General features: G+C 51.5%; 49 protein-coding genes, 1 tRNA gene and 1 riboswitch (2 of these 51 only partly in view). Of the genes, 36 read left to right on the forward strand and 14 right to left on the reverse strand.

Going from position 1 to position 57,671, the window contains the following annotated elements; all coding sequences use genetic code 11:
• Positions 1 to 628, reverse strand: partial view of an MATE family efflux transporter gene (locus tag H8S75_RS03465; RefSeq protein WP_187019334.1) — the 5' portion only. It extends 821 nt beyond the left edge of the window; 628 of the gene's 1,449 nt are visible here — the first part of the coding sequence; it begins with the start codon at positions 626 to 628; its stop codon lies beyond the left edge, outside the window.
• A gap of 177 nt (positions 629 to 805) precedes the next feature.
• Between H8S75_RS03465 and H8S75_RS03470 the strand changes: the two genes are divergently transcribed.
• Together H8S75_RS03470 and H8S75_RS03475 are read left to right on the forward strand one after the other, a co-directional pair.
• Positions 806 to 1,489, forward strand: coding sequence for a YoaK family protein (locus H8S75_RS03470; RefSeq protein WP_038257988.1), 684 nt, complete (start codon positions 806 to 808; stop codon positions 1,487 to 1,489).
• A gap of 51 nt (positions 1,490 to 1,540) precedes the next feature.
• The gene (locus tag H8S75_RS03475; protein ID WP_187019335.1) at positions 1,541 to 4,177 is read left to right on the forward strand and encodes a cation-translocating P-type ATPase; all 2,637 of its coding nucleotides are present in this window, start codon (positions 1,541 to 1,543) and stop codon (positions 4,175 to 4,177) included.
• On the opposite strand, the gene H8S75_RS03480 is transcribed toward H8S75_RS03475, so the two are convergent.
• On the reverse strand, positions 4,159 to 4,842 hold the full coding sequence (locus H8S75_RS03480) for a CatA-like O-acetyltransferase (protein WP_187019337.1): 684 nt from the start codon (positions 4,840 to 4,842) through the stop codon (positions 4,159 to 4,161). The two genes, H8S75_RS03475 and H8S75_RS03480, sit on opposite strands and share 19 nt — an antisense overlap.
• A 225-nt stretch (positions 4,843 to 5,067) precedes the next feature.
• Here H8S75_RS03480 and H8S75_RS03485 point away from each other — a divergent pair, with 225 nt between their 5' ends.
• Together H8S75_RS03485 and fucO are read left to right on the forward strand one after the other, a co-directional pair.
• Positions 5,068 to 5,637 carry a TetR/AcrR family transcriptional regulator C-terminal domain-containing protein gene (locus H8S75_RS03485; RefSeq protein ID WP_187019339.1) on the forward strand — a complete coding sequence of 190 codons (570 nt, stop codon included), beginning with the start codon at positions 5,068 to 5,070 and terminating at the stop codon, positions 5,635 to 5,637.
• A 205-nt stretch (positions 5,638 to 5,842) separates the two neighbouring features.
• A complete protein-coding gene (gene fucO / locus H8S75_RS03490; RefSeq protein WP_002603646.1) occupies positions 5,843 to 6,991 on the forward strand; it encodes a lactaldehyde reductase in 1,149 nt (382 codons plus the stop codon).
• A 116-nt stretch (positions 6,992 to 7,107) separates the two neighbouring features.
• On the opposite strand, the gene H8S75_RS03495 is transcribed toward fucO, so the two are convergent.
• Positions 7,108 to 7,986 (reverse strand): hypothetical protein, encoded by an 879-nt coding sequence (locus H8S75_RS03495; protein WP_187019341.1) that lies wholly within the window; start codon positions 7,984 to 7,986, stop codon positions 7,108 to 7,110.
• Between the two features lie 273 nt (positions 7,987 to 8,259).
• On the reverse strand, positions 8,260 to 9,123 hold the full coding sequence (locus H8S75_RS03500; protein WP_187019342.1) for an AraC family transcriptional regulator: 864 nt from the start codon (positions 9,121 to 9,123) through the stop codon (positions 8,260 to 8,262).
• A gap of 198 nt (positions 9,124 to 9,321) precedes the next feature.
• Between H8S75_RS03500 and H8S75_RS03505 the strand changes: the two genes are divergently transcribed.
• The 7 genes from H8S75_RS03505 (at position 9,322) to H8S75_RS03535 (ending at position 17,850) form a co-directional block, all read left to right on the forward strand.
• Positions 9,322 to 10,704 (forward strand): MFS transporter, encoded by a 1,383-nt coding sequence (locus tag H8S75_RS03505; protein WP_187019344.1) that lies wholly within the window; start codon positions 9,322 to 9,324, stop codon positions 10,702 to 10,704.
• Between the two features lie 17 nt (positions 10,705 to 10,721).
• On the forward strand, positions 10,722 to 11,657 hold the full coding sequence (locus H8S75_RS03510; RefSeq protein ID WP_187019346.1) for an amidohydrolase family protein: 936 nt from the start codon (positions 10,722 to 10,724) through the stop codon (positions 11,655 to 11,657).
• 11 nt (positions 11,658 to 11,668) lie between these two features.
• On the forward strand, positions 11,669 to 12,505 hold the full coding sequence (locus H8S75_RS03515) for a creatininase family protein (RefSeq protein ID WP_187019633.1): 837 nt from the start codon (positions 11,669 to 11,671) through the stop codon (positions 12,503 to 12,505).
• Positions 12,502 to 14,001 (forward strand): carboxylesterase family protein, encoded by a 1,500-nt coding sequence (locus H8S75_RS03520; protein ID WP_187019348.1) that lies wholly within the window; start codon positions 12,502 to 12,504, stop codon positions 13,999 to 14,001. The genes H8S75_RS03515 and H8S75_RS03520 overlap by 4 nt, the downstream gene beginning before the upstream one ends.
• A gap of 103 nt (positions 14,002 to 14,104) precedes the next feature.
• Positions 14,105 to 15,922, forward strand: a complete 1,818-nt coding sequence (gene uidA / locus H8S75_RS03525) for a beta-glucuronidase (protein WP_187019349.1) — start codon at positions 14,105 to 14,107, stop codon at positions 15,920 to 15,922.
• A 231-nt stretch (positions 15,923 to 16,153) separates the two neighbouring features.
• A complete protein-coding gene (locus H8S75_RS03530) occupies positions 16,154 to 16,666 on the forward strand; it encodes a hypothetical protein (protein ID WP_187019351.1) in 513 nt (170 codons plus the stop codon).
• Positions 16,667 to 17,046: 380 nt separating this feature from the next.
• Positions 17,047 to 17,850, forward strand: a complete 804-nt coding sequence (locus H8S75_RS03535) for a histidine phosphatase family protein (RefSeq protein WP_187019353.1) — start codon at positions 17,047 to 17,049, stop codon at positions 17,848 to 17,850.
• A 103-nt stretch (positions 17,851 to 17,953) separates the two neighbouring features.
• Here H8S75_RS03535 and H8S75_RS03540 read toward each other — a convergent pair whose 3' ends face one another.
• Complete coding sequence (locus H8S75_RS03540; RefSeq protein ID WP_187019354.1) at positions 17,954 to 19,243, reverse strand: alkyl/aryl-sulfatase; 1,290 nt, start codon at positions 19,241 to 19,243, stop codon at positions 17,954 to 17,956.
• Positions 19,244 to 19,382: 139 nt separating this feature from the next.
• Here H8S75_RS03540 and H8S75_RS03545 point away from each other — a divergent pair, with 139 nt between their 5' ends.
• The 11 genes from H8S75_RS03545 to H8S75_RS03595 all read left to right on the forward strand — a co-directional run bounded on the left by H8S75_RS03545 (position 19,383) and on the right by H8S75_RS03595 (position 31,438).
• Positions 19,383 to 20,654, forward strand: coding sequence for a hypothetical protein (locus H8S75_RS03545; protein WP_187019356.1), 1,272 nt, complete (start codon positions 19,383 to 19,385; stop codon positions 20,652 to 20,654).
• A 59-nt stretch (positions 20,655 to 20,713) separates the two neighbouring features.
• On the forward strand, positions 20,714 to 21,133 hold the full coding sequence (locus H8S75_RS03550) for a VOC family protein (protein WP_002603662.1): 420 nt from the start codon (positions 20,714 to 20,716) through the stop codon (positions 21,131 to 21,133).
• Positions 21,134 to 21,272: 139 nt separating this feature from the next.
• On the forward strand, positions 21,273 to 22,634 hold the full coding sequence (locus tag H8S75_RS03555) for an MATE family efflux transporter (protein ID WP_187019358.1): 1,362 nt from the start codon (positions 21,273 to 21,275) through the stop codon (positions 22,632 to 22,634).
• Between the two features lie 21 nt (positions 22,635 to 22,655).
• Positions 22,656 to 23,567, forward strand: a complete 912-nt coding sequence (locus H8S75_RS03560; RefSeq protein ID WP_187019360.1) for an acetamidase/formamidase family protein — start codon at positions 22,656 to 22,658, stop codon at positions 23,565 to 23,567.
• A gap of 81 nt (positions 23,568 to 23,648) precedes the next feature.
• Complete coding sequence (locus H8S75_RS03565; RefSeq protein ID WP_349768863.1) at positions 23,649 to 24,701, forward strand: branched-chain amino acid aminotransferase; 1,053 nt, start codon at positions 23,649 to 23,651, stop codon at positions 24,699 to 24,701.
• Between the two features lie 417 nt (positions 24,702 to 25,118).
• Positions 25,119 to 26,024, forward strand: a complete 906-nt coding sequence (locus H8S75_RS03570; RefSeq protein WP_187019361.1) for an RpnC/YadD family protein — start codon at positions 25,119 to 25,121, stop codon at positions 26,022 to 26,024.
• A 111-nt stretch (positions 26,025 to 26,135) separates the two neighbouring features.
• Entirely contained in the window at positions 26,136 to 26,504 is a 369-nt protein-coding gene (locus H8S75_RS03575) for a hypothetical protein (protein WP_243270157.1), read from the forward strand.
• 171 nt (positions 26,505 to 26,675) lie between these two features.
• Positions 26,676 to 27,587 (forward strand): AEC family transporter, encoded by a 912-nt coding sequence (locus tag H8S75_RS03580; protein ID WP_002603669.1) that lies wholly within the window; start codon positions 26,676 to 26,678, stop codon positions 27,585 to 27,587.
• A 62-nt stretch (positions 27,588 to 27,649) separates the two neighbouring features.
• The gene (locus H8S75_RS03585) at positions 27,650 to 29,035 is read left to right on the forward strand and encodes a sodium-dependent transporter (protein ID WP_187019363.1); all 1,386 of its coding nucleotides are present in this window, start codon (positions 27,650 to 27,652) and stop codon (positions 29,033 to 29,035) included.
• Between the two features lie 65 nt (positions 29,036 to 29,100).
• Positions 29,101 to 31,050 (forward strand): threonine--tRNA ligase, encoded by a 1,950-nt coding sequence (thrS, locus tag H8S75_RS03590; RefSeq protein WP_187019638.1) that lies wholly within the window; start codon positions 29,101 to 29,103, stop codon positions 31,048 to 31,050.
• 73 nt (positions 31,051 to 31,123) lie between these two features.
• Complete coding sequence (locus tag H8S75_RS03595) at positions 31,124 to 31,438, forward strand: DUF1540 domain-containing protein (RefSeq protein WP_002603675.1); 315 nt, start codon at positions 31,124 to 31,126, stop codon at positions 31,436 to 31,438.
• Between the two features lie 65 nt (positions 31,439 to 31,503).
• On the opposite strand, the gene H8S75_RS03600 is transcribed toward H8S75_RS03595, so the two are convergent.
• Positions 31,504 to 31,917, reverse strand: coding sequence for an EamA family transporter (locus H8S75_RS03600; protein WP_187019365.1), 414 nt, complete (start codon positions 31,915 to 31,917; stop codon positions 31,504 to 31,506).
• 417 nt (positions 31,918 to 32,334) lie between these two features.
• On the opposite strand from H8S75_RS03600, the gene H8S75_RS03605 reads away from it, so the two are divergent.
• Genes H8S75_RS03605 through H8S75_RS03615 form a run of 3 tightly spaced genes read left to right on the forward strand, consistent with a single transcriptional unit; the run spans position 32,335 to position 37,768 of the window.
• Complete coding sequence (locus tag H8S75_RS03605; RefSeq protein ID WP_187019639.1) at positions 32,335 to 32,862, forward strand: NADH-quinone oxidoreductase subunit NuoE family protein; 528 nt, start codon at positions 32,335 to 32,337, stop codon at positions 32,860 to 32,862.
• Positions 32,863 to 32,906: 44 nt separating this feature from the next.
• Positions 32,907 to 35,984: an NADH-quinone oxidoreductase subunit NuoF gene (gene nuoF / locus H8S75_RS03610; protein WP_432764174.1), complete on the forward strand. Its 3,078-nt coding sequence runs from the start codon at positions 32,907 to 32,909 to the stop codon at positions 35,982 to 35,984.
• Between the two features lie 5 nt (positions 35,985 to 35,989).
• Positions 35,990 to 37,768: an NADH-dependent [FeFe] hydrogenase, group A6 gene (locus H8S75_RS03615; RefSeq protein ID WP_187019368.1), complete on the forward strand. Its 1,779-nt coding sequence runs from the start codon at positions 35,990 to 35,992 to the stop codon at positions 37,766 to 37,768.
• A gap of 21 nt (positions 37,769 to 37,789) precedes the next feature.
• On the opposite strand, the gene H8S75_RS03620 is transcribed toward H8S75_RS03615, so the two are convergent.
• Complete coding sequence (locus tag H8S75_RS03620; protein WP_187019370.1) at positions 37,790 to 38,704, reverse strand: hypothetical protein; 915 nt, start codon at positions 38,702 to 38,704, stop codon at positions 37,790 to 37,792.
• A 382-nt stretch (positions 38,705 to 39,086) separates the two neighbouring features.
• Here H8S75_RS03620 and infC point away from each other — a divergent pair, with 382 nt between their 5' ends.
• The 3 genes from infC to rplT are packed head-to-tail and all read left to right on the forward strand — an operon-like array spanning position 39,087 to position 40,192.
• Positions 39,087 to 39,581: a translation initiation factor IF-3 gene (gene infC / locus H8S75_RS03625; RefSeq protein ID WP_025531319.1), complete on the forward strand. Its 495-nt coding sequence runs from the start codon at positions 39,087 to 39,089 to the stop codon at positions 39,579 to 39,581.
• A 27-nt stretch (positions 39,582 to 39,608) separates the two neighbouring features.
• Positions 39,609 to 39,806 (forward strand): 50S ribosomal protein L35, encoded by a 198-nt coding sequence (rpmI, locus tag H8S75_RS03630; protein WP_002603682.1) that lies wholly within the window; start codon positions 39,609 to 39,611, stop codon positions 39,804 to 39,806.
• A gap of 29 nt (positions 39,807 to 39,835) precedes the next feature.
• A complete protein-coding gene (gene rplT, locus H8S75_RS03635) occupies positions 39,836 to 40,192 on the forward strand; it encodes a 50S ribosomal protein L20 (protein WP_002603683.1) in 357 nt (118 codons plus the stop codon).
• A gap of 148 nt (positions 40,193 to 40,340) precedes the next feature.
• Here rplT and H8S75_RS03640 read toward each other — a convergent pair whose 3' ends face one another.
• Together H8S75_RS03640 and H8S75_RS03645 are read right to left on the reverse strand one after the other, a co-directional pair.
• Positions 40,341 to 41,174, reverse strand: coding sequence for a DUF4397 domain-containing protein (locus tag H8S75_RS03640; RefSeq protein WP_187019371.1), 834 nt, complete (start codon positions 41,172 to 41,174; stop codon positions 40,341 to 40,343).
• Between the two features lie 77 nt (positions 41,175 to 41,251).
• Complete coding sequence (locus H8S75_RS03645; RefSeq protein ID WP_187019373.1) at positions 41,252 to 42,190, reverse strand: AraC family transcriptional regulator; 939 nt, start codon at positions 42,188 to 42,190, stop codon at positions 41,252 to 41,254.
• Positions 42,191 to 42,417: 227 nt separating this feature from the next.
• On the opposite strand from H8S75_RS03645, the gene H8S75_RS03650 reads away from it, so the two are divergent.
• Entirely contained in the window at positions 42,418 to 43,890 is a 1,473-nt protein-coding gene (locus tag H8S75_RS03650; protein WP_187019375.1) for an alpha-L-fucosidase, read from the forward strand.
• A 14-nt stretch (positions 43,891 to 43,904) separates the two neighbouring features.
• Here H8S75_RS03650 and H8S75_RS03655 read toward each other — a convergent pair whose 3' ends face one another.
• Positions 43,905 to 45,431, reverse strand: a complete 1,527-nt coding sequence (locus H8S75_RS03655) for a response regulator transcription factor (protein ID WP_187019376.1) — start codon at positions 45,429 to 45,431, stop codon at positions 43,905 to 43,907.
• Positions 45,424 to 47,283, reverse strand: coding sequence for a histidine kinase (locus tag H8S75_RS03660; RefSeq protein ID WP_187019378.1), 1,860 nt, complete (start codon positions 47,281 to 47,283; stop codon positions 45,424 to 45,426). The genes H8S75_RS03655 and H8S75_RS03660 overlap by 8 nt, the downstream gene beginning before the upstream one ends.
• 181 nt (positions 47,284 to 47,464) lie before the next feature.
• Here H8S75_RS03660 and H8S75_RS03665 point away from each other — a divergent pair, with 181 nt between their 5' ends.
• The 5 genes from H8S75_RS03665 to H8S75_RS03685 all read left to right on the forward strand — a co-directional run bounded on the left by H8S75_RS03665 (position 47,465) and on the right by H8S75_RS03685 (position 54,305).
• A complete protein-coding gene (locus H8S75_RS03665) occupies positions 47,465 to 48,814 on the forward strand; it encodes an ABC transporter substrate-binding protein (protein ID WP_187019380.1) in 1,350 nt (449 codons plus the stop codon).
• A gap of 93 nt (positions 48,815 to 48,907) precedes the next feature.
• The gene (locus H8S75_RS03670) at positions 48,908 to 49,789 is read left to right on the forward strand and encodes a carbohydrate ABC transporter permease (RefSeq protein WP_055653047.1); all 882 of its coding nucleotides are present in this window, start codon (positions 48,908 to 48,910) and stop codon (positions 49,787 to 49,789) included.
• Positions 49,789 to 50,619, forward strand: coding sequence for a carbohydrate ABC transporter permease (locus tag H8S75_RS03675; RefSeq protein ID WP_187019381.1), 831 nt, complete (start codon positions 49,789 to 49,791; stop codon positions 50,617 to 50,619). The genes H8S75_RS03670 and H8S75_RS03675 overlap by 1 nt, the downstream gene beginning before the upstream one ends.
• Before the next feature lie 55 nt (positions 50,620 to 50,674).
• A complete protein-coding gene (locus H8S75_RS03680) occupies positions 50,675 to 52,462 on the forward strand; it encodes a glycoside hydrolase family 36 protein (RefSeq protein WP_243270158.1) in 1,788 nt (595 codons plus the stop codon).
• A 139-nt stretch (positions 52,463 to 52,601) separates the two neighbouring features.
• Positions 52,602 to 52,702: riboswitch (purine riboswitch) on the forward strand.
• 271 nt (positions 52,703 to 52,973) lie between these two features.
• Positions 52,974 to 54,305: a uracil-xanthine permease family protein gene (locus H8S75_RS03685; RefSeq protein WP_187019384.1), complete on the forward strand. Its 1,332-nt coding sequence runs from the start codon at positions 52,974 to 52,976 to the stop codon at positions 54,303 to 54,305.
• 69 nt (positions 54,306 to 54,374) lie between these two features.
• On the opposite strand, the gene H8S75_RS03690 is transcribed toward H8S75_RS03685, so the two are convergent.
• Positions 54,375 to 54,447: transfer RNA gene (locus H8S75_RS03690), tRNA-Asn, on the reverse strand.
• Positions 54,448 to 54,613: 166 nt separating this feature from the next.
• On the opposite strand from H8S75_RS03690, the gene H8S75_RS03695 reads away from it, so the two are divergent.
• Positions 54,614 to 55,909, forward strand: coding sequence for a TrkH family potassium uptake protein (locus H8S75_RS03695; protein WP_187019641.1), 1,296 nt, complete (start codon positions 54,614 to 54,616; stop codon positions 55,907 to 55,909).
• Positions 55,910 to 55,921: 12 nt separating this feature from the next.
• Positions 55,922 to 56,596: a potassium channel family protein gene (locus tag H8S75_RS03700; protein ID WP_187019386.1), complete on the forward strand. Its 675-nt coding sequence runs from the start codon at positions 55,922 to 55,924 to the stop codon at positions 56,594 to 56,596.
• A 114-nt stretch (positions 56,597 to 56,710) separates the two neighbouring features.
• On the opposite strand, the gene H8S75_RS03705 is transcribed toward H8S75_RS03700, so the two are convergent.
• Both H8S75_RS03705 and H8S75_RS03710 read right to left on the reverse strand, forming a co-directional pair.
• On the reverse strand, positions 56,711 to 57,637 hold the full coding sequence (locus tag H8S75_RS03705) for an NAD-dependent epimerase/dehydratase family protein (protein WP_187019388.1): 927 nt from the start codon (positions 57,635 to 57,637) through the stop codon (positions 56,711 to 56,713).
• On the reverse strand, positions 57,634 to 57,671 hold the 3' end of the coding sequence (locus H8S75_RS03710; RefSeq protein WP_117620503.1) for a helix-turn-helix transcriptional regulator. Its footprint extends 802 nt past the window's final position; 38 of the gene's 840 nt are visible here — the last part of the coding sequence; its start codon lies off the right edge, out of view; the stop codon is at positions 57,634 to 57,636. The genes H8S75_RS03705 and H8S75_RS03710 overlap by 4 nt, the downstream gene beginning before the upstream one ends.

The following is a 57,671-nucleotide window of genomic DNA, read 5'->3' on the forward strand; positions in this document are numbered from 1 at the left end:
AAATCATGCTGATTCCGCACTGAAATCCATAGACGAACAGGGCGGTAGAGGACATCTTAATGGCGATAACGGCCATATTCAGGCGGAGAATTCTGCCGGAATTTCCACGGGCCCGCTCAATGGCGATATAAATGTTGTTAAAGAAGCTGATGACCATGCCAAAGAGCTCCAGCCGAAAGTACAGAGTCCCTTCCGAGATAAAGGCATCCGGCGTCCGGGCAAGCCTTAGAAACCACGGCGTGAAGGGAACCAGCAGAGCCAGAATGACGGCGCCTAAGACCGCGCACATGGCGAACAGCGTGCTGACCCGTTTCTTTACCAGATCGAAATCACCGGCACCGTAGGCTTCGCTTATTTTCAGACTGGACCCCATGGCGAGGCCGCCTCCCAGGGCTGACAGCATCAGGCTGATCTGGGATAAATAGGCCACGGCGGACACGGAGCCGGCGCTGATATGGGCCGCCATCATAGAGTCAAAGATTTTAAAGAGCTGATTTAAACTCTGGTACAGGGCCAGCGGCGTTCCGACGTAGAGAACGACCTTCCACATGTTGTCGTGGAGGGCAAATTCCCGGAAATGCTGGTCTTTTGCGGAGAGCACCGCCTTTGGTAACAATTGCCTGGACATGAATCGTTCCTCCTTTGATGTATATGCCATTGCTTCCGATGGATCTGTATATAAGCATATAGCCGGGGGCTTTGGAAATCTACGAATTTCATGACCAATCATCAAAATAGTACGGTTTTTTTGACATGACCGGTTCCTTTGTGCTATAGTATAGGCCGAAGGGATGGTGATGTCTGGATGAAACGACATGGTCAAATGTCGGAAGCGATGTCGACCGGTATCTTTCTGACTCTGTCCGGTGGATTTCAGGATGCTTATACGTATTACACCCGCGGGAAGGTTTTTGCCAACGCCCAGACGGGGAATATCATTTTACTGGGACACAATGCGATGAACGGAGACTTTACGGATGCCTTCCGGTACCTGGTGCCGGTGCTGGCCTTTGCGGGCGGAATCTACATATCGGAGGTCATACGCGGTATCTACCGGGAGTACGGGAAGCTGCACTGGCGCCAGATCGTGGTGGTGCTGGAGATACTGCTCCTGTTTGTGGTGGGATTTCTCCCGCAGTCCATGAACATGGCGGCCAATATTCTGGTGTCCTTTGTCTGCGCCATGCAGGTGGAGGCGTTCCGGAAGATGAAGGGAAGCGCCTATGCCAGCACGATGTGCATCGGCAATCTGCGGAGCGCGACGGAGATGCTGTACCGCTACCGCCATACGAAGGAAAAGGGCTGTCTGGAAAAATGTCTCCGGTATTACGGCGTAATTCTCGTCTTTGGTATCGGCGCAGCGCTTGGAAGCTTCATGACTTCCCTGTTTGAGGAGCGGACGATCTGGATATCCTGTGGTTTTCTGTTTGTCTGCTTCTGTATTATGTTTATTAAAGAAGATATCGAGGGCGAGCGAGGTCTGGATTAACAGCGGAGCGGATTCCCTATTACAACCGGATGAATGGCAGGAGGTGCTGTGATGAAGGGATATTTGGATACTTCGGAGGAAGTTCTGAAAAAACTGAATACGAAACGGACAGGCCTGAGTGGAGAGGAAGCGGCCGGCAGACTTATGGCAGATGGAAAGAATAAGCTGGAGGAGGCGAAGCCGGTTCCGCTTTGGAGGCGTTTTTTGAGTCAGCTGGCCGATCCGATGATCATCATTCTGATTGCGGCAGCAATGGTCTCTGGAATGACGGCGGTCTATGCGGGAGAATCGTTTGCGGATGTGATCATTATTATGATCGTCGTTCTCATCAATGCGGTGCTGGGAGTGGCGCAGGAGAGCAAGGCTGAGAAAGCCATAGCTGCCCTGCAGGAGATTGCGGCGGCCACTTCCAAAGTAATGCGGGACGGTAAGCAGCAGACGATCCGGAGCGAGGAGCTTGTGCGCGGCGATATCATCGTCCTGGAGGCCGGAGATGCGGTGCCGGCAGACGGCAGGCTTCTGGAATGCGCCAGCATGAAGGTGGAAGAAGCCGCCCTGACCGGGGAGTCGGTGCCGGTTCTCAAGACGGAACGCGTTCTTTTCCTGGAGGAGGGGACGAAGGACATTCCACTGGGCGACAGGAAGAACATGGTCTACATGGGAAGCACGGTCGTATATGGCCGCGGAGCCGCGGTCGTGACAGGCACCGGCATGGATACGGAGATGGGGAAGATCGCGGATGCCCTGACTCAGGCAAAGGATAATGAGACGCCGCTTCAGGGAAAGCTTTCCCAGCTGAGCCGAATTCTCAGCGTGCTGGTGCTCACCATCTGCGTGATTATATTTGCAGTCAGCTTACTGCGCGCCTATCCGGCCATTTCCGGGCATACGGTCATGGATACGTTTATGATCGCCGTGAGTCTGGCAGTGGCTGCCATACCGGAAGGACTGGCGGCCGTTGTCACCATCGTGCTCTCCATCGGCGTCACCAACATGTCCAGGAAACATGCTGTCATCCGGAAGCTGACGGCCGTGGAGACTCTTGGGTGCACCCAGATCATCTGTTCCGACAAAACGGGAACGCTGACGCAGAACCGGATGACCGTCGTAGAACACACCGGATCCGACGAGACGGCACTGGCGGCGGCCATGGCACTCTGCAACGACGCTCATTTAAACGATAAGAATGAGGCGGAGGGAGAACCCACCGAGGCGGCTCTCGCAGCCTACGCATGGTCCGCAGGACTTAACCAGAACCTCTTAAAACAGGAGTATGTGCGGATCGGTGAGGCACCCTTCGATTCCATGCGGAAGATGATGTCGACCGTACACGTAAAGGCGGATGGAACCGTTATTCAGTTCACGAAAGGCGCTCCGGATGAGGTTCTGAAACGCTGTACTCACATACTGTCGGATGGAAAGGCCGTTCCGCTGCGTGAGGAGGACAGGGAAAGAATTCTCCTTGCCAATAAATCGCTGGCCGACCGGGCTCTCCGTGTCCTTGCGGCGGCTGCGAGAGAGTACACGGCCCGCCCCGACGGATGGGAGGCCGGAGAGCTGGAGCAGAAGCTCTGTTTCCTCGGTCTCACCGGGATGATCGACCCGGTGCGCCCCGAGGTGCTGCCTGCCATCGAAGAGTGCCGCAGAGCCGGAATCCGTCCTATTATGATTACCGGCGATCATAAAGACACGGCGGTGGCCATCGCCATGCAGCTTGGCATCATCATATCAACGGAACAGGCCATCACAGGCGCTGGTCTCGACGAGATATCTGATGAGGACTTCGGCAATGAGATTGAAAAGTATTCCGTTTACGCCAGGGTCCAGCCGGAGCACAAGGTGAGAATCGTAAATGGGTGGAGAGAGAAAGGCTGTATTACCGCCATGACGGGAGACGGAGTTAACGACGCGCCTTCCATCAAGAATGCCGATATCGGTGTGGGAATGGGAATTACCGGAACCGATGTGACGAAGAATGTGGCGGATATGGTGCTGGCGGACGATAATTTTGCCACGATTGTCTCCGCGGTGGGAGAGGGGCGGAGAATATACGATAACATTCGAAAGTCCATACAGTTTCTCCTGTCATCCAATTTATCAGAGGTGCTGTCCATCTTTTTTGCGACGCTTCTCGGCTTTGTCATCCTGAAGCCGGTCCACCTCCTCTGGATCAATCTGATTACCGACTGCTTTCCTGCGCTGGCACTGGGTATGGAGGAGCCGGAAAAGGACGTTATGAACCGGCCGCCCCGCAGCCCGAAGGAAGGGATTTTCTCAGGCGGGGTCGGACTGAATGTGGTGGTTCAGGGAATTGCGGTGACCGTAATCACCCTGGCTTCGTATCTGATCGGCCATTATCTGGAGGCGGGCGTGTGGGAGATTACGAACAGTGCGGATGGCATGACCATGGCGTTTCTGACTCTGTCCATGACGGAGATATTTCACTCCTTCAACATGCGGTCTCTGAATCAGTCGGTATTTACGTTAAAACATCATAATCCGTGGCTGTGGCTGTCCATGGCGGCTTCCTTTCTGTGCACGACCGTTGTCATCTACGTCCCGTTCCTGTCCGATGCGTTTGAATTTGAACACATTTCCCTGACCGAGTATGCGGTGGCAATCGGACTGGCCTTCTGCATTGTTCCGTTTGTGGAAGGGACGAAATGGCTTCAGAGAAGGCGGAAATGAGGAACATCCTCTGCAAATGCCTCCGCTTCGGACTGCAGGGTTTCCAGAAAGCGATTGATATGGTATCCGTCAGTCGCCGCGTGATGGCAGGTAATGGAGAGAGGCATCATAATTCTGCCGTCTTTTTCATAGAATCTTCCTGCCTCAACGGACGGAAGATAGTACGGCTTATTCTCATAGGAGTGAACCGAAAAATGCTTAAATGACACCCAGGGAACACAGGAAATGGTATAGGCATTGGCGGGAGGTGTCTGCCTGGCTTGAGCCAGGACGCCGTGACTGCCGCCGTACCTCCTCTGGTTGTCCAGGTAGGACTGATAAAACGCTATGAAATCATCTGTGTACTCCGTCCACATAAAGGAAAAGGTCTTATCATCCTCATGAAAGGCCGCGTAAAGCGGTGTGAGTGTGTCGAAGCAGCCAACCTGCCCGTCCAGTTCGGCTAATTTGAATTCCTTCTGCATTTGAAGCGTCCTGGTGACGAGCCATAAGTAAGCCGGGAAGAACTTGATACCGGCATGCTTCAGAGCTGTTCTCATCGCCGTAACATCGAGATCGACGGTCAGGGAATATCCGGTCGGAGCCATTTTCGAGAAATAGTAAAACATCTGCCCTCTCGGCCATGTCTGCATGTCAAGCGGTGTAAATTTAACAGTTTGATCCATTGTGATACCTCCTTTTCCTCTATTATAGGGACTTCCAATGAAAATACAATCAACGCTCCGTAGACTGCCGCTGTTATCCCTGTTCCATTTGAAAAATTCAGTGTTTTATGGTAGGATGAAGAAAACCCTGCACACAAAAGAAGTCAGACACTCACGGCAGTGGCCACATGGACATGCCCGTCTGGCCTGCTGCCTTCGTGTGAATAAACGATACAGGAGCATAGAATGACGGCTTATGTAAGTAAGAATGAGAAAACAAAATACCGGCTGGCAGACTCTGTCAAGCAGTGCATGATGACGACGCCAGTGGATAAAATCACGGTTCAGAACATCGTGGATGGCTGTGATATGACGCGTCAGACCTTTTACAGGAATTTTAAGGACAAGTATGACTTGATCAACTGGTACTTCGATAAGCTGGTGCTGGAATCCTTTGCCCGGATCGGCGTGGAGAAAACGGTCTGCCAGAGCCTGGAGGAGAAGTTTGAATTTATCAAGAAGGAGAAGGTGTTCTTTACCGAGGCCTTCCGTTCGGATGATTACAACTCCCTGAAGGAACACGATTTTGAACTGATTATGGGGTTCTATAGGGAACTGATCACGCGTAAGACCCATAAGCCTCTGGAGGAGGAGATTCAGTTTTTGCTGGAGATGTACTGCCGCGGATCCGTCTATATGACTGTGAAATGGGTCCTGGGCGGCATGAAGCAGACCCCGGGAGAGATGGCGGCCAGCCTGGTGGAAGCCATGCCGCCGCGGCTTTCAGCTGTGTTTCAGGAGGCCGGGCTCGTATAATGTGGATCGGAGGGCGTTGCCTGGCTGTTGGTATAGGAAGTATTGATATTGTATAGAAATAAAGTTACAGTTTGCGGGATTTGTAACATTTGTTACAAACGAAGGGGATTGTAACTTTATTTTTTTGATTGGTTTTGTTAAAATAATAACAGAAAGTAAATGGTATCCATAAGACCCATAAAAGATAGGAAAAGGAGAGGTTATCATGGCAAACAGAATCGTTTTGAATGAAACATCGTATCACGGTGCAGGTGCAATTAATGAAATTCCGGGAGAGGTAACAAAGAGAGGGTTCCATAAGGCATTTGTTGCATCCGATCCTGATCTGGTAAAATTCGGCGTAACAGCGAAGGTGACAAAGATTCTGGAAGAGAATGGAATGGACTACGAGGTTTATTCCAACATCAAACCAAACCCAACCATAGAAAACGTACAGACCGGTGTTGAGGCATTTAAGAAATCCGGTGCAGACTATATTATCGCTATCGGCGGCGGTTCCTCCATGGATACCTCCAAGGCCGTAGGCATCATCATCACGAATCCAGAGTTTGCCGATGTCAGAAGCTTAGAGGGCGTGGCTCCGACCAAGAATCCGTGTGTTCCGATTCTGGCTGTTCCGACGACAGCGGGTACGGCGGCAGAAGTTACCATCAACTATGTAATTACCGACGTTGAGAAGAAACGCAAATTCGTCTGTGTTGATACACACGATATTCCGGTTGTCGCTTTCGTTGATCCGGAGATGATGTCCAGCATGCCGAAGGGATTAACTGCTTCCACAGGTATGGATGCGCTGACCCATGCGATCGAGGGCTATACCACAAAGGGAGCCAATGAGATCACAGACATGTTCAACTTAAAGGCGATTGAAAAGATCGCTTCCAGCTTAAGAGATGCGGTTGAGAATAAGCCGGAAGGCCGTGAAGGCATGGCTCTGGGCCAGTACTTAACCGGTATGGGATTCTCTAACTGCGGACTTGGCATCGTTCATTCCATGGCTCACGCCCTGGGCGCCGTATACGACACACCGCACGGTGTTGCCAATGCCATCCTGCTTCCGACCATTATGGAATACAATGCAGATGCTACGGGTGAGAAGTTCCGCGCCATCGCTAAGGCCATGGGTGTAGAGGGAACAGAGACCATGACCGTGGAAGAGTACCGCAAAGCGGCAGTTGAGGCAGTTAAGAAGCTGTCCCAGGACGTTGGAATTCCGGCTGACTTAACGGCTATAGTTAAGGAAGAGGATATTCAGTTCCTGGCTGAGTCCGCTGTAGCAGATGCATGCGCACCTGGAAATCCTAAGGATGCGAGTCTGGAAGACATTATTGCGCTGTATAAGAGCCTGATGTAAGATCGGCCGGACGGGAGTTCGGACAAACTGCAGTGTAAGAGAAGATTAATAGAGCGGAGATGCCGTTTCATCGATGAAAAGTCATTGATGAAACGGCTCTTTTTATGGATTGTATGTTAGTTTTGTGTCTGCTTTGAAAAAATGGTGTAATAGTTTATGGCCTCTTCTTCCATTAACGAAAAATTGGCCTGCAGCTTTTGAATAATACGCTGTTTCGGGATGTTTTCGGAAATATTATCCTGAATAAAGACCTGGATGCCTTTTTCCTTCCCCCGTTGATACCCTTCCTCCATCAACATCTGTCCGACTAATGTCATCTGCATCTCCTCCTCCAGTTTTTTCGCGTATACCCGGTCAATGATTTTGTCTGTAAAGGTCAGGATTCCGGCTATTACCTTCAGCTGGCCCTCCCTGTCAGGCAGTCGTTTACCGAGATTTACGGCTTTTTCAATCGTTTCCTGCTTGCGCTTTTTTCCTTTTACGGTCAGCGGCAGAATCATCAGTTCCATCAATTCTTCTTCCGTCAGTTTTTCTCCGGCGTCGATTTTGTTCTTCAGGCGGTCGTAGATCTGACTGCCGTCTAAATGGATTAAGTAGGCGGATTCCACGACCAGGATCAGGCCTCCTAAATCATACCGTTCTTCTGCACGCTCCACATCGGCCGTATAGATGACAACCATCTTGAGCTGCTTTAAATCTTTCAGTTCCCTGCGAATTGCAAAACGGCGGATGACTCTGGCAATGTAATTGAGATATTTTACGAAGTTTTCTCTGCTGAAGGAGGATTCATAGTCGATGATGGCTAAAGAACCGTCGCTTAACAGGAATAAATTGTCCAGCCTCAATTCATTGCTTTCGATGACGGGCAGGTTCGTAGGCAGGATATCCACAATCTTTAGCTCCGGAAGTCCGAAAGCGGAGAGACTTTTTCCTTTTAAGGTTTTTGCCATCAGCTTGGATGTAATATCCTTGTTCTGATATGCGATTTCTTCCATTTCTTTTTTTTCTCCTTTTATTATACGTAAATAAACGGACAGTTTCAAGAGTTCCGTCCTTAAATTATCAAATCGCATCACCTGCCTTTAGTCCGGTTTTTCATGATTTCAGGGATAATTTTCTGATGTTGTTTGAGATATTCAGAACATCACCATCTTCCGGCAGAATGCGGAAATGGGATAGGATAATCATATGACAGACGTACGGAAAAGTCAAGTATTATTTACCTGAATAAATGGTAAGCTTCAGCACGCATCTTCGCAATAATGCTTCTACGCATCATGGCGATGGAAATTCTTAAATTCCCGCGGCGATATGCCATACTCCTTCTTAAAGGAACGGTAGAAGGAAGAATAGTCTGGAAAACCGCAGCTCTCCCATATTTCCTGGAGCGGGACTCCGGACAGGATTCCGTTTTTGGCCGCGATCAGGCGGCGCTGGATCACGCAGTGATGGAAGGACACCTGCATGTTCTTCTGAAAGGTGTGGGAGATGGTGGAGGGGCTTACGAGAAAATGCTTCGCCGTCCCTTCCAGCGTGATCTTCTCCCTTAAGTGTTCGTCAATGTAGCGGAATAAATCATCCACCAAAACGCTTTTTTCCGCGGCCGGCATCTGCAGATCCTGATAGTAATAGGTGCGGCTTATGTGGGCCATGAGGCTGATTACTGCGGTCCGGGTGCAGTATCCCCAGCCCAGCTTCTGCTCCTCCGTCTCCTTTAAGGCAGCGGAAGCAGCGGAAAAAAGCCCTGACCACGTCGCCCGGGTGGAGCGCAGAAGATAGCTCCCGCGCTTCTGACACTGTTCAAAGGCAAAATTCAGATCCGGAAATTCCTCGCACTGCTGATGCCAGTAGGCGGCGTTGATCCAGATGACGTACCGGGAATACGGTTCCTTAAGCGGCTCCGGAAAGAGCGGCTGGTGACTGACTCCGGGCGGAATGAGCAGAATATCCCCCTGTTGGATGCGAAAGCGCTTGTCCCCTAAAAGATACTGGATATTGCCGCTTTTGCAAAGCAGGATCTCATAAAATGTATGGCTGTGCAGGAAAACATGGCCGGTATTGTCTGTATTGGTCTGAATGCGGATTTCCGTACAGGAATCCTCCATCTGTATTTCTTTCCAAAAATTAATCATAGGACCTCCATGGTTAAAATGCATAAAAAGTTGAAAGAATATTATTGAAAATAAATAAAACCTCATAACTTATTTGCAAGAATTACAATGTATAATGCAAGATGCGCAATTTAAATTGCTAAAACTACACAATATAATAGAACTATAACAAATGAACATAAGAATTTCAAGTCTTATGGGGAGAAAAGGAGAGGTTTTATGAAAGAGATACGAAAATTTGGAATCAGAGACCAGATCGGATATGTATGCGGTGATATGGCGGGCAGCTTTGTGAACCTGTATGTCGATGCATTTTTCCTCACATTCTGTACGTATGTGCTGGGAATCAAGGCAGCGTGGATGGGAAGTATGTTTCTGTTTGCAAGGCTGTGGGATGCATTTAACGATCCGATGATCGGTTCCTTTCCGGACAGATGGCAGATAGGAAAGAGTGGGGACAAATTCAAACCCTACATTAAGATTGCAATGATTCCGCTGGCTATATCCGGCCTGCTGTGTTTTGCTGATGTCAGCAGCTGGGGTTCCCTGGCGAAACACGTCTGGGTCGTATTCGCTTACATCGTATACGGAATGAGCTATACCGGAACTTCCATGCCATTTGGCTCCATGGCCTCTGTTGTGACCAATGACCCGATTGAGAGAACGAAGCTTTCCAGAGCCCGTTCCATCGGCGGCACAATCGTCGGAATCGGAGCCATTTCACTGGTTCCTCAGTTCGTATTCAACAAAGCGGGCGAAGTCGTGCCGAGTGGTTTCTTCAAGGTAGCGGTGGTATTCGGAATCTTATCCATGATCTGCTACTGCCTGCTGCTGCATTTTACCACAGAGCGCGTTCGTCAGCCGAAGGTGGAAGGCGAGAAGTTCAATTACGGCAAGGTGTTAAAGAGTGTATTTAAGAACCGTCCGATGCTGGGCGTTATGCTGGCAACGGTAGGAAGCCTTCTGTTCATCACCGGCAACAGCCAGCTGGGAAGCTACCTTTACAAAGAATTCTACCATGCGCCGCAGGTGCTGACGCTGGTGTCCTTAATCAGTATTCCGATTATGCTGGTATTCTTCCCGCTGATCCCGAAGCTGAGCCAGAAATACGGAAAACGCAATGTCATTTTAGTATGCTCCGGTTACAACCTTGTGATTTCCCTGATTCTGTTTATGATGCCGATTCAGAACGTGTACCTATTCCTGGTGATCAACACCCTGGCGACCAGCGGACAGACGGCATTTACCATGCTGATCTGGGCGTTTGTTACGGACTGTATCGATTACCATGAGTACCAGACCGGAGAGCGCAGCGACGGAAGCCTTTACTCCATCTACACATTCTCCAGAAAGATCGGTTCCACGCTGGCATCCACCATCGCTTCCTTCTCACTGGGCGCGATCGGCTATATTTCCGGTATTGAGGCACAGACTGCCGCTGTCGCCGGTCATATTCGTTCCCTCTGCACCTTTATTCCGGTAGCGACCTGCGTGCTGGAGCTTCTGGGCATCGGACTCGTATATAACCTGACCAACAAGAAGACGACGGAAATGTACGCGGTACTGAAGAAACGGAGAGATGAGGGCGAGAATCAGGCATAGGAGTGAGGAGATGCGGAATGGAAAAAAAGATCGATATTCATCTTCATTTGAGTGAACGTCCGATTCCCGACGGGCTGGGAATGAAGATATCCAGCGGTGCGGAAATGCTGCCGCATCTGGATGAGCTTGGAATCGGGTTTGGAATCATCATGTCGTCGGGCGAGAAACAGGCGATGTTTGGCTCCAACGCTTCGTGCAGAAGAATCGCGGAACAGTATCCGGACCGGTATGCCTGGATGTGCGGCCTGGATGAGACGGAACCAGAGACGGTATACGAGAGGTTAAAGCAGTACCGGGAAGAGGGCGCCGTCGGTGTCGGAGAACTGGCTGTCAACCACAGACTGGATCATCCGTTTTTAGAGGCGGTATTTCAGGCGGCGGAAGCTCTTGGCCTGCCGGTGCTGTTCCATATGAGCCCGGAGGAAGGCTTCCAGTACGGTGTGGTGGATGAGCCGGGGCTGCCCCTTCTGGAACGGGCTTTAAATAAGTACCCAAAGCTGATATTTATTGGCCACAGCCAGCCATTCTGGCACGAGATATCGGGCGGCGCGGGGATATCCCGGGAAGAGCGGTATGAGTGGGGAAAAGGGCCGGTGACGCCCGGCGGCCGGCTGGGTCAGCTGTTCGAAAAATATCCGAATTTGTATGGAGATTTGTCGGCCAACAGCGGCGGATGCGCCATGATGCGGGATGAGGCGTTCGGTCTGGCGTTTCTGGAGGCCTGGAAGGACCGGCTGATGTTTGGAACGGACATGGTAAATGTGGACATGGAATTTCCGCTGGGCGGATGGCTGGATCAGAAGGTGGAGGAGGGAGCGCTTTCCATCTCCGCCTGTCAGGCCATTGTGAGCGGCAATGCAAAACGTATCTTTGGGCTGGGCCGGAAGCTGGCTGTAAATGCGGAAGAAAAGACCGATGAGAAAACAGAAGAGAAGATGGTGAAAGGAGATTAGGGATGGAGGAAATGAGAACGAGGATTCTGCCCCGGATGCTGAATGACGAGGCAGAAACGTATCTGACACGCAACGATGTCATCATTGTTCCGGTGGGAACGGTGGAACTCCACGGGGGACTGCCCCTTGACAGCGAAACGGTAATCAGCGAGGCATTCGCTCTCCGGATGGCAGAGGCGGCCGACGGGCTGGTGCTGACGGGACTGCCGTATTTCTACGCCGGTGCCACGGCCATCGGACGCGGAACGACTCAGGTCAGCGTGCGGGAAGGCATCGACTATCTGGGAGCGATTGCGAGAAGTCTTCTCCGTCAGGGCTTCAAGCGCCAGATTTACGTCAGCTTTCACGGCCCCGCCCATATGACCTGCTGTCCGATGATCCGGGATTTCTTCGATGAGACTGGCGTCCCGATTCTTTATATGGATCTGACGATGCAGATGTTCCAGAGTGCGCGGGATTTATTCAAGACAATGGACAGTTTTCATGCCATCACAGTCGGCGCGTACCAGATGATGGGCCGTCTGGAGGATGTTCCGTTTACCACGGGATACTGCCATCAGGAGCCACAGACGACGAAGCCGTTTGACCATCTGTTCAGCCTGGCTTACCAGAGCGGCAGCATCGGCTACTGCTTTGGCGACGCGAAGGATCATATGAGTACGCCTGCGATTCCTGACGCGGCCAGGAGAAAAGAACTGGCGGACGAAGGGGAGATGCTGATCAATGAGATCGTAAAGCGCCTGGATATGAGAACCATTACAGAGGAAATTAGGTCTTTGGAAGCCTTTGAACAGGAGGTTATGGAGCGGTATCCCTGGATTCCGGCCGCAGGCGGGCAGAAGAGATGACGGACGAAATCGAGAAAGAAACAGAGAAGGAAATCGGGAAAGAAATAGAAAAGATAATTGAGAAAGAAATTGTGAAAGAAATGAAACAGGAAATGAAGAAATCAGAGATACAGACGGAGTCCGGCGAATCGTCTAAGCTGATCGGGACACCGTGCGGAACTGTGAGAGGAACTGTCTCCGCAAAGGGAGACTGCATTGTCTATAAAGGAATCCGCTATGCAAATGCGAAACGTTTCCAGTACCCTGAGGAGGTGACGCACTGGGACGGCATCTATGAGGCCGACCGGTTCGGAAACTGTTCTTATCAGCCGAGAGCGTTCTATGATGAGGAAAAGGTGCCGGAAAAGGCATTTTATTACCATGAATTCCGGGAGGGAGAGTCCTACACCTACAGCGAGGACTGCCTGTTCCTAAACATCTGGACGCCGCTGGAGCCGGAGAACGCACCGGTTCTGTTATATATTCACGGAGGCGGATTCAAGGGCGGATGCGGCCATGAGAAACATTTTGACGGCGCGGCCTACTGCCGTCAGGGAATCCTTGTGGTGACGATCAACTACCGGCTGGGACCACTTGGATTTGCCTGCATGGAAGAGTGGAAGGCTGAAACGGGGCACGCCGGCAATTACGCCATGTACGACCAGATGGCGGCCTTATCATGGGTCCGCCGCAATATCGCCGCGTTTGGCGGCAATCCGGACCGGATCACCCTGATGGGACAGTCGGCCGGCGCCATGAGCGTGCAGCAGCACTGCCTCTCCCCGCTGACGAAAGGCAGCATCTGCGGAGCCATAATGATGAGCGGTGGCGGTGTGACGGAAGGATTTGCCGCCGCCGCGTCTTTGAAGGATGTGGAACCCTTCTGGCGTGAGTTGGACCGCAGGGTGACCGAAGCGAGCGGAAAGGGTATGAGGGAGGCAGAGCCCGCTGTAATCTTTGAAGTATTTAACGCGCTGTCGAAGGAGCGCCCCGACGTGGCCATGGTCTGCGGCCCGATTGTGGACGGTGCGTTTTTGCCGGAGCCGGCCATGGAAATCGTCAGAAACGGCGGGGCTCACGAGATCCCTTATCTCATGGGCTCTACCAGTGAGGATATCGTTCCTCCGATTGTACATAAGATGGCAAAGGGATGGGCAAGACTGCAGTCTGACCTGGGAAGATGCCCCTCCTACGCATTCTTCTTTGACAGGCAGCTGCCGGGGGATGACCGGGGCGCCTGGCATTCCGCGGATTTGTGGTATGAATTCGGTACGCTGGAAAACAACTGGCGTCCGTTTGAGGCCTGGGACCGCGAACTTTCAGACTGTATGGTGCGCTGCTTTTCCAATTTTATCCGCACCGGAGATCCCAACGGCGGCGGCCTTCCCCAATGGCTGCCTATGAAAAAAGGCCAGAACCGTGTCATGCGTTTCGGTGATAAAACCGTGGCAATGGGATACGTCTCCATTGCGAAGCTGAACCATACCATGCGAACGAAACCTTCGGTTGGTGAGTAAATAACCTAAAAATTGTCCGGATTCCCGTCAAAACTGTCCTAGCAGTGTTGGCGGGAAATCTGTTATACTGATAACAGAACAATAAAAGGAGAGTGTATGGGACATGTTATATCCAATTTTAACGCAGTCAAGGGGACTGATGGATTTAAGCGGCGTCTGGGCATTTAAACTGGATGAAGGCCGGGGATTTGAAGAAAAATGGTATGAACGGCCACTGGAGGCAGCAATGACTATGCCCGTTCCGGCGTCTTACAATGATTTAAAAGAGGGAGAAGCGTTCCGTGACCATTACGGCTGGTGCTTCTACCAGAGAACGCTGGCGGTGCCGTCCTACATGACGGGTCAGCGTCTGGTTCTGCGCTTTGCCGCAGTTACACACATTGCGAAGGTTTATCTAAACGGTGAACTGATCGCAGAGCATAAGGGAGGCTTCCTCCCGTTCGAGGTACAGATCAACGAGTATCTGAGAGAAGGGGAGAATCTCCTGACGGTGGCGGTGGACAACCGAATCGACCATACCACCCTTCCGGTCGGCAGCGAGTCGGGCAGCGGTATGGGAGACTTAATGGGAATGGGAGGAGGAAGGACCTCCAGAAAGAGAAACAATCCCAACTTCGACTTCTTTAATTACTGTGGAATTACCCGCCCTGTCAAGCTTTATACGACTCCGGCTGCGTATGTACAGGACATCTTCTTAAACGCGGAGGTGGATAATACGACAGCGCGTATTGCCTACCACCTTGAGACCGCGGGAGAAGCAACAGCGAAGATCGCCGTATATACGAAGGACGGCAGGCTGGCGGCGGAAGCGGAAGGAACCGACGGTACCCTGGAGATTTCCGATGTTGTCCTGTGGCAGCCGCTCTGCGCCTATTTATATGAGGTGAGAGTGACCTTCGGTGAGGATGTCTACTCCCTTCCTTACGGTGTCCGCACTGTAAAGACGGAAGGCGGAAAATTCCTGATCAACGGCCGTCCGTTCTATTTCAAGGGCTACGGCAAACACGAGGACACGTTCCCGGCCGGCCGAGGGCTTAACATGCCTATGAACACGAAGGATATTTCCCTGATGAAGTGGCAGGGAGCCAACAGCTTCCGCACGAGCCATTATCCGTACAGTGAAGAGATGATGCGTCTGTGTGATGAAGAGGGAATCGTGGTGATCGACGAGACACCGGCAGTCGGAGTTCATTTGAATTTTGGAGGCGGCGCAAACTTCAAGGACGGTAAGCGGGTCAACACCTTTGATCCGCCGGAAGATGGCGGAATCCGGACGCACGAACATCATATGGACGTAGTCCGCGATATGATTCTGCGTGACAAGAATCACGCCTGTGTTGTCATGTGGAGTATTGCCAACGAGGCCGATTCCGGCGGACCTGGCGCCTACGCTTACTTTAAACCGTTATACGATCTGGCAAGGGAGACCGATCCTCAGAAACGTCCCTGCACCATCGTCAGTGTCCAGATGCCTAATTACAAGGAGGACTGCACCATCCAACTGAGCGACGTCTTCTGCTTAAACCGCTATTACGGCTGGTATGCCTGCGGCGGCGATTTAGACATGGCAAAGGAGCTGTGCCGGGAAGAGCTGACCTTTTGGAATTCCCTCGGTAAACCGTTCATGTATACAGAATACGGAGCGGACACAGTAAGCGGCTTTCACGACACGACTCCGGTGATGTACACGGAGGAGTATCAGGTAGAGTACTATAAGGTCAATCACGAGGTAGCGGACTCCCTGGAGAATTTCGTAGGCGAGCAGGTATGGAACTTTGCCGATTTTGCCACCAGCCAGAGCCTTCTCCGGGTGCAGGGCAACAAAAAGGGAATCTTCACAAGAGACAGAAAGCCGAAGCTGGTCGCCCATTACCTCCGCAACCGCTGGACGAAGATTCCGGAATTTGGATATAAAAAATAGTAAAGATACAGTGGTGATAAAATTCCTTTTCGAATCAGAAAAAACCATGAAATCAGCTGTTTGACATTTCTATGTACAAATATTAGAATGAAGAGGCTGGTACAGCATTGTGCAATTAACAGTGAATAGAGCAAGCACTCTATTCATCATTAATTACGCAATGCTGTACTGGTTATGTGTCTGTTCGCCTTAGGCGGAAAATACGGTGTATGGGGGAAGGCGTGAAAGAATATGTTATCTGTAGAAAATTCTAAAATGAAAGATCGCAAATTGATACTTATGGCAAGATTCTCCATAGACTATACACAGGATAAACTGATTCCTGAAATAGAAACGAACTGTGTTGAATATCGTGTAGATCCTCAGTTAGCCGCAAATTTTCAAAGAAATAAATTTGCGGCTAACAGTCTGTATTTTCATCATGCTCATGCTTATGCAGATATACCAATCGGTCAGGAATATGAAGCAATTGCTCGTATGTGCCGGGGTATCATCATACCCGATTCCATCTTGCGATGTAAGACAACTGTACTCGCTTTCTTTTCGGCTTACAAAACGCAGCCCTTTCCTCACGCGAGTCATGGACATCATGAAAACAGCCTGATACAGTTTCAAGATGGAATCCCAGATATGATTTTTGATCTCTATGAAATTACAGACAAAACAACCTCTCTTGCGTATACACCGGACATTTGTCTGTGTACTTATGAAACCCTCAAGGCAAATGGCATTAAAGATTTTTAAATGTGAACCACTGGAAAAATCATACAGTTTGAAGCAGCAAAACAGGATGCTGCAGTAAAAGAGGAGGCGAGTGGCTTTTTAATTTCGACTTATATGCCGAGCGAGTCTGATAATTATAATTGCTTCGACTCATTGGTATAAGGCGTCGATCCGATACGAATGGCCGTATTCCGTTCAGCAGCGGGATGCAGTCATTTTTTTGTTGTCTGCCTGCGCCTCCGTGAATCCGTTGACAGGACCGAAAGAGTCAATTTCCGTGTATGATTTGGTTAAGATATGCGTAGATCGTGCCTGGAAAAATGATTACAATGAGATAGAACCAGGGGTGGTAGGATTCTGACCAGACCGAATAAGTACAATAAACAACGGAGGAGAGAAAAATGAGACAAAGAAGAGTGATGGCAATTATGATGGCGGGGATTTTATGCGTATCAACGGCCCTGACAGGCTGTGCGAAGGCACCGGAGAAAGAACAGACCGAGGCGCAGGCCATGGAGCCGGCACCGGTGACCCTGTATTTGACGCGGCACGGGAAGACCATGCTCAATACGACAGGGCGTATGCAGGGCTGGTGTGATTCTCCGCTTACGGAGGATGGCGCGGCGGTGGCTGAAAAACTGGGACGCGGGTTAAAAAAAGCCGAAATTACTTTTGATGCGGTTTATACAAGTGACAGCGGCAGAGCAATGGAAACGGCAGAGCTGATCCTGAAGAATAATGGACAGCCGGAGGTATCCTTACAGAGAAATCCCAAAGTCCGGGAGGTGTGCTACGGAATTTACGAGGGTGCCATGCCGGCGGAAGCATACACATCGGCTGCAAAGGCACTGGGCTATGACAGTGTGGACGCTATGATGGGAGCGGTCATGGGAGGCAAGCTGAAAATAGAAGAAGCGGTAACTGCAATGGCGAAAACCGATGAGAGCAAAACCGCGGAGACGTGGGAAACTGCACAGAAGCGGGTAATGGAAGGAATCCGTGAGATCGCGGGTGAGGCCGCAGAGCGCGGGCAGAAACAGGTTTTGGTGGTTTCACATGGGATGGCCATTTCAGCAGCAGTTGCTGCCATCGACCCGGATGCAGCAGCGGGAGAACTGGGAAATGCCTCCATCACAAAAATTATCTATGACAACGGAACGTTTACCGTGGAATCAGTAAATGATATGAGTTATATAGAAGAATAGAGATCAGCAAGAGGGTAGAAAAGGATAGGAAAGACGGCGATTGACCGTATTTTCCCTATCCTTTTTCACTTACTATAAAGAGCACTTCAAAGTTTAACGGAGCCTATTCCTTATCCAGCTCTTTTGCACAGCTGAGATAATAGTGGCGGCCGTTCGCGCTGGTTTCCAGTCCGGCGAGTTGTCTCAGACTTTCGGCCTTCCAACGGCGGGCGTTTGTTTTCTCCTCTTCGGATACGATGTCTCCGGCGCCAAGAAGAAGGTCGCAGAGCTCGGAAGCCCACTGGAATTCCGATTCCTCCAGAGCCGTTTTGACAGCTGTTGAAATGGCCTGCTCACCGCCGGCCAGTTTTATCAGATTGCGGGAATATTTCTCCGGTGCGGTACGGTTTAAATTGGACGGATTGCCGTCAAACCATCCCACATATCCCTGATAGATGGCGCGCACAGACCACTGTACTGTGCCGTAATACTCCTGCAGATACGGCAGGCTGCGGTAGGTTTCAGGAAGAACCACCCGGGCGGCGGTTTCGTCCTGGGAAAGCCCCTGACTGATGCAGGCGAGAGTCTCATCCAGGATGTAGCGGATGGCCTCCTTAAAATTACCGAGGACCTCTGTGATCCGGTCGTGTCCCAGGACCGGAAGCATGTGGCCTGGAAGCAGGGCCTCGGCCGGATAACTCATGATACGTTCCAGGCTGTCCACCCAGGCGGCTATGTCGCGGTACTGTCCGCCGCGGATGGCATAGAGATTGGGCCAGCAGCCGTAGTAATTGTCGCCGCAGCACATGATTCGCTCCTCCGGAAGCCAGAGAAAGATCTGGTCGTCCGTTTCGCCGACCGCGGATACCATCTCGAAGGCAACTCCATCGATGGTGCGCGTGACGGAATCTTCTGTATAAAGTGTGGTGGGAGGAAGAAACGAGTAGACGCCGTCACCGATGGCGTGGCCTTCCCGGATCCCCAGACCCTGGGTAATGAGCTCTTCGTCGGTCAGTCCATAGCCGAACTGACGGAAGGTCCTTTTGTTTAAGATTGGATTAATTCGTTCTGTCCCCTTTAATACGGCCTTTTGGGGCGCGAAGGCGATGATCTCCTCCACCGTGTCCCGGAACGCGCTACAGCCGCCCCGGTGATCCGGATGGCCGTGGGTGAAAATAATAGTCTTCACGGGTTTATCCGTCAGACGGGACAGCTCATCCTTCAGGCGTGCGGCTCTGGCATCTGAATCCAGGGTATCGACCAGAATCAGGGACGTATCCCCTTCTACGATAATACAGTTGCTGTGCCCCCAGCCGACTGCGATACGGACGCGGTCGGTGATTGTTATCATCTTTTTCGGAAACGCAGTATCATTGAATTCTTTTAATCTTGCTTCAGCATCATTACTTAACAAGTATATCCCTCCCAGCATTTGTTTTTTCTCATTTTACCACAATTCCAAATACTTTACAAATGACTGCTTCCCTGAGTATAATGAACAGTAGTACAGAAGGAGCGGCTATAACCAGTGATCGAAGGGAAAGGAAAAAAGTATGAGTGTAGGATTTACGTGTCAGGCAGTGGTTCAAGATAAACGGTTTGTGAAGCAGATGATCCGGATGCTGGGAGAGGAGAAGCGGTATGAGGTACGGCAGGAGGAAGACTGTATGCGTGTGGGATTCTGCCGGCTGGGAGATGTGTTTTTTCAGTTCAGCTCCGGGCTGGACGGGGAAATTCCGGCGCAGATGGTCTATGGAGAGTGCACCTCCAGTCTGGCGGGAGCGGGATTTCACGCCGCGGCGGTTCACTTCGTGGAGGAGCTTGCCAGAGAGACGGATCTGGAATTTATCCTGGATGATGAGACCGGCTATGGGGTTGACCATGATTTTGAACGGATGAGAGACGAACATTTTTACGGATGGCTGAAAAACCTGGTTGCGGTATGCCAGGAGCGGGAAGAAAAATGGCCGGATGCCGTGTCCTTCGGTCTCTGCTGGGATCTGGATCAGTACACGCCGGAGGAGGTTCCTGGCACCGTGTTCACTCCCTTCGGCCGGTTCTCAATCCAGAAAATGCTGGGCTGGGTGGAAAATGAGGGGATTGAGCCCTTGGCAAAGGAATTTTTCATCTGGAATGAGCCGGGAAGAGATGCGGGATATTACAGAAACACGGCTCTCAGCCTGATGTGGGAAGAGTGCTGTTTCATGCCGGGCAGCAGGAGCGAGCGGGATAAACGGATGAATGACCGTATCATTGATAATCTGGAAAAAGCCCTTCTCTTAGACCGGTGCCTTCCATTTCCAACGGAGGAATACATCCTGCTCTGCCGGCTAAATGGAAGAGAGCCGGAGGCTGTTTCGGATGTGCCGGTGTATGAACCGGATTATCCCATCGGCTACAGGCGCGGGAATGTGCGGGATAAGATCGGCACCATGACCTTTGTGGTTCCGGGCTCCTATCTCTATGAATACGATGAGGACAGCAATTCTCATTTATGGTATGACGGTCTGGAGGAGGACTGGCATGCGATCCGGATTACGGCGTTAAAAAGCAGAGAGGAGAGCCCGGAGATCACGGAGCGGATTTTCGACGGCGCAGAGGGAGAACCGATAAGCGGAGAGAATGGCTGCTTAGCATACCGGTTTGCGTTTGCCGGAACCACAGAGCATGAGACGGACGGTCCGTGCAGCCAGTATGTGGGGGAAGTGGCAGGCGGATATCAGATCGCACTGATAACGGCTTCCTGTGAACACAGGGAGGACGAATGGGCGGAAGCGTTCTTTCGGAGCATGTCCCACTCACCGGAGGCAAATCTGGAAAAATGATAAAGAAATGGATATCCGGTTATACTAATTCCATCTTAGAATCCAAGGAGGAACACAGGATGGAATTTACACCCTATATCCGTTTTAACGGAAGCTGCCGGGAGGCGGTGGAATTTTATGCGAAGGCGTTCGGAGCGGAGCAGCCGAAGTTTCTGACCTTCGGGGAGAGCGGGGAGAATCCCGCATGGCCGATGCCGGAGGAGGCGAAGAAGCTGATTATGCATACGGAGATCACTGTGAAGGGAAAGAAACTGATGTTTTCCGATACATTTCCGGGTATGCCGTATGAACAGGGAAACCACATTACGATCGCTCTCATGCCGGAGGACGAGGAGACGGCCAGGAAGATCTTCGGGCATCTGAAGGAAGGCGGTAAGGCAGAGATGGAGCTCTCGGAGACAGCATGGAGCAGCTGTTTCGGTATGGTGACGGACCGGTACGGCATCGGATGGCAGATCAATGTCCTGAGAGAGCACTGACCGGGAGTGCAGATCAGGAGCACTGACCGGGAACACTGACCGGGAACGCCTGCCGGCAGCAGGGGATAAAGAACTTTGCAAATGCGGCGGTTAGTGATATGATAGATAGAAATGTTACAGGTAAAAGGATTGAAACACCATGTCAGACACAGCAAATGATTTTTCAAAAGGCAGTATCGTATCAAATATCATGAAGCTGGCGGTCCCTATGACCATGGCCCAGCTGATCAATGTACTCTATAATATTATCGACCGGATCTATATCGGGCGGATTCCGGAGAATGCCACGCTGGCTTTAACCGGCCTGGGGCTCTGTCTGCCCATTATTTCCATGGTTATCGCGTTCGCCAATTTATTTGGCATGGGTGGGGCACCGCTGTGCTCCATCGAACGCGGCCGCGGCAATAAGGAGGAGGCGGAGATGATCATGGGCAACTCCTTCGTCCTGATGGTAATATTCGGAATCGGGCTGACTGTGGTGGGACTGGCCCTCAAAAAGCCCATGCTCTATCTGTTCGGGGCCAGTGACAACACGTATCCGTATGCGGATCAGTACATAAGCATCTATCTTCTCGGAAGTATTTTCGTGATGATCGGTCTGGGGATGAACAGCTTCATCAACTCGCAGGGGTTCGGTACCATCGGCATGATGACCGTGCTCCTCGGAGCGGTCGCCAACATTATTCTGGACCCCATCTTTATCTTTACCTTTCATATGGGAGTAAGAGGGGCGGCGCTTGCCACGATACTGTCCCAGTTTCTGTCTGCCCTCTGGATCGTAAAGTTTCTGACGGGCGGGAAGGCGATTTTAAGGCTGAAAACTTCGGCGTTCCGGCTGCAGAAGGAGCGGGTGAAGAACATCGTGGCCCTCGGCATGTCGGGCTTTACCATGGCGATCACCAACAGCTCGGTACAGATCATGTACAATGCGTCACTGCAGCATTACGGCGGGGATCTGTACGTAGGGATCATGACCGTGATCAACTCTGTCCGGGAAATCATTTCCATGCCGGTTAATGGCCTGACGAACAGCGCGCAGCCGGTGATGGGGTTCAATTACGGGGCGGGAGAGTATAAGCGGGTGAAACGGGCCATTGTGTTCATTTCGGTGGTCTCCATCGCCTATACGACGGTCATGTGGCTGTTTGTCCATGGCTTTCCTGAATTCTTTATCCGCATCTTCAATCAGGACGCGGATCTGGTCAGGGAAGGAATTCCGGCCATGCGGATCTACTATTTCGGTTTTTTCATGATGTCGCTTCAGTTCGCCGGTCAATCCGTGTTTGTGGCGCTGGGAAAAGCGAAGAATGCGGTGTTCTTCTCGATTTTCAGGAAAGTGATCATCGTGATACCGCTTATGCTGGTCCTTCCTCTGATGTTTGGACTGGGAACGGACGGCGTGCTCATGGCGGAACCGGTGTCCAACTTTATCGGCGGGGCGGCCTGCTTCATCACGATGCTGATTACGGTGTGGCCGGAGCTCAGCGGTAAGAAAAAATAAACAGGGTCAGGGAGAATAGAGATGAAAGTGATAACGAAAGAATTTATAACGAACGTGCTCTCAAAGGACAATGCAGCCTGTGCTTCCATTCAGGCGGGAGAGACGGTGGTATTTGAAACGTATGACTGCTTTACGAACCAGTTCCTGCCGGAGGAGGCCACCTTTGAAAATGTGGTGAGAAAACCGGGGAATCCGGCCACCGGCCCTCTGTACATTGAGGGAGCGATGCCGGGAGACATGCTTAAGATCGAGATTCTGGATATCGAGCTGGGACCTGTCGGCATTGTGATGCTGGGGCCGAACAGCGGAAGCGAGAGGTCGGATTTTCCGAAAAAGGTATTAAAACGCGTTCCTGTCAAAGATGGAAAGGCATACTACGACGGCAAAGTGGAAATACCGGTGGAGCCGATGATCGGCGTGATCGGTGTGGCGCCGGCGGGAGAGGGCGTTTCTACCGTAACTCCCATGGATCACGGCGGAAATATGGACTGCACCCAGATCAAGAAGGGCGCCGTGCTGTATCTTCCTGTCTTTGCCGAGGGCGGCCTTCTGTCCATGGGTGATTTCCACGCCATCATGGGCGACGGGGAAGTGGAGGACTGCGGCCTGGAGATCGAAGGCCGGGCTACGGTTCGCGTCGATGTGGTGCGGAACGAGTACTGCGTCCCATATCCCATGATCGAGACAGAGGACCGTCTGATCACCATCGCATCGGCGGAAGATGTGGAAGGCGCCTGGCGGGCCGCGACGAGACAAATGTATGATTTCATGAGAGAAAAGATTGGAATGGATGTTTCGGATGCCGGCATGCTTCTGACGATGACAGGCAATCTGATCATCTGCCAGACCGTGAATCCGATGAAAACCGTTAGAATGGAACTGCCTCGTTATATAACTCAGAGTTATGGCTTTTATTCGATCTTTGGTTCCTGAGGAAAATGTCTTGACTTTTATATGGAAAAGTATAATAATGAAAAAAATTAAGAATTGAATTAAAAATGAATCAGGAAACAAATCAACGAGGGAAAGAGGAAGATACGCATGGAAAAGAAGAACATCGACTGGGGAAATTTAGGATTTGGATATATACAGACAGATAAAAGATATGTATCCAATTTTAAAGACGGAGCTTGGGATGAGGGTACTCTGACCGATGATGCAAATATTGTATTAAATGAGTGTGCAGGTGTTCTGCAGTATGCGCAGACGATTTTTGAGGGCTTGAAAGCATATACTACCGAGGAGGGCCGTATCGTAACCTTCCGCCCGGACTTAAACGGAGAGCGTATGGAGAATTCCGCCAGAAGGCTTGAGATGCCGGTATTCCCGAAGGAGCGTTTCGTGGAGGCCGTTACGAAGGCAGTGGCGGCCAATGCCGCCTACGTGCCGCCATTTGGAAGCGGAGCGACGCTCTATGTCAGACCGTATATGTTTGGAAGCAATCCGGTTATTGGAGTGAAGCCGGCGGATGAATACCAGTTCAGGATTCTTACCACACCGGTAGGTCCTTACTTCAAGGGCGGCGTGAAACCGCTTACCATCTGTGTCAGCGATTTCGACCGTGCGGCTCCCCACGGCACAGGCCATATCAAGGCAGGTTTAAACTATGCCATGAGCTTACATGCGATCATGGAAGCCCACCGAGCCGGATTTGATGAGAATATGTATTTAGACCCCGCAACGAGAACGAAGGTGGAGGAGACAGGCGGAGCCAACTTCCTGTTCGTGACTAAAGATAAGAAGGTGGTTATTCCGAAGTCTGAAAGCATTCTTCCGTCGATTACACGCCGTTCCCTGATGGTGGTTGCTAAGGACTATCTGGGTCTGGAAGTGGAAGAGAGAGAAGTGCTTTTGGAAGAGGTGAAGGACTTCGCGGAATGCGGACTGTGTGGTACTGCGGCCGTTATCTCCCCGGTGGGCAAGATTGTGGATCATGAGAGAGAAATCTGCCTGCCGAGCGGTATGAGCGAGATGGGAGAAGTGACGAAGAAGCTGTATGATACATTGACCGGGATTCAGATGGGAAGAATTGAGGCGCCGGAAGGGTGGATTCATGTGATTGAATAAGCCGTTCGTTCTCCCGTCCCTCCTGCTCCCCGGACCACCCAGAAGGCTCATCTTCTTGACCGGATTTTTCGGTCAAGAAGATGAGCCTTCTGAACTGTTACAACATGACTGGATTCAGGAAGGTTCGATAAGGCTTTTGGATTGCCTTTTGTTTGAGATTATGGTATAGTTGTTTTATTAATTTCCATTTATATCTGGATATCTAATGCCAGTTACTGGCATCATGGCTGTTCGGCCGAAGCGTTCACAGGGAATATAGAATTGGGGTCAGAAATTGAATAAAAGAAAGGGAGTGGTCTGTTTATCGTTACTGGATGCAGGCTTTCGCAGGGTATCGGATATTAGGGGCCTCTATGGTAATGGTTAAAAAATCTGTTGAAAAGTACAACTGGTTTCAGTATAATGGAGGTAAGGAATATGGTAAAAGTGAATAAGAAATACAAAGACAGATTATTTCGAATGGTATTTAACCGGAAAGAGGAACTGCTTTCCCTGTATAACGCGATCAGTCACTCAGAGTATACCAATCCTGAAGAGCTTGAGATTAATACGCTGGTTGATGTAATCTACATGAAGATGAAGAATGATCTCGCATTTTTGATTGATGATGTTTTAAATCTCTGGGAGCACCAGTCGACCTGGAATCCTAATATGCCGGTTCGCGGAACACTCTATATTGTAGAGGAATACAGAAGGTACATTGAGCAGAATGAACTTAATCTCTACGGAAGCAGGCTGATTACGCTTCCGATTCCTCAGTTTTATGTGTTCTATAACGGTCTGAAGGAGGAACCGGATTGCATCGAACTGAAGCTTTCGGATGCATTTTCCCGCGTTCATTCAGAACTGGAGCCGTGTATGGAGTTTAAGGCGATTATGATGAATATTAATCGCGGACATAATGAGGGGCTGATGAAGCAGTGTTCAACACTCAGGGAGTATGCGGAATTCGTGGCGCGTATCAGGGAGAGGACGAAGGATGGAACGGCGCTCGGGACGGCGGTTGAGGACGTGATGGATTCCTGTATCCGGGATGGAGTACTGGCGGAATTTTTGTCGATCCACAGAGCGGAGGTGTTCGAGGTGCTGTTGACGGAATATGATGAGCAGCGGCATATTGCCGATGAAAAGGAGTTGAGCCGCAGGGAAGGTAAAGAAGAAGGCAGAAAAGAGGGCAGAGCGGAAGGTACCTTAGAGAAAGCGCATGAAGTAGCAGTCAATCTGTTTGCCAAAGGTATTAGCGCGGAGGAAGCTGCCTCGATATGCGGAGAAGACAGCAGTCTGGTGGCGGAATGGCATCGGGAATGGGAAGCAGCAAAATAATGGGAACAGAATAAAAGAACCGGAACAGACAAGTTTTGATGGAGCTTGCCTCGCTGGGTAATCAGTGGGCAGCTCCTTTTGTCATGATGAGAGGACGGCGGGAGATGTCAGATGTCTTACATAACTTATACCGATGATGAGATGGAGATCGTGAAGAGCGGGATAGAGGCCATAAGGAATGTCCTGATGGGAACGGATATGGGGAAGAAGGAGAGCCTTCTTTTCTGTCTGGACCGTTTTCTGGATCCGTGGTTTGGGTATCAGCTGCCGTATCAGGACGCCATTGTGGACCTTCTGCAGATGGTTATCGTCAGTGACAATACGCTTTCCGTGAAAGAGGCGGCATTGCAGCTGATCTGCGATTACGCATGGCCTCCGTTTCCGGTTCTGGAGGAGAATTTTGAGCGTGTGGAGGCGGAACTGAGGCCGGATGTCTCTTATGCAATGCATATGGACAAAGAAATTGAAACGGATTCGTAAATTACTCTTTACAAAATGTTCAGAACAGGTTAGGATGAAAATTGTGCGCAAATTTTAATGGCAGCATAGCTGCTATGTTATTCTGAGTTTTGTATTCTGGACTCAGAATGTGGATTGAAAGAAATAAGAAGCAAAAGATGACCGTGATCAATGGCCGGGAGGGGACTGGATATGACAGCAGTACTGACAAAAGCGTTTGCGTTTGTTGCAATCATCGCCATGGGATATATTCTGAAGCGGGTGGGCTTTTTTCACGCAAAGGATTTTTACCTGATTTCCAATATCGTGATTAAAATAACACTGCCGGCGGCTATTGTATCGAATTTCAGCAAGATAACCATGGATTATTCACTGCTTGCCATGTGCGTAATCGGACTTCTCTGCAATTTTGTGACGATCGCCGTCGGATATGGGATCAATATAAGAAAGCCGAAGGAGACGAGGGCCTTTGCCATGCTCAATATGTCGGGCTACAATATCGGCAATTTCACCATGCCCTTTGTGCAGAGCTTTTTAAGCCCCGTGGGATTTGCGGCCACCAGTCTGTTTGACGCGGGCAACTCCATTATGTGTACAGGGATGACGTTTACACTGGCAGGTATGGTGGTGGGAGAGGATGAAAAGCCGTCTCTTCTGGGAATGACGAAGAAGCTCTTTTCCTCGATTCCGTTTGACGCATATATCGTCATGACAATTCTCAGCATTTTAAAATTGCAGCTTCCGGCAGTGATGATCAGCTTCGCGGATACAGCGGGCGGCGCCAATGCGTTTCTGGCGCTCCTGATGCTTGGGATCGGATTTGAAATCCACATGGACAGGGAAAAAATTGCACAGATCGTGCAGATTCTCGTGATGCGCTACGGCATTGCGGTTCTGATGGCGGTTGGTTTTTATTTCTTCGCCCCCTTCGGGCTGGAAGTGCGCCAGACTCTGGCAATCGTGTCTCTGGGTCCGGTGGCCTCGATCGCTCCGGCATTTACGGGAGCCTTAAATGGAGATGTAGAGATGGCGAGTGCGGTCAATTCTCTCTCCATCATCATAAGCATCGCAGCGATTACAGCCGCACTTATTATACTGCTGTAAGTCAAAAACCCCGCCGCTCGCGGGAATAACAAAACGAACAGACAAGAGGAGTACAGGAAACTATGCATCAGAAGAGAAGCCAGTGGGCAAGCAACGTGGGATTCATACTGGCGGCGGCAGGTTCTGCCGTCGGCCTGGGCAATATATGGAAGTTTCCGGGAAAGGTGGGGGCGTATGGCGGAGGCGCATTTATTCTCTGCTATATCATTATCGTCGCCCTGATTGGTTTCCCGGTAATGGTGGCGGAATTATCAATCGGAAGGAGGACGCAGAAAAATGTGATCGGGGCGTTCCGGCAGCTGGATAAGCGATTCACATTCGTGGGAGGAATCGGCGTTCTGACTCTCTTTGTCATTATGTCTTACTACAGCATTGTGGGCGGATGGGTGATGAAATATATCTGGGTCTATGCGAGCGGCGCACATTTCGGGGCAGCGGTGAATCCGTACCAGACGTATTTCGCGGACTTCATTGCGAAGCCGGTGGAACCGCTTCTTTGGGGAGCGGCATTTCTTCTCCTCTGCATCTATGTGGTGGTAAAGGGCGTGTCTTCAGGAATTGAGCGTGTCAGCAAGGTCCTGATGCCGGCGTTGTTTCTCCTCCTTTTGGCCTGCGTGATCCGGGCAGTCACGCTTCCGGGGGCGAAAGAGGGACTTGCCTTTATGCTGACTATTCGGCCGGAGTCGTTTAACGGCAACACGCTGGTAGGGGCATTGGGACAGGCCTTCTTTTCTCTTTCCGTAGGCATGGGGATCATGGTGACGTACGGTTCCTACGTTCCGAAGGACGATCATCTGGTGAAGAGTGCGGTCAGCATCTGCGCATTGGATACCATGGTGGCCATCCTGGCGGCCTTTGCGATCATCCCGGTTGTGTTTGTCACGCTGGGGGCGGAAGGACTGGGAATGGGCGGCGGCTTTGCCTTCATGGCGCTGCCGGAGGTGTTCGCCGGATTTCCGGGCGGCAAGCTGTTCGGACTGGTGTTCTTTATCCTGCTGTTCTTTGCGGCGCTGACCAGTGCGATCAGTATTCTTGAGAGCTGCGTGGCATTTATCAGCGAAGAGTTTCATTTCAGCAGGCTGAAATCCACGATTGTCTTATCGGTGCCGATGACGGTGCTGAGCGCCGGATACTCCCTGTCGCAGTCCGATGCGAGAGGCATTAAGCTTCCGTGGCTCGATTTCTCACAGGGCTTTACCATGCTGCCGATGAATGCAGTGATGGAAAAATTTACGGACAACCTGATGATCCCTCTGGGCGCTCTGGCCTTCTGCCTGTTTGCCGGATGGGTATGGGGGACGAAGAACGCGGTGGAGGAGATCGAATCGGAGGGAAGATATCCGATGGTGATGAAGAGAACGTGGAGTTTTATCGTGAGATTTCTGGCGCCTCTTGTGATCGCGGTGATACTCTATTTTACGCTGGGGCGCGGTGAAGGGCTTTCCTGATGAAGTATAAAACGAATTTTACCTCTGACAAAGGGGAAAGATGATAGAAAAGGAGAAACTTAATGATGAAGATAACATTAAAAGACGGTTCAGTAAAAGAATACGAACAGGCGATGTCCGTTTATGAGATTGCGGCGGATATAAGCGAAGGCCTTGCGAGAAATGCCTGCGCAGGCGAGGTGGATGGCAAGGTAGTGGATTTGAGAACTATGGTAGAGCAGGACTGCAGCTTAAGTATCCTGACCGTTCATGATCCGGCCGGACTGGCGGCCTACCGTCACACGACGAGCCATGTGCTGGCACAGGCGGTGAAGCATCTCTATCCGGAGGCAAAGCTGGCCATCGGACCGTCCATCGAGAACGGTTTTTACTATGATTTTGAGACTCCTTCCTTTTCCAGGGATGATTTAGATAAGATTGAAGCCGAGATGAAGAAGATCATCAAGGCCGGCGAAAAGCTGGAGCGTTTTACGCTTCCGCGTGAGGAAGCCATCAAATTTATGGAGGAAAAAGGGGAGCCGTATAAAGTGGAGCTGATCCGGGATTTACCGGAAGACGCGGAGATTTCCTTCTACCGCCAGGGGGACTTTACGGATTTATGCGCAGGACCTCATCTGATGAGCACGAAGCCGATCAAGGCCTTTAAGCTGACCTCTTCCTCAGGAGCCTACTGGAGGGGCAGTGAGAAGAACGCCATGCTGACCCGTGTCTACGGAACGGCCTTTGCGAAGAAGGAAGAGCTGAACGAATATCTGGAGTACTTAGCCAATATCAAGAACCGCGACCACAACAAGCTGGGACGTGAGCTGGAGCTGTTCGCTACCGTGGATGTAATCGGACAGGGCCTTCCGTTACTGATGCCGAAGGGCGCAAAGATCATCCAGACGCTTCAGAGATGGATCGAGGATGAGGAGGAGAAACGCGGCTATATGAGGACGAAGACTCCTCTGATGGCGAAAAAGGATTTATACGTGATTTCCGATCACTGGGATCACTACAAAGAAGGAATGTTCGTGCTGGGTGACGAGGAGAAGGACGACGAAGTGTTCGCACTGCGCCCCATGACCTGTCCATTCCAGTATTACGTATATAAACAGAGCCCCAAGTCCTACCGCGACCTGCCATGCAGATACGGCGAGACCTCCACACTTTTCCGCAACGAGGATTCCGGAGAGATGCACGGACTGACCCGTGTGCGCCAGTTTACCATTTCCGAGGGCCATCTCGTGGTGAGACCGGACCAGCTGGAAGAGGAGTTTAAAGGCTGCGTGGACCTGGCAAAATACTGCTTGACGACGCTGGGACTGGAAGAAGACGTGACCTACCGCATGTCCAAATGGGATCCGGAGAATGCCGGCCATTATCTGGGAAATGCTGAGATGTGGGATGAAGTTGAGGCTGCCATGAGAAAGATTCTCGACGACATTGGCATCGAGTACACGGAAGAAGTGGGCGAGGCTGCCTTCTACGGCCCGAAACTGGATATCCAGGCGAAAAATGTATACGGCAAGGAAGACACCATGATTACCATTCAGCTGGATATGTTCTTAGCCGACCGGTTCGACATGAGCTTCGTGGATAAGGACGGCACCAAGAAGCGTCCGTATATTATCCACCGCACCTCCATGGGCTGCTATGAGAGAACGCTGGCCTGGCTGATCGAGAAGTACGAAGGCGCGTTCCCGACATGGCTGTGTCCGGAACAGGTGAGAGTGCTCCCGATATCCGAAAAGTATCATGATTACGCGGAAAAGGTGGAAGCAGAGCTTAAGGCTAACGGTATTCTGGCGACTGTGGATGAGCGCGCGGAGAAGATCGGATACAAGATCAGAGAGGCGCGTCTGGCCAAGCTTCCGTACATGCTGGTCGTTGGACAGAAGGAAGAGGAGGACGGCCTTGTGTCTGTCCGCAGCCGTTTTAACGGAGACGAAGGGCAGAAGTCCCTTTCCGATTTCATCGATGCCATCAGCCGTGAAATCCGTACAAAGGAAATTAAAACAATTAATGTCGAATAGTTCCTGTCCCGCCTGCGCATAATAACTCCTGCAGAAGCGATAGAATTTAAGAATTCTCAAGGAGGGATATTCCATGACGAGATTGGACTGTAACGTGACAAACTGCCTTCACAATGCGGAAAACTGCTGCTGTAAGGCTGCAATCATCGTAGAGGGCGAGCAGGCAAAAGACACGTGTGACACGTGCTGCGGAAGCTTTGACGAGAATAAGGACGGTGCTTACCATAACCTGTTCAAGACACCTGAAAACAGACTGGAAGTGGACTGTGAAGCAGTAAAATGTGTATACAACGAAGGCCGCCACTGTTCCGCGGATCATATCGGTATCGCCGGAGACGGTGCGAGTGAGGCCAGCCACACGGAATGTGCATCATTCAGGGAAAGATAATAGAAAATAAAAACACCGCATGGCGGGAAGCGTGTAAGCTTCTTGCCATGCGGTGTTTTTGCCTCCTAAAGGATCATGAAAAAGGTTCCGGCCGTGATAAGCAGGATTCCGATCAGTTTTTTGATGGTGATCTGCTCATGCAGGAAAAGAAAAGCCAGGATGACGGTGAGCACGATGCTGAACTTGTCTACGGGCACCACCTTGGAGGCTTCCCCCATCTGCAGCGCCTTGTAATAGCAGATCCAGGAGGCGCCGGTAGCAAGGCCGGAAAGAATCAGGAAAATCCAGCTTTTCCTGCCGATATCGGGAAGACCGCTCTGGGTGTTGGTCATGAATACGACGACCCATGCCATAATCACGACCACGATGGTCCTGACCGCGGTAGCCAGGTTGGAATTGACGCCTTCGATCCCCACTTTTGCGAGTATGGAGGTCAGGGCGGCAAAAACCGATGAGAGGAGAGCAAACAAAAACCACATGGATGAGATTCCCCCTTTAAAATGCTTCAGACCGCATCCGCAGCTTCATAAAGTGCGGCGGCCATGAAGTCTGATAGGATCATTGTAAAATATTTCCCGCAAATATTCAATCCTGAAAATTCGTAAAACACCTGGAGCGCAGCGTTCGCGGCAACGCAGATTGTGTCAAAAAAAAAAACAATGGCTTGACAGGCGTTGTCACTGCATGATAGTATGAGACTATAAAAAAATTAGATTACCTAAAAATTTTTTAGATTTCAGAATAGTGAGGAATGACGATGTCGGGATACTGTTTTGAGCATAAGAGGTTTTGGTGTTTCAATAATACATGGTGGATGAGAGAGAGCAGCTGATGAGGCTGCTCTCTCTTTAACTTTGTATAATTTTTCACAATATAATGAGGAGGTAGGAATCATGATGAAAGAAAACACGGAACATTGCTGCTGCGAAGGGTGTGACAGCAGTCCTGAGACTTTACTCGGGCGGATTGGGGAGCTGGCTTCGGAGTACAGGGGAAAGGAGGGGGCGCTGATATCTGTGCTTCACATGGCGCAGGGAATCTATGGATATCTGCCCCTGGAGGTACAAAGGACGGTTGCGGATGCGCTGGATATTCCGCTGTCCGAGGTATCCGGGGTGGTTTCCTTTTATTCCTTTTTTTCCACGCAGCCGAGAGGAGAGCACACGATCCGCGTCTGTCTCGGAACGGCGTGCTATGTGCGGGGCGGAAAGAAGATATCGGAACGGCTTCAGGAGCTTTTGGATGTGAAGATCGGCGATACGACGGAGGACCGGAAGTTTACGCTGGAGGTGGCGCGATGCATCGGCGCCTGCGGTCTGGCCCCGGCGATGTCCATTGACGGCCAGGTTTACAAGCAGGTGAATCCGGATAAGCTGGAGCAGATTCTTGCAAGATATTATGACGGGCACGCTGAGCGCTCATAACTAGGAGGAATAACGGAATGGAAAATAAAATCACAAATTCTGCCATGCTTGCAGATATAAAAAAGGATTACATAGAAAAAAGAAAAGCCTTTAAACGCCGGATTCTGGTCTGCGGAGGTGCCGGATGTATCTCCTCTCACTGCGGAGAGGTACAGGAGGCGCTCAAAATGTCTCTCGCAGAGCATCAGCTGGAGTCGGAGGTGGAGATTCTGGTGACAGGCTGTATGGGAACGTGTGCGGCGGGGCCCGTTCTCTTGGTGGAGCCGGACGGAATTTTCTACACAGCCATGAATCCGCAGAAGGTGGCGGATCTTGTGGAGCGCCATCTGATCGGCGGGGAGGTCTGTGAAGAGTATACATTTTACGATGCGGAGGAGGAACGCTACATTCCGAAGCTGGATGACATCAATTTCTTTAAAGAGCAGGTCCGCATCGCGCTGCGCAACTGCGGGCGCATGGAGTTTGCCTCCATGGAAGCTTACATTGCAAGGGATGGCTACGCGGCTGCTGCGAAAGCACTGGACGGCTTAAGCAGAGAAGAGGTGGTGGAGATCATGAAGGCCTCCGGACTCCGCGGCCGCGGCGGCGCCGGTTTCCCGACGGGAATCAAATGGGAATCGGGCTTGAAAGCCGTGTCCGAGGACGGACAGAAATACATGGTCTGCAACGCCGATGAAGGTGATCCCGGCGCTTTCATGGACCGCAGTATTCTGGAAGGCGATCCTCACAGTATCATAGAAGGCATGATGCTGGGCGCCTATGCCATCGGCGCAGACAAGGGTTACGTCTATGTCAGGGCGGAATACCCGATCGCAGTGGAGCGACTTTCCGCCGCCATCGAGCAGGCGAGAGACCGGGGACTTCTGGGAACCGATATTCTGGGAAGCGGATTTCAGTTCGATCTGGAGATCCGGATCGGCGCGGGCGCGTTTGTCTGCGGCGAGGAGACCTCCCTTCTGGCGTCCATAGAGGGAAAACGCGGGGAGCCGAGGCAGAAACCGCCGTTCCCGTTTGAGCGGGGCTTATTCGATAAGCCGACGATTATAGACAATGTGGAGACGCTGGCAAACGCGGCGCCCATTATCTTAAACGGCGCGGAGTGGTACCGGCAGTTCGGCACGGAAAAGAGCGCAGGCACCAAGGTATTCGCCCTTGCGGGAGACATTATCAACGCGGGAATTATCGAGGTCCCCATGGGAATACGGCTGGGAGACATTATCTATAAAATCGGCGGAGGCATCACGGGAGGACGGAAATTCAAGGCGATTCAGTCCGGCGGTCCTTCCGGCGGCTGTCTCACCGGGGAACATTTAAACACGGCGGTGGATTATGAATCCCTGGCGAAGCTGGGAGCCATCATGGGATCCGGCGGCCTGGTGGTTATGAGTGAAAACACGTGTATGGTTGATACCGCCAGATACTTTATGGACTTTATCCGTGATGAGTCCTGCGGAAAGTGTCTGCCCTGCCGGAACGGCACAAAGCGGATGCTGGAGATTCTGGAACGGATTACGGAAGGAAAGGGCGAGGAAGGCGATTTGGAGCTTCTGGAGGAGCTGGCGGAGACCATCAGACAGACAGCCATGTGCGGCCTGGGCCAGACTGCCCCGAATCCGGTGCTTTCCACACTCCGTTATTTCAGAAACGAATACGAGGAACATATTTACGAGAAACACTGCCGCGCCGGAGTCTGTTCCGAGCTGCAGACGTCGCCGTGCCGCAACGCCTGTCCGGCCAACGTGTTTGTACCTGGCTATATCAGCCTGCTCTCCGCAGGAAGGTTTGAGGACGCATACCGGCTGATCCGCCAGGATAATCCATTCCCGTCCGTCTGCGGCCGCATCTGTACACATCCGTGCGAGGAACGCTGCCGCCGCGCCCAGGTGGACGAAGCCGTCTCCATCTGTTCCTTAAAGCGCTTCATCGGAGACTATGTGCTTCAGGATGGATACGAGATTCCGAAGGTGGAGGCGAAGCCTGCCACGGGGAAACGAATTTCTGTCGTGGGAGGCGGACCATCCGGTTTGACCTGTGCGTATTACCTGGCTAATTTAGGCCATGAGGTTCACGTATATGAGGCGGAGAGTGTTGCCGGCGGAGTTCTTTACTGGGGAATTCCGGAGTACCGCCTTCCGAAGGAGGTGCTGGCAAAAGAGGTGAAGGCCATCGAACAGAGCGGCGTGAACATCCACTGCAACGTAAGAATCGGGGAGGCGATCTCCTTTGAGGAATTGAAAAATCAGAGCGACGCCGTCTACGTGGCGATCGGAACACAGCAGTCGAGAACCTTAGGGATTCCGGGTGAGGATTTACCGGGAGTGGAAAACGGCCTTATTTTCTTAAAGCGAATCGGCTTAAAACAGAGCCTTTCGGTTCCCGAACGTCTTGTCGTCATAGGCGGCGGAAGCACGGCCATGGATGTGGCGCGTACGGCGGTCCGGCTCGGCTCAAAGGAGGTAACGGTCGTATACCGCAGAACCGAGCGGGAAATGCCGGCTGGCGCCGAGGAGGTCAAGGAAGCGAGAGAAGAGGGAATCCGCATTATCACCCTGGCATCCCCTGTGAGAATCACAGAGAAAGACGGCGCTGTCTGCGGCATCGAGCTGGTAAAACGGCAGCTTACGGATTACGGTCCGGATGGCCGGCGCAGAAGCGCACATATCGAGGGCTCCGAGTTTCTGCTGGAGTGTGACGGCATCATAACGGCCATCAACCAGGATGTGGATCATAAATTCCATCAGACAACCCAGCTGGACTTCGACGGAAAGGGCAGGATTGATGTTCATCAGTTCACCAGCCGCACTTCGGAGGAAGGCGTGTTTGCGGGAGGTGATACGAGCCCGTGGGGAGCCAATGTCGCCGTCAACGCCATTGCCGACGGAAAGAAAGCGGCCGTTAATATCGACAAGTACTTAGGCGGCAGCGGAGAACTGAATATGGGCGAGTGGCTGGAGATTCCGGTGATCCCCGACATGGAAGTGACCGAACCGCATATGAGATTCCCGGTCAGAACGCTTCCTGTGGATGAGAGGATCGACAACTTTAAGGAAGTGGCGTGCGGCTTCCACAAATTAGACGCAATCGGTGAGGCGTTCCGGTGCCTGCACTGTGACAGGAGGTAAGAGAGATGATAAAGCTGACAATCAATGGAAAAACAGTAGAAATAGAAGAGGGAGCGACCATCATGGAGGCAGCGGCCAAAGCCGGCATCAAAATCCCAAGCCTCTGTCATTTAAAAGATGTCCATACATACGGTTCCTGCCGGATCTGTGTCGTGGAGGTGGATGGGATGAAGAATCTCCAGGCCTCCTGCATCGTCAGGGCGAGGGATGGCATGGTGGTTCATACGAATTCGCCGAAGGTCCGTGCGGCCAGAAAGGTCCTGTATGAACTGCTGCTTTCCGACCATCCGAAGGACTGCTTAAGCTGCAACAGAAACCAGAACTGCGAACTCCAGGAACTGGGCTATGAACTGGGAATCACGGAGACCCGGCTGGAGGGTGAGCGCTCCGAATGCAGCGTGGATATTTCCCCTTCCATCACCAGGGATACCAGCAAATGTATCCTGTGCCGCCGCTGTGTGACCGTATGCAACGAGATACAGCACGTGGGGGCCATACAGGCGCAGAACCGCGGCTTCGATACGGTCATCAGTCCGGCTATGGGGCTTCCGCTTAATTCCACGGCCTGTGCCATGTGCGGCCAGTGTACGGTAGTCTGTCCCACCGGTGCGCTGCAGGAGACGGATGGCTTAAGCCGGGTTTGGAAGGCATTAGGTGACCCGGGCAAGCGCGTGGTCGTTCAGGTGGCGCCCGCTGTCCGCGCGGCTCTCGGCGAAGAATTTGGCCTTCCCTGCGGAACTCCGGTTACCGGGAAAATGGCTTCGGCCCTCCACGAGCTGGGCTTTGACGACGTTTTCGATACGCTGTTCTCCGCGGATTTAACCATAATTGAGGAAGGAACAGAGCTTCTGCACCGGCTTTTTGCTGTGCTCACCGGAGGGGACGCGGTTCTGCCGATGATTACAAGCTGTTCACCGGGATGGATCAAGCACATCGAGCACCAGTTCCCGGAGGAGCTGGACCATTTGTCCACCTGTAAGAGCCCGCATACCATGATGGGAGCGGTAGTAAAATCATTCTATGCGGACCGCCTTTCCATGGATCCCCGGGATTTGTATGTCGTCTCCGTGATGCCGTGTACGGCGAAGAAGTATGAGATTGAACGGGGCGAGATGGAAGTAGACGGAACCCGGGATGTGGATGCGGTTCTGACGACCAGGGAACTGGCGCGGATGATTAAGTCGGCGGGCATCGATTTCGTCAATCTGCCGGAAGGAAGCTTTGATGCGCCGCTGGGACTCTCCACGGGTGCCGCCGATATCTTCGGTGTAACCGGCGGTGTTATGGAGGCCGCGCTGCGTACCGTGTACGAACTGGTAACGGGACGGGAACTGCCCTTTGAAGGGCTTCACGTGACGCCGATTGTGGGTCTGGAACAGATTAAGACCGCGTCCTTCGTCATCGAAGACACGCTTTTGGAGTATAAGCATCTGGAAGGCGTGGAAGTGAAGGTGGCGGTAACCAGCGGACTGGAAGGCGCCTCCATGCTGATGAGAGAGGTGGCGGACGGCACCTCGCCGTACCATTTCATCGAGGTCATGGGATGTCCTGGCGGCTGCATCGCAGGCGGCGGCCAGCCGCGTCCGAAAGAGGACGATTTCCGGAAAAAACGTGCGGCGGCGCTATACAGCGAGGACGAACACAAGCCTCTGCGAAAGTCCCACGAGAATCCGGATCTTATGAAGCTGTATGAGGAGTTCCTGGGAGAACCCGGCGGCCATCTGGCCCATAAGCTTTTGCATACCCACTATGTAAAACGCGGAAAATATAATGAATTAGTATAGAAAAGAATGGAGACGGATTCCTCAGGGAGCTGAGGCATCCGTCTCCATTGCTGTTATGCCTGTATTGTCTTCCGGCATTAGATCATAAGGGACGTAGGATATGGACTTGCGGCCCTCCTCCGGGAGGTTGTTATAGGATTCCAGCCAGGCGATCGTCTCGTCGCTCAAATCCGATTGACGAAAGAAACGGCCTTCATATTCCAACGTTCCGTTTGCCAGAAACAGCGTGTAATGGTCGCCGTCCCTGACTGCCATGGCGCCATCCCAGAGGGATATATAGCCGTCGCCCTTGCTGCCGAAGTTGGATTGGCCATTTTCCGACGGGACCTTTAAGCTGTCAATGACGGAGGAAAAGCTGCCGTCTTCCGTTCCGCAGGTGGGGCTGGCAGTTCTGCCTGTGCCGATAAAAAGGGTATCTCTGGCATAGAACATGGGGGAGAGCGGCTCTTTTGCGATCTGGCCCATCTCCATCAGGGACTCCAGGGTATCGGGATCGACTGCATCGCGTCTTCCCTTTCTGAGAAGCTCACAGCTATAGACGGTGGTCTGTCCCGGCCACGTCTCCATAATCGGTCCGGCCTTCATGGAAACGGCGTCGCCGTTGTCCAGCGTATCCAAAACGCTTCTGTCGCCGGAGGCATAGGTGAAGACGACGGGGCCGTAGTTGTCAATGACCAGAATGCCGTCTCCACTGGTGGATTTTAAAAATCGTCCGGTTCTGTCAGATGCATCGGAAGGGACCTCCGCCGGGATGGAAGAGCTGCTTTCCTCCGCCGGACCGGAGGCAGATGGCGCTTCCGCTCTGCCGTCTGTTGTCATGAGCTCCACTGTGGCTTTCGGATCCTCCGACGGTTCCGGGCTGGCCTGGCGGCTGGAACAGGCGCTCAGCGCTGCGGTGAGAAGTATGGCGGTAAGCAGTACTGTTTTTTTATTCAAGATTCAATCCTCCTGTTTTTTAATACGGTTCTGTGGTATCATATATTTGATATGTTTACAATACCACAATCTGCCTTATTGTTCTTTACTTATTCCTTGCAAATTTCGTAAGTTTAAGAAATCGATAAAAAACACTTGACTTTTCTTCTGTTATATTGTAGACTATAAAAAGTTGTGGAAACAACAGTCAGGAAAGTAGGTATCCGCCTCACCACGGCACGAGTAAGTGACCCTGGTTCATAGCCTTATTTACATAGGTATACTGTGTAGAGACTTTGATGGTGGGTAGCGTTTGTCTATCTACTTTTTTTATGCCCTGACGGGCAGTAATGTGAATTCCGACCAAACACACTATAGGAGGTGCACGACAATTAGCGATTTAATGATTAACGAACAAATTAGAGACAAGGAAGTTCGGTTGATTGGTGAAGATGGAGAACAGTTAGGGGTTATGCCTGCGAGAGATGCCTTACAGATGGCAAAAGATGCAGAACTGGACCTTGTAAAGATTGCTCCGACCGCAAAGCCACCGGTTTGTAAGATTATCGATTACGGTAAATACAGATACGAACTGGCAAGAAAAGAAAAAGAAGCTAAGAAGAAACAGAAGGTAATCGAAGTAAAGGAAGTTCGTTTATCTCCCAATATTGACACAAATGACTTAAGTACAAAGATGGGCGCCGCAAGGAAGTTCCTCGAAAAAGGAGATAAAGTTAAGGTAACCTTACGTTTCAGAGGTCGTGAGATGGCGCATATGTCAAAGTCAAGATATATTCTTGAGGATTTCGCAAAGGAATTAGCCGATATAGCGGTTATTGACAAGCCGTCCAAAGTGGAAGGAAGAAGCATGGTTATGTTTTTAACACCAAAACGTTAATAGAACATTATCAAGGAGGAAAATACAATGCCTAAATTAAAAACAAGCAGAGCAGCTGCAAAGCGTTTCAAAAAGACCGGTACAGGAAAGCTTGTAAGAAACAAAGCTTACAAATCTCACATCTTAACTAAGAAGTCTACAAAGAGAAAAAGAAATCTTAGAAAAGATATCGTTACAGACGCAACCAATGCAAAAGTAATGAAGAAGATTTTACCATATTTATAGGATCTTAAGTTAAGAAGGAGGAAAAACCGATGGCAAGAATTAAAGGCGGTATGAACGCTAAGAAGAGACATAACAGAGTGTTAAAGATGGCTAAAGGCTACAGAGGCGCTCGTTCCAAACAGTATAGAGTAGCAAAGCAGTCTGTAATGAGAGCATTAACCAGCTCCTATGCAGGCAGAAAAGAAAGAAAGAGACAGTTCAGACAGTTATGGATTGCCCGTATCAACGCAGCAGCACGGATCAATGGCTTATCCTACAGCGTATTTATGCATGGATTAAAGTTAGCTGGTGTTGACTTAAACAGAAAAGTCCTGGCTGACATGGCTGTTAATGATGCAGAAGGCTTCGCCAAATTAGCAGAACTTGCTAAAACAAAAGTGGCTTAATTGATGATAAATTTATCCCCTGTAAACGCGTGATAATTGTTTACAGGGGATTTTTTGTGTTTTTTTAATCTGTATTTTATCTGTGTCATCTCAATATCTGTATCATCGTTCAATAATACCCATTACATATGTGAAAATCTTCACAGGATCAGTTTCTCCGGTCTTCCACCAGCAGTGTCTGGATCGTATCGGGAGTTGGGCTCCAGTTCAATACGTAAAGGGTGTAGGTGCGCCCTGGACGCAGCGTGACGGTAGTGGAGACCAGAGTGTTCTGCGGCTGGGCAGAACGGGCAACATTTACCCGGTAGGTTCCGCTTCCCATAGAGCTGAAGCTGGCCGCCTGATTGAAGTTGGTCGAGTTAAAATAGACATTTCCGATGACCGTGTTCACCGGCCCGCTGTAGTAGGCCAGATTGCAGACCCTGAAACATGCGTTTGCATTGGGGGTCGGGCAGGTGGTATCGGCGATCGATGTCAAATCCAGTCCGGTGGACGAATTGATTACTGCGATGGTGGCCATGCCGTCTCCGACATACATGGATTTCTGCACGTAGGTATAGCCGTTTCCGACTACGGAAAATCTGTGATAGCCCTGTGAGATCTGCTGATACCTGGTCAGCTCAGGGAAGTTTAAGTTGGAGTATGCCGGACGATTATCAATGTAGATGGTAAAGGCATTATAGCCGGTTGCCGCATTCAGGAAACGGATGCTGCCGCGCGCCCACTGGTTGGTGTTGCAGAACAGACAGGGCATCGGTGTCGGGAAGAACGGCGGGAAAAAAGGAGGATAAGAGGGACCTTCCGGATAAGGGCGGTCCGGGATAACGCCATCCGGGTAAGGAGGCATAACGGAAAAATCAGGATCGATCTCCTCATCAAACGGAGGGATTACGTTGCCATAGTCCGGTACTAAAAATCCAGGATCAATATCGTCATCATTTGCCTGTGTTGCGGAAAGAGGAAGCGTTTCAAATTGAGTCATAAAATATATCCTTAATCGATGTCTTTATAATTATTGTATTGTTTTTTATCAAAGTAGTGACCCAATCTTGCATTTTTCTAAAAAATATTTTCCGAAAGGGGGCGCGGACCTGCTTCGGATGACGATTTCCTGCGAAATTCCCGGGCGCTCATGCCGGTATACGTTTTAAATGCATAAGAAAAGTGTTCGGAGGAGGAGTAGCCGGTCATCTCCGCGATCTCACCGACCGGCAGTTCCGTTGTTTTCAGCAGAACAGAGGCGGCGCCTATGCGGGCTTCGGTCCGTTTCTTCAAAAAGGTGCTGTTGTAATACTGCCGGATCAGCCGCTCCGTCTGCCTGGGCGAGAGGTGGATCCGCCGGGCAAGCCGGTCCAGCGTGATGGTCCGGTATTCATTTAAAAACGCTTCCTCCACGATCAGAGACAGGCTGCTGTCCCCGGAAGTATCTTCAAAGCCGCTTTCAGGAACTGGATAATATGCCTTCGGCTCCAGATAATTGCGCGCGATACAGACGATCAGCTGCTGAAAGAGAGCGGAGAGAAGCGGCCTGTATCCTGGCTTTTTCTGTTCCAGCTCCTGAAAAATCGTATCAAACAGGGGAAGAACCTGCTGGGTATCCTGCCCCATCCAGAAGGTCTGTTCCAAAAAGGGCGTCAGGAATGAGGCGCGCTTCGTCTCCTTTCGCCGGCAGGCGTGGGAGCTGCCGCGCTCCGGTTTTTCGAAATCAGGGAATACGCGCAGATAGATGCAGGATTCCACCATGGGATCAGACGGATCGGGAATCTGCTCATGAAGGATGGAAGGCCCGGTGGTATAGAGGGTATTCGATCCAACGCGCCGGGGGACGCCGTCTATCACCACGGTCCCGGAGCCGTGCCGGATATAATGAATCTCGTAACACCCTCTGCCGTGGGCGTGAGCGGGGATGGACTGTACCATTCTGCCGGTGGATACCATGGAGACCTGGAAGGAAACATGTTCTAATGGAAAGGTAAAATTTAAGCTGTTATCATGCATAAAATACCGCCTCCGTGCCGCGGAAATGAAGTTTTCTGTTCTTGTTTTCAGACAGAACTATCATATCCCGTAAATAAAGGAAAGTCAAACATAAATATTCGAAAACACGACATATACCAGTAAAATACGTCAGCTCCTTCTCTTGGATTCCAGGCCATAATTCCGTATGATAGAGAAGAACAGGAGTGGCTGCGTTGTGCGGTGAACCGCGCACGGAAAGGAGAAGCATGTATCATTTACAACCGTATTTGGAGAAAATCGACCGGGTGATCGAACAGGGACCCTACACGGATACGTGGGAATCGCTGTCGGCCTACGAGCCGCCGAAGTGGTACCGGGACGGTAAATTCGGTATTTTTATTCACTGGGGAATCTACAGTGTTCCAGCATTTGGAAATGAATGGTATTCCCGCAATATGTATATCCAGGGGTCGAAGGAATATGAGCATCATACGGCGGTCTATGGAAAACACGAATCATTTGGATATAAGGACTTTATTCCGCTGTTTACGGCGGACCGGTTTGATGCGGCCGCCTGGGCGGATTTGTTTACGGAGGCGGGGGCATCCTACGTAGTGCCGGTGGCGGAGCACCACGATGGATTTATGATGTACCGCAGTGAGATTTCCCGCTGGAATGCCTGGGAGATGGGGCCGAAGAGAGATGTTCTGGGAGAACTGACAAAGGAATGCCAAAAGAGGGGGATGGTAAACGGAGCGTCGTCCCATCGGGCGGAGCACTGGTTTTTCATGGGACATGGCAGAGAGTTCGACAGCGACATCAAGGAGCCGATGGAACGGGGGGATTTCTACTGGCCGGCCATGCCGGAGCCGGACCATCACGACATCTATGGAAAGCCGGAGCCGACAAAGGAGTACTTAAACGACTGGCTGGTCCGCACCTGCGAGATTATCGACCGGTATCAGCCGAAGGTCCTGTATTTCGACTGGTGGATTCAGCACAGCAGCTTCAAACCGTATTTGCGGAAGCTGGCGGCTTACTACTATAACCGCGGAGTCCAGTGGGGAGAAGCGGTGGTCATCAATTATAAGCATGATGCATTTCCGTTCGGGACGGCGGTTCCCGATGTGGAGAGAGGCCAGTTTGCCGATGTAAAGCCGTTTTTCTGGCAGACAGACACGGCTATCGCGTTAAATTCCTGGTGCTACACGGAAAACAACGAGTACCGCCCGGCGGCGGATATTATCTGCGACCTGATCGATATTGTCAGCAAAAACGGCTGTCTCTTGCTGAATGTGGGGCCGAAGGCAGACGGGACTATATCCCAGGAGGACAGAAACGTGCTCCTCGAAATCGGAAGATGGCTGAAGGTCAACGGCGAGGCGGTATACGGCAGCAGGGTCTGGAGAAAATACGGCGAAGGTCCCACAAAGGTGGAGGAGGGCCAGTTTACCGACAGAATCAGAAAGCATTTTACCCCGCGGGATTTCCGGTTTACGACGGCCAATGGTTACTTATACGCTGCCGTCCTGGCGTGCAGTGAAAGCGGGGAATACGTGATTGAATCCCTGGCGGAGCAGGACGCGTCGAAGCTGCCGAAATTCCATGGAATCATCCATTCGGTCGAGGTCCTGGGAAGCGCAGAACCGCCGGAGTGGAGCCGCGATGAAACCGGGCTTCATATCTGGACGAAGGTGTCAGGCGGTTATCCGCTGGTATTTAAGATATCGGTGGATTGATGGGGAACCCTGCGCTACGGCTGGGAAAGAATCCTGTACTCGGAAGGAGACTTCCCTGTAATGGATTTAAACGCCTTGCTGAAATAATACTGATCGGAGTAACCGCAGAACTCTGCGACCTGGCGCACGGAAAAGTCGGAGTTGGCAAAGTATTCGCAGGCGTGGCGGATCCGAACGGAGGTCAGATATTCGATGGGCCTGGTTCCCGTATATTTCTTGAACATGCGGCTGAAATAGGCCGGCGTCAGGGAAAAAGCAGTGGCGATGTCATTGATATTGATGTTGGCGGCGTAGTTCTTCTCGATGTATTCCTGAATATCCGCGGCCATTCTGGCGGAGTCGGACTGGCCGGAGGTGTTGCAGAGGGAGGCGTTCTGCATGAGCTGCTCCACGAAAAACTTCAGGTAGGAGAAGAGATCCCCGTAGCTTTTGGAGTAGGTGATGTATTCGTCGATCTCCAAATCAAAGTCCACCGAGGTCTGCTCCGGAAAACAGTCTTTAAACAGCTTTTTTAAGCAGTAATCGACGGTGATCTGGGCCGCGTTCTGACTTTCGAGGGTGTCCAAAAGCGCGGCCATGGTCTCCTGGAATCTGGCTTCATCCTGGTTTCTGACACAGAACAGGAATTTTTGAAGCTGTGCGGCGGTCAGATAGGACGATAAGTCAGGCATATTTATTTCAAATGGTTTGGCTTCCAGAAGGGAGGAGCGCCCGAAGAGCAGGTTCCGCTCCGTATAAGTCCGCATGATCTGAACCTCCATGCCGATGTTGTCCACATGGCGGATGCGGCGGCTGATACAGACGGTTATGGGGAGGCCCGACCCTGAGGAAGCGGAGAGAACCTCCTCTGCGATCTGCCTCGCCGTCGTGGATTCGGGATTGCTGCAGCAGACGAGACAGATGCGTTCGTTCTCGTGCCTGCCGGAGAATAAGTAAGTCATCTCGCCCTCCTGCTTCCGGGAGCGGCATGCGTTTTCCAGGAGGTGAAAGGCCCCCACGTCCTCATGGGGCAGGGCGTAATCCAGAAGGAACGTGGGATAGGAGCCCGCCGTCATCAGAAGAAGCTGATAGCAGTCATAGGGAAACGTCGTGTTAATATGCCCGGTCCGGCTGCCGGGGGACTGAATCAGGGATTCGAGGAGATGGCGGTTGTAATCTTTCTTTTTCATGGAGATTTTCTCTTTCAGCTCTGAGAGAACGTAGGCGATGTCGTCTGCCGAAAGCGGCTTTAAGAGATACTCATCCACACCCAGCTTCATGGCCTCCCGGGCAAATTCAAAGTCCCGGTATCCGCTTATGATGACGGTGTGGATCTGCCTGTTTTCGGCCTTCAGCCGTGAGATCACCTCCAGTCCGCTCAAAAACGGCATCTTGATATCGGTAAAGAGAATATCCGGCTGGAGCTCCGCCGCTTTTTCATAGGCCGCTCTGCCGTCGGTGGCGGTCCCGGCTATCTCCATATCCGGATCGCATTTTTCAATTTTCAAGCACAAATCCTTCAGAATCAGTGGCTGGTCTTCGGCGACGACGATCTTAATCATGTGTTATTTCTCCTCTTATTGTGATGAGACAGCCACCGGGGCTGTTCTGATTGTCGGGTCGGCTCACGCACAGGGCGCGGGAGCCGCCGTTTTCTATGTACATATCCACATTTCCGTTAAAATACAGGAACAGCCTGCCGTAGATATTTTTTAATCCCAGGCCGTCAATCTCCAGATCACGGTATAAGTCTGCCGTTTTTCTGGAGCCGTAGGCGTCCTTGAATTCCTGGAAGTCAGAGAGCGCCTCCGGTGAAAATCCACTTCCATTGTCGGCGATCCGTATGAACCAGGAGGCGCCTTCGATGGCGCAGCTGATGGTGATGTGCCACGGGGGCAGACACTCCCGGAAGCCATGCTTGAAACAGTTTTCCACTAACGGCTCGATGGTCAGCCTGGGCAGAAAGAGATTGGCCGTTTCGAGCGGGGCGTCAATGGTGTAATCGAAGCTGCCGTCATAGGAGATTTTCATGAAGTCCAGGTAATTCCGGGTGTGGCGTATCTCTTCGGTGAGCTTGGCCTCCGGGCTGGAGGAGGTGATGTAGCGCATCATGGAAGAGAACTGCTGGCACATCCTGGAGGTAACTTCGCTTCCATAAATCTCACTGGCCGCGCTGATGGAGTTTAAGGCGTTGTAGAGAAAATGAGGGTTAATCTGGGCCTGGAGGGCCGCTAAGTTGGCGTTGCTCTCCCGGATCTGGGCCTCGTATACCTCCTTGATGGAGTCCTTCAGCTTTACCAGCATCTGATTGAAGGAGCTGTTGATGAGCTCAAACTCATCGAGGAAGTCCGAGGACAGGTTTAAGGGCGCATCCTGGTCGAGGCTCAGCGCGTTGATGTAGCGGATCATCTGGTTCAGCGGCTTCGAAACGATGGAGATAATGACGAATATGATAGCGCAGGTGGTGGTCAGAATGAGGATAACGGCCAGGATGGTATTGGTCGCATTCTGCTTCCGATACTGTGCCAGCGTGCTCTGGTTGGAGACTAAGAGTACGTGAAAACGGTTATTTAAGATGGAGTTTCCGTAATAGGCGTATTCATCGCTGTAGAAATCCGGAACGCCGTTCCTAAACTGCGCAACAATATGATCGATGGTTTCAGGGGGAAGGACGGTGACGGTCTCCTCATAGGGATAGATCTGGCGGCAGCCGGAATCGAGGATTACGATCTCCTTCTCGTCTCCGAAGCTTTCCTGGCGGCAGATGGAATCCAGGTGGGCATAGGGCACCTGGATCTCGACGAGTGTGTCCTGAGTCGTGGTGATATCGGAAAAATTCCGTATGGCGGACAGCACGACCTTGTCGTCGCCGGACCAGGGGGAGAGGTGGGGGCCTAAGTAGAGCTGGTCGTACCGCGCCTCCATGAGCTGCTCAAAGGAGCGGTCCGACGACAGGGCGCGTTTTAACAGGCCTTCATCGTGAAGATAGAGGCCCGTATAATAGAAATAGTCCAGATTCCGGTTGTAGAGAAGCACATTGGAGATGATGGGCGAAAACATCATGTTAATCAGCGTCTTCTGGATTGTCCTGGTCTTTTCCAGCTCCTCCATCATCTGCTGCTGGGTGAGCTGGGAATCACGGATATTCAAATTCAGCACCGTGCCCCGCAGCGTGGAATTCTTTGTGATAGAGGTGGCGGCCACATCCATCTGCTCATACAGCGACGCGATCTGAGAGGAGATGCGCTCCAGAACCATGGCGGAGCCGCGGTAATCATTATCCTTTGCATTTTTAAGTGAAGTCATGGAAAATAAAAGGGATACGAAAAGTGCGATGAACAGGAAAATTCCGGCCACGGAAAGAAACAGCCGGAATTTGAATTTTAGTTTGAAATGCCTCTTTTTTGAATCCATGTCAGTCTCCATTTCCTTCTGCGTGATTACCTATATCATAGCGAAAAATCGGTAGAATGACAATGGAAAAAAGAGAGGTCAAAAAAATACAAACGGATAAGAGAAATTTTTCCATTCGCTTTTTTCTGAGAATCAATTATACTGATTGCACAACAGATGAAACAAATTGAAGGAGGTAGCTATGAAGAAAAGACAATTGACAGGTGTTCTGTTATGCGCGGCTCTTGCGGCCGGATTGCTGGCAGGCTGCGGCCAGAAGGCCGGGACGACAGAAACGGCAGGAGGACAGACTGCGGCGGAAAGCCAGAAGGAGACTCAGGGAGAGAAGAAGGCAAAAGGCGTAACCATCACCGTAGGCTTAAAGGCCTCGCATGTGGAGATATCCAATATTGAGACCTTTAAGAAAGGCTGGGAAGAGGCTACGGGCAATACCGTGGATGTGCAGGCCATCGATGATGACCAGTTCGACTCCCTGCTTCAGACGAAGATGTCCACCAACGGCATGTGGGATATTTTCATTGGAGATACCGGTACGCAGGCGGCTTCCTACCAGCATGCAAAGAATCTGGTGGATTTGTCGTCAGAGCCATGGGTCGCCAATTTAACCGATACGGGGAAGGAATTTGTCACCCACAGCGACGGTAAAATCTACTGTTTCCCCAACGGAGGAGTCAATTCCTTCGGAATCGTCTATAACAAAGAGGTATTCGAGAAAAACGGCCTGGAAGTGCCGAAGACCTTCGAGGAATTTAACGCGGTATGCGACACGTTAAAGGCGGCAGGCATCACACCGGTCTACGTGTCCATGGCGGATGCCTGGACCGTAAACCAGATCATCAACGGCGAGTGGCCCAATATTCTGGCGGCTAATCCGGACGCGCTGGAGAAGCTGAATAAGAACGAGATCCGCTGGGATTCCCTTCCGGAATTCAATGACTTATACGTCAGAATGAAGGGCTGGGTGGACAACGGATATGTGAACAGCGACATGGCTACCGCAACGTACGAGATGGGACAGAAGTCAATCGCTTCCGGAACCGCCGCCATGATGTACATGGGCGACTGGGCAGACCCGGAGTATGCCAAGACAGAGCCATCCGGAAAAGGAAAGATCGGCATGTTCGCGGCGCCGACGAAGGATGGCGACAGCCGTCTTGCGATCGCAGGCCCTGGCGGATATTATATCTCGAATCAGTCTGCCAATGTAGATGCGGCAAAGGATTTCTTAAATTACATGGCATCTGATGAGAATTTAAAGCTGAACATGGATACGAGGGCGTGTACATCGGTCTGGAAGTCTGTTGACGCGGAAAATCTAAGCGTGACGCTTCAGGATACCCAGAGCTATATCGATCAGGGGCTGACAGAAATTCATTATAACCAGACGTATGTAATTACCCCATCCGACGATGCCAACAGCTCATTCCTTTCCGTCCTTCTCGGCCAGAAGAGCCCGGAGGACTGCGCTAAAATATGGAGCGACGCGGTGATCGTGGTAGGGAAGCAGCTGGGATTCGACGGATTTAAGTAAGGATTTAAACATGTGATTGGATCGAATGGACTGTCTTACAGAGCTTTTTCGGGAGCGGTTGTATGACAGTCCTTTTTAAAAGGAGGCAGTCTTGTGAGCAAGCTGGAGAAAAAGTATTATCCGCTGGTGTTTGTCGTGCCGGCGCTCATCATATTCACTCTGTTTTATGTCTGCTCGATTGCGGGCGGCTTTGTGTTTTCCTTTACAAACTGGAGCATTTACAACTTTGAAAGTCCGGAGTTTATCGGCATCGAGAATTTTAAGGACTTATTCGCGTCGCAGAGCTTTCTGCCAGCGCTCGGCCATACCTTTTCGTTTGCCGTGATTACCACTGTCATTAAAGTGGGGCTGGGCCTGGTGTTCGCCCTCCTTTTAAACCGGGCGTTTAAGGGCCGGGATTTCTTCCGGGCCATCATATTCCTGCCGTGTACCATCGGTGCACTGGTGATCGGCTACGTCTTCACCTTTATTCTCCAGCCGGACACGGGCGTACTCAACGAGTTTCTGCGCGGCATCGGTCTTGGCGGGCTGGCGCTCAACTGGCTGGGAGATCCAAAGATCGTCCTGTTTACCGTGTGCGCCGTCGAATCCTGGATGTGGATTGGATTCAATACGGCCATTATTCTGGCGGGCCTTCAGTCGATCTCGACGGATGTCTACGAGGCGGCCAGGCTGGACGGGGCCAGCGCATGGCAGACAACGCGCCATATCACGCTTCCTCTGGTCACGCCGTCCATTAATACCACCATTACCTTATGCGTCATCGGCGGCTTCAATATATTTGATATCGTCATGTCCATGACAAACGGCGGGCCAAACGGGGCGACCCAGGTGATCAGCAAGCTGTCGTATGACGCCATGAGGATCGGAACCATGGGATACGCCTCCGCGATCAACCTGATTCAGTTCCTGCTGATCGTGATCGTTATTTCACCGCTGTTAGGCATACTGAGAAGAAGGGAGCCGGATATCTGATGAATGCAAAGACAAAAAAGAGAGTTTCCCGCGGGATCGTCTATGTGATCTGTGCGTTTATGGCGTTTCTCGTGCTGTTTCCGTTTCTGCTGGTCCTTCTGACCTCCTTCAAATCCGTGTCTGAGGCCGCGGTGGTGACATTTTCTCTTCCGGAAAAATTTCTGTGGGAGAATTTTGCCTACGTAATCGAGAAGGGACAGCTGCTGCGGGCGTTTAAGAACAGTCTGATTATCACCGGCTCGGCGGTGACACTGACGGTGTTTGTGGCCTCGATCACGGCCTTTGTCCTGACACGGCGCTCCGACAGGCTGAGCCGGATTTTGAGCAATTACTTCCTGATCGGCATGATTGCGCCCCTTTCTCTTATACCAGAGGTGATGATCGTTAAGTTTTTAGGACTCAGCGGAACCTACGCCGCAATTATTCTGATCCATGTGGCTTCCAGGCTGCCGCTCAGCATCATGATCTATTCGGGCGTCATCAAGGGGATTCCCAGGTCCCTGGATGAATCGGCCATGCTGGAGGGCTGCGGACTCTTAAACATGTTTTACCGGGTGATTTTTCCGCTGTTAAAGCCGGCCGTCTTCACAAATATCATTATCACCTTTATGGGGGTATGGAACGATTTTCAGATCTCCCTGTATTTTGTGACGGATACGGCCAAGAATACGCTGCCTCTCAGCATTTACAGCTTTGTCGGCTATATGACGTATAAATGGAACTACGTGTGCGCGTTTATCGTTTTGTCGATCCTCCCGATTCTTTTGATCTACTGTATTGCACAGAAATATATCGTTGACGGGATGATTGCAGGTGCTGTTAAAAGTTAGAGCGGCCGAAGGCAGAAAAAAACTGACATGACAGGAGGAAAAGCCATTGTGCAGCATGATGAAACGAACAATAGAAATCCGGGAGGAAGGCGTACCGGAGGCGTTCGCGGTGGTAAGGAAATCGTGGGAGGAAGGCGGCGTCCGCTTTCTGTCCTGGTCCTTCCGCGCAGAGCGGGAGACGGTATTTCCGCCGGTGCGGATTCATATCGCGGTCCCGGCCAGAGGCATTCATTACCGCTGGACGCCCAAGCTCCACTTGATCAAGGCCCTCAATTCGGACTGGTTCGAGAATCTGTATGAAACCAGCGGATTCACAGGGGCGCCGGTGGAGTGCCTGATCGCGCAGGATAATAGAAACTGCGCCGTTATCGCCCTGTCCGACACGCTTCATACCATCGGACTGAAAAGCATCCCCGTGGAGGAAACCGCACAGTACGATGTGGAGATAGCCCTGTTTGACCGGGAGGCATACCGTGGGCTGGAGTATTCGGTAACGGTGCGCGTGGATACCCGTCCCCTGCCTTATTATGAAGCGCTTGCGGACACGGCTAAATGGTGGGAGACCATTCCTGGCAATGAACCGGCCGTGGTGCCGGAAGCGGCCAGGGAGATCATGTATTCCACCTGGTACAGTTACCACCAGAACGTGGATGAAAAGACGCTGTTCGCCCAGGCGGAGCTGGCGAAGGAACTCGGATGCGGCAGCCTTCTTCTGGATGACGGATGGCAGACGGAGGATACCGGACGCGGTTATGCATACTGCGGAGACTGGAAACCGGCTCCCTCCAAATTTCCTGATATGGCTGGATTTGTAAAACGGATGCACGATATCGGTATGGGCGTCATCCCATGGTATTCGGTTCCCTTTATCGGTGAGCGATCGGAAAATTTCGAGCGGTTTAAGGACATGCTCATCGACCCGGATGCGGAGCGGGAGTGGCATGTGCTGGACCCGCGGTATCCAGAGGTCAGGGAGTTTTTGATCGGTATTTATGAAAAAGCGCTTCTGGACTGGGATTTAGACGGCTTCAAGCTGGACTTTGTGGATGAATTCGTGGTTACGCCATTTGGCGGAAGGGAGGAGGACGATAGGCGGGACTGTACTTCCTTTACCGAGGCGGCCGACCGGCTGATGAAAGACTGCATGGCGCGGTTAAAAAGCCATAAGGCAGATATTATGCTGGAATTCCGGCAGACGTATAACGGGCCGCGGATGCGCAGCTTCGGCAATATTTTCCGCGCCGTGGACTGCCCCTTCGACGACGCAGAGAACCATGTGCGCGTGACGGACCTCCGGCTGATCGCAGGGAAGAGCGCGGTGCACTCCGATATGCTCATGTGGGATCGGGAGGATACTGCGGCGGGGGCGGCCCTGCAGATGATACAGATTCTGTTCAGCGTGCCGCAGCTTTCCATGAGGCTGGAGGAGCTTCCGCGGGAGCATAAGGAGATGCTGGCTTACTACTGCGGCCTGTGGAAACAGTATAAGAAGGCGTTTCTGGAGGGGAGCTTTGAACCTATGAACCCGCAGTGCCGTTATAACGTCATCATGGGCCGTGCGGGGGAGCAGCTGGCCTGCACTTACCACAGCCGGGAGCTGGTTTCCGTGCATCAGCCGGCAAGAGAGATGGTGTTTGTCAATGGAACCGGGAGAGAGGGACTGCTCCTCCGCCTGGGAAGCGGCAAAACGGTGTATAAAATGACGGTGCGGGAGTGTACAGGCGGGCTGCTGTCCTCCGGCCTTCTGACCGACGACGGCGGGATTCTCACCGTACCGGTTCCGGCGGGCGGAACGGTTGAACTTATAGAAGATGGATCGGATTTTTCTATTCACAAATCTTAAAAATATGCAGATTAAAATAAAAAGTTTTATTATGCATGATATCTAAAATAATTTAAGAATACCTAAAAAATATGTTGACTTTATTGATAAAAATGTTTATAATAAAACATATCAAATCAATGTTTTTGTGAAAATTGAATAGAAATAACCGTATGCATCTTGTATATGTCCAGGATAATGGCCTGGACGTTTCTATCCGACTTCCTAAATGTCAGGGCTACAGGAGCAGCTTTTAAGCTGCCTGTCTCCGACAGCCGGGAAGTCTTTTTTTGTTTCGCCAAAAAGGACGTCCTAAGGAACAAAAAAAGACTTCCCGGCTGGACGGTATGACACGCTATACGGCAGATTCCGATTCTCATGGTAAAGAGGGGGTGAACGATGACTGAAAAGTGCCGTAGATGAAGGAAACTGCAGACGGTGCTCTCTGCTTTGATGACAGGGGGCGGAACGCGGACAGTTCAGCAGACGACGGCAAAAACATTGAAATAAGAAAATGATAAAGGAGAATATCATGAAAAGCAATGCAGAAGTCAGCATTAACAACATTTACAGACTGGACGGGCGTGTGCCTTTGGGAAAAGCGATCCCCTTCGGTCTGCAGCATGTACTGGCAATGTTCGTGGCGAATCTGACTCCAATCGTCATCGTGACTGCGGCGGCGGGGTTAGAGACCAGCCAGACGGCTGCCCTGATCCAGAATGCCATGTTCATCGCAGGGGTTGCTACGCTGATTCAGTTGTATCCGCTCTGGCGCATCGGTGCGAAGCTTCCGATCGTTATGGGAGTGAGCTTTACGTTTGTGACCATTTTGAGCTCTGTGGGGGCCAAATACGGCTATCCCTCCATGCTGGGGGCCATTCTCATCGGCGGCCTGGTGGAGGGAACTCTGGGCCTGTTCGCCAAATACTGGCGAAAGCTGATTTCCCCCATTGTATCGGCCTGTGTCGTGACCTCCATCGGTTTTTCACTCCTGACAGTGGGCGCGCGCTCTTTCGGCGGCGGTTATTCCGATTCCTTTGGTTCTGCGACCAACTTATTAATCGGTACCGTTACGCTCCTCAGCTGTATTCTGTTTAATGTATTTGCGAAGTCCTTCTGGAAACAGCTTTCCGTCCTGTTTGGCCTGGTGGTGGGCTACGTGCTCGCCATCGTACTTGGTGTTGTGGATTTGTCCGGGATGCTGGAAGGCGGTATTTTATCCCTTCCGCGTATCCTGCCGTTTCTGCCGGAGTTTCACGCCGGCGCCATTCTGTCTGTCGTTGTAATCTTTCTGGTGTCGGCGACGGAGACGATCGGCGACACGACCGCCATGGTCGTATCCGGCCTCGACCGCGATATTACGGAGAAAGAGATATCCGGCTCCCTGGCCTGTGACGGATTCGCCAGCAGTATCTCCTCACTGTTCGGATGTCTTCCGGTAACCTCCTTCAGCCAGAACGTGGGGCTGATTGCCATGACAAAGGTTGTCAACCGTTTTACCATCATGACGGGGGCCATCTGCATGATTCTGGCCGGACTGTTCCCGCCGATCGGCTCCTTCTTCGCATCTCTTCCGGATGCCGTTCTGGGCGGCTGTACGATCATGATGTTTGGCTCTATCATCATCAGCGGTGTACAGATGCTTGCCCGCGCCGGTTTCAGCCAGAGAAATACGATTATCAGCTCCCTTTCTCTGAGCGTGGGAATCGGATTTACCCTGCTTCCGGAGATATTCCAGATATTCCCGGCCATCCTCCAGGATGTGTTTGCGGAAAACTGTGTGGCAGTAGTATTTGTTCTGGCTCTCGTACTTAATCTGATTCTGCCGGAAAATATGGATATTGAGAAGGCAGTGGAAGAGTAATCCTACACTTAACAACAAAAAAAGATCAGATATCGTGACAGATATCTGATCTTTTTCTTATAAGAAAAACTCCCCGAGTAGGACTTGAACCTACGACAGCGCGGTTAACAGCCGCGTGCTCTACCGACTGAGCTATCGAGGAATATAGACATTATTATACCCAATGGAAATAAAATGTCAAGGGTATTTTGGAAAAAAGTAAAAAATAGTTTTTTCAAAGTTAAAGATGTGTTAAGTATTCTGATAAAGGATTGAATCCCGGGCATGTTTGTGCTAACTTAGCCATATCATAAAAAGAGAGGTGCATGATGAGTGAACATTTGCGTAAATTGAGCCCGGGCCGGATTGTCGTGCTGGGCTTTGCTTTCGTTATTTTGACAGGAAGCCTGATTCTGTGGCTTCCCATTTCGGCAAACGAGGGGGTTCACGTGAACTACATAGACGCCCTGTTTACGTCCACCAGCGCGGTGTGCGTGACAGGGCTGATCGCAGTAGATACGGCGGATACCTTTAATGTATTCGGCAGGACGGTGGTAGCTCTTTTAATCCAGATCGGCGGCCTGGGAGTTACCTGCGTCGGTGTCGGCTTTATTCTGCTGGCAGGAAAGAAGATAGGAATTCATGGCCGCGTGCTGATCCGTGATTCCATGAACTTAACTACGGTAAAGGGCGTGGTGGCGCTGGTTGAATCCATTCTCTTTATGACGCTGCTGTTCGAGGGCATCGGCGCGTTTTTAAGCTTTATGGTATTTTCCAGGGATTATCCGGCTCTGGATGCGCTGGGAATCAGCGTATTCCATTCCGTGGCGGCGTTTAACAACTCGGGTTTTGACATCCTGGGAGGACTGACAAACCTGATTCCATATCAGGACAACGTCCTCTTGAATCTTACCACCTGCGGCCTGATTATCTTCGGCGGCCTGGGATTTCTCGTAATCCGGGAGGTGTGGGTGAAGCGCTCCTGGAAGAAGCTGAGTCTCCATTCGAAGGTCGTTATTCTTACTTCTGCCGTGCTGCTGGCCGTGGGAACCATACTGTTAAAAATGACAGAGGAGATTACATGGCTGGGCGCCCTGTTTCAGAGCACTTCCGCCAGAACAGCGGGATTTTCCACTTATCCGATCGGAAATTTTTCCAACGCGGGCCTGTTTGTCCTGACGATCCTGATGTTTCTGGGAGCGTCGCCGGGATCGACCGGAGGCGGTATTAAGACTACGACCACATTTGTGCTGGTGAAAAGCATGTTCAGCGCGGCGACCAACAGTCACTGCAGCGCGTTCAAACGCCGGATTCCGACGGAGGTGATCTCACAGGCATTTATCATCACCATACTGGCGCTGGGAGTGGTTTGCATGCAGACCTTTCTGATGTGCCTTGTGGAGCCGGAATACGATTTCATAAAGCTGCTGTTTGAGACGGTCAGCGCGTTCGGAACCGTAGGCCTGTCCACCGGAATTACGCCGGATTTAAACGTATTCGCGAAGCTGATTCTGGTGCTTACCATGTTTATCGGAAGGCTTGGGCCGCTCACCATAGCGACCATCTGGAGTTTTAAACCGAAGGCAGGCGCGTGGTATTCGGAAGAAACTATTACAATAGGGTAGAGGAGAGAGACAATGAAACGCAGGAAAGATACGATAGAGTATGGAATTATAGGACTGGGAAGATTCGGGATCGCACTGGCGACCGCCCTTTCCGAGGCAGGAAAAGAGGTCATGGTGGTTGACAACACGGAGAGCAAGGTAAAGCAGATCCGTGATATGGTCTCGGAGGCCTTCGTCGTCGAGGGCATTGACAAGGCATCATTCGAGAGCGCCGGAATTCAGAACTGTGAGACGGTAATCATATGTATTGGAGAAAAGATTGACACCAGCATTCTGGCTACACTTACCGTCATATCCATGGGAGTGCCCAGAGTCATATCGAAGGCCACCAGCGCAGAGCACGGCTGTGTGCTGGAGAAGATCGGAGCCGAGGTGGTGTACCCGGAGAAAGATATTGCCATCCGTCTGGCCAGGCGCCTCGTATCACCCCATGCGCTGGATTTCATCAGCCTGAACGACGACATCGCGGTCTCGGAGATCCGGCTCACAACGGTGCTGGAGGGCAAGAGCGTGATGGAGGCGGGAATACGCAACCAGTTCGGCTTAAATATCGTGGCGATGGAACGGGAGCACGATACGACTATTGACATTCAGCCCACCTACCGGTTCCGGAAGGAAGACGTGATCGTGGTGATCGGAAAGCGGGATAATATCAATCGGTTTGAGGCGTATTTGTCGGAGGAGTAATACGTAAAGGTGAAGAGGCTGTTCGGAAAGAAAAATGGATTCCGGACAGCCTCTTTGTCTGCTGGTACAGCGGGCCAGACATCCGCCTGTAGGAGCGTTTGGCGGCATAGGGATTTATAAATATCCAAGAGATTCCAGATGGAGTTTTAAGCCTTCTGCCATCGGTGTATCGGGCAGCTGGATGCCGGCGGCCTTTAGTTTCGATAAATCGTAGATCCGGTGGCATAAATGGCCGGAATATTCGGGATGGGCCTCAAGGTATCCGGTGAGAGGCAGTTCCCGTATGGTGATTTCCACACCGAGAAGTCTTCCCAGGATTTCGTAATACAGGCGGTTTTCCACCGCTTCCGGGCCGCCGATGCAGAAGATCTGCTGAAAGGCGCCTTCCCGGTTTACCGAGTCCAGCATAGTGCGTGCCAGATCGCGGACGAAGACCGGCTGTGTGATGTGGATTCCGCCGGTTACGAGAGAGAGAGGCTGTCCTGCCAGAATGAGATCCGGCAGCTCCTTCTGGCGGCTGTGCTCCGGATAGCAGCCCAGCAGAAAACCTGGGCCGTAGATATGGCCGGGACGAAAGAGCGTAACGTTAAGTCCGTGCTCCCCTTCTCCGGAAAAATAGCGGAGAAAGACTTTCTCCATCTTCCGCTTGTTTCCAGCATAGCTGCATTCCTCCGGGGCACCCTTTTCCTCCACGAAGAATCCGTCTTCCGCCTGAGGCGTCGCCTTGCGCGCCGGATCGTAGACAGAGTCGGTCGAGATGACCACCAGCCGGCTGCTCACGAAAGGCAGCACCTCCAGGTCCTGCTCTGCATGGCGTTCATTCATGCATATGCAGTCGAAAACCACATCCCAGGTGATACCCGCTCCCAGGATGGCCTTCTTAAATCCTTCCCTGTCGTCCCGGTCCGCAGAGAGCGGGATAATTCCGGTGCCGAGAGGGCGTTTTCCCCTGGTGAGCGCCCAGACCTCATATGTTTCTTTCGCCATGGAAGCCAGCATACTGCTTAAGCCGCCGCTTCCTCCGATAATCAGTGCTTTCATTCTTCTTTTCCTCCTGGTAGTAAAATCGTGTCTT

Source organism: Hungatella hominis, from assembly GCF_014288005.1.
Lineage (GTDB): Bacteria > Bacillota > Clostridia > Lachnospirales > Lachnospiraceae > Hungatella > Hungatella effluvii.

Excerpts from the sequence above, each read along its gene's own strand:
- H8S75_RS03470 (WP_038257988.1), top strand. The coding sequence starts at position 806 with ATGAAACGACATGGTCAAATGTCGGAAGCGATGTCGACCGGTATCTTT.
- H8S75_RS03475 (WP_187019335.1), top strand. The coding sequence starts at position 1,541 with ATGAAGGGATATTTGGATACTTCGGAGGAAGTTCTGAAAAAACTGAAT.
- H8S75_RS03480 (WP_187019337.1), bottom strand. The coding sequence starts at position 4,842 with ATGGATCAAACTGTTAAATTTACACCGCTTGACATGCAGACATGGCCG.
- H8S75_RS03485 (WP_187019339.1), top strand. The coding sequence starts at position 5,068 with ATGACGGCTTATGTAAGTAAGAATGAGAAAACAAAATACCGGCTGGCA.
- fucO (WP_002603646.1), top strand. The coding sequence starts at position 5,843 with ATGGCAAACAGAATCGTTTTGAATGAAACATCGTATCACGGTGCAGGT.
- H8S75_RS03495 (WP_187019341.1), bottom strand. The coding sequence starts at position 7,986 with ATGGAAGAAATCGCATATCAGAACAAGGATATTACATCCAAGCTGATG.
- H8S75_RS03500 (WP_187019342.1), bottom strand. The coding sequence starts at position 9,123 with ATGATTAATTTTTGGAAAGAAATACAGATGGAGGATTCCTGTACGGAA.
- H8S75_RS03505 (WP_187019344.1), top strand. The coding sequence starts at position 9,322 with ATGAAAGAGATACGAAAATTTGGAATCAGAGACCAGATCGGATATGTA.
- H8S75_RS03510 (WP_187019346.1), top strand. The coding sequence starts at position 10,722 with ATGGAAAAAAAGATCGATATTCATCTTCATTTGAGTGAACGTCCGATT.
- H8S75_RS03515 (WP_187019633.1), top strand. The coding sequence starts at position 11,669 with ATGAGAACGAGGATTCTGCCCCGGATGCTGAATGACGAGGCAGAAACG.
- H8S75_RS03520 (WP_187019348.1), top strand. The coding sequence starts at position 12,502 with ATGACGGACGAAATCGAGAAAGAAACAGAGAAGGAAATCGGGAAAGAA.
- uidA (WP_187019349.1), top strand. The coding sequence starts at position 14,105 with ATGTTATATCCAATTTTAACGCAGTCAAGGGGACTGATGGATTTAAGC.
- H8S75_RS03530 (WP_187019351.1), top strand. The coding sequence starts at position 16,154 with ATGTTATCTGTAGAAAATTCTAAAATGAAAGATCGCAAATTGATACTT.
- H8S75_RS03535 (WP_187019353.1), top strand. The coding sequence starts at position 17,047 with ATGAGACAAAGAAGAGTGATGGCAATTATGATGGCGGGGATTTTATGC.
- H8S75_RS03545 (WP_187019356.1), top strand. The coding sequence starts at position 19,383 with ATGAGTGTAGGATTTACGTGTCAGGCAGTGGTTCAAGATAAACGGTTT.
- H8S75_RS03550 (WP_002603662.1), top strand. The coding sequence starts at position 20,714 with ATGGAATTTACACCCTATATCCGTTTTAACGGAAGCTGCCGGGAGGCG.
- H8S75_RS03555 (WP_187019358.1), top strand. The coding sequence starts at position 21,273 with ATGTCAGACACAGCAAATGATTTTTCAAAAGGCAGTATCGTATCAAAT.
- H8S75_RS03560 (WP_187019360.1), top strand. The coding sequence starts at position 22,656 with ATGAAAGTGATAACGAAAGAATTTATAACGAACGTGCTCTCAAAGGAC.
- H8S75_RS03570 (WP_187019361.1), top strand. The coding sequence starts at position 25,119 with ATGGTAAAAGTGAATAAGAAATACAAAGACAGATTATTTCGAATGGTA.
- H8S75_RS03575 (WP_243270157.1), top strand. The coding sequence starts at position 26,136 with ATGTCTTACATAACTTATACCGATGATGAGATGGAGATCGTGAAGAGC.
- H8S75_RS03580 (WP_002603669.1), top strand. The coding sequence starts at position 26,676 with ATGACAGCAGTACTGACAAAAGCGTTTGCGTTTGTTGCAATCATCGCC.
- H8S75_RS03585 (WP_187019363.1), top strand. The coding sequence starts at position 27,650 with ATGCATCAGAAGAGAAGCCAGTGGGCAAGCAACGTGGGATTCATACTG.
- thrS (WP_187019638.1), top strand. The coding sequence starts at position 29,101 with ATGAAGATAACATTAAAAGACGGTTCAGTAAAAGAATACGAACAGGCG.
- H8S75_RS03595 (WP_002603675.1), top strand. The coding sequence starts at position 31,124 with ATGACGAGATTGGACTGTAACGTGACAAACTGCCTTCACAATGCGGAA.
- H8S75_RS03600 (WP_187019365.1), bottom strand. The coding sequence starts at position 31,917 with ATGTGGTTTTTGTTTGCTCTCCTCTCATCGGTTTTTGCCGCCCTGACC.
- H8S75_RS03605 (WP_187019639.1), top strand. The coding sequence starts at position 32,335 with ATGAAAGAAAACACGGAACATTGCTGCTGCGAAGGGTGTGACAGCAGT.
- nuoF (WP_432764174.1), top strand. The coding sequence starts at position 32,907 with ATGCTTGCAGATATAAAAAAGGATTACATAGAAAAAAGAAAAGCCTTT.
- H8S75_RS03615 (WP_187019368.1), top strand. The coding sequence starts at position 35,990 with ATGATAAAGCTGACAATCAATGGAAAAACAGTAGAAATAGAAGAGGGA.
- infC (WP_025531319.1), top strand. The coding sequence starts at position 39,087 with ATGATTAACGAACAAATTAGAGACAAGGAAGTTCGGTTGATTGGTGAA.
- rpmI (WP_002603682.1), top strand. The coding sequence starts at position 39,609 with ATGCCTAAATTAAAAACAAGCAGAGCAGCTGCAAAGCGTTTCAAAAAG.
- rplT (WP_002603683.1), top strand. The coding sequence starts at position 39,836 with ATGGCAAGAATTAAAGGCGGTATGAACGCTAAGAAGAGACATAACAGA.
- H8S75_RS03640 (WP_187019371.1), bottom strand. The coding sequence starts at position 41,174 with ATGACTCAATTTGAAACGCTTCCTCTTTCCGCAACACAGGCAAATGAT.
- H8S75_RS03645 (WP_187019373.1), bottom strand. The coding sequence starts at position 42,190 with ATGCATGATAACAGCTTAAATTTTACCTTTCCATTAGAACATGTTTCC.
- H8S75_RS03650 (WP_187019375.1), top strand. The coding sequence starts at position 42,418 with ATGTATCATTTACAACCGTATTTGGAGAAAATCGACCGGGTGATCGAA.
- H8S75_RS03655 (WP_187019376.1), bottom strand. The coding sequence starts at position 45,431 with ATGATTAAGATCGTCGTCGCCGAAGACCAGCCACTGATTCTGAAGGAT.
- H8S75_RS03660 (WP_187019378.1), bottom strand. The coding sequence starts at position 47,283 with ATGGATTCAAAAAAGAGGCATTTCAAACTAAAATTCAAATTCCGGCTG.
- H8S75_RS03665 (WP_187019380.1), top strand. The coding sequence starts at position 47,465 with ATGAAGAAAAGACAATTGACAGGTGTTCTGTTATGCGCGGCTCTTGCG.
- H8S75_RS03675 (WP_187019381.1), top strand. The coding sequence starts at position 49,789 with ATGAATGCAAAGACAAAAAAGAGAGTTTCCCGCGGGATCGTCTATGTG.
- H8S75_RS03680 (WP_243270158.1), top strand. The coding sequence starts at position 50,675 with ATGATGAAACGAACAATAGAAATCCGGGAGGAAGGCGTACCGGAGGCG.
- H8S75_RS03685 (WP_187019384.1), top strand. The coding sequence starts at position 52,974 with ATGAAAAGCAATGCAGAAGTCAGCATTAACAACATTTACAGACTGGAC.
- H8S75_RS03695 (WP_187019641.1), top strand. The coding sequence starts at position 54,614 with ATGAGTGAACATTTGCGTAAATTGAGCCCGGGCCGGATTGTCGTGCTG.
- H8S75_RS03700 (WP_187019386.1), top strand. The coding sequence starts at position 55,922 with ATGAAACGCAGGAAAGATACGATAGAGTATGGAATTATAGGACTGGGA.
- H8S75_RS03705 (WP_187019388.1), bottom strand. The coding sequence starts at position 57,637 with ATGAAAGCACTGATTATCGGAGGAAGCGGCGGCTTAAGCAGTATGCTG.